Here is a 56,580-nt window from a genome sequence, read left to right on the forward strand (position 1 = left end):
AATCGCCGCGAGATCCGGCTCCAAGAAACTCGCCATCATCGCCGTCGCAAGGAAACTCCTCACCGTCCTCAACGCAATGCAACGCCAACAAAAACAATACGCCTGAAAACACAGTTGCCAGGCCTCGCCCTTTCAACCTTCAATCGCCGGAAAATCTAAGCTGTGGGGCGCATCCACGGCTACAAACTCAGAAACCAACACCAAAGAAAAGCCCCGCCGGATCGCTCCGGCGGGGCTTCGTGTCCTTCCAACGAAGCTTGAAGCTTAGTTGTCGGTGTTCTGCTTCTTCAGCGCGGCACCGAGGATGTCGCCGAGCGAAGCGCCCGAGTCGGTCGAACCGTACTGAGCGACCGCTTCCTTCTCCTCGGCGATTTCCAGCGCCTTGATGGAGACGGTGAGGCGGCGGGTCTTCTTGTCGAACTGCGTGACGCGGGCATCGACCTTCTGGCCGACCGAGAAACGCTCGGGGCGCTGCTCGTCGCGGTCGCGGGAGAGGTCGGCACGCTTGATGAAGCTTTCGATGTCGTGATCGACGAGCTTCACTTCGAGGCCGCCATCCTTGATCGCGGTGACTTCACAGGTAACGATCGCGCCCTTGCGCAGTTCGCCGGAAGCGGCGGCATCGCCGATCGCATCCTTGCCGAGCTGCTTGACGCCAAGCGAGATGCGCTCCTTCTCGATGTCCACGTCGAGAACCTGCGCCTGCACCATGTCGCCGCGATTGTACTCCTCGATGACCTGCTCGCCCGGACGCGTCCAGTCGAGGTCGGAAAGGTGCACCATGCCGTCGACATCGCCTTCGAGACCGATGAACAGGCCGAACTCGGTCTTGTTCTTGACCTCGCCTTCCACGACCGAACCGGCCGGGTAGGTGCGCGCGAAAACTTCCCACGGATTTTCCAGCGTCTGCTTGAGGCCAAGCGAGATGCGGCGCTTCTGCGGGTCCACTTCGAGAACGACCACGTCGACTTCCTGCGTCGTCGACAGGATCTTGCCGGGGTGGACGTTCTTCTTGGTCCAGGACATTTCCGAAACGTGGATGAGGCCCTCGATGCCCGGCTCCAGCTCGACGAACGCGCCGTAGTCGGTGATGTTCGTGACCTTGCCGGTGACGCGCTTGCCGATCGGGTAGCGCGTGCCGATGCCTTCCCACGGATCCGCCTCGAGCTGCTTCATGCCGAGCGATATACGGTGAGTTTCCTGGTTGATGCGGATGATCTGGACCTTGACGGTCTGGCCGATCGACAGGATTTCCGTCGGGTGGTTGACGCGGCGCCAGGCCATGTCGGTGACGTGCAGCAGGCCGTCGATGCCGCCGAGGTCAACGAACGCGCCGTAGTCGGTGATGTTCTTGACCACGCCCTCGACGACCTGACCCTCTTCGAGGTTCTGGACGATTTCGGAACGCTGCTCTGCGCGGCTCTCTTCAAGCACGGTACGGCGCGAAACGACGATGTTGCCGCGGCGCTTGTCCATCTTGAGGATTTCGAAGGGCTGCGGGTTGTGCATCAGCGGGGTGACGTCGCGGATCGGGCGAATGTCCACCTGCGAACGCGGCAGGAACGCCACGGCGCCGTCGAGATCGACCGTGAAGCCGCCCTTGACCTGATTGAAGATGATGCCTTCGACGCGCTCGCCGGCCTCGAACTTGGCTTCGAGCTTGACCCAGCTTTCCTCGCGGCGTGCCTTGTCGCGCGACAGCATGGCTTCGCCCAGCGCGTTCTCGATGCGCTCGACATAGACTTCGACTTCGTCGCCAACATTGAGCTGGCCGTCCTTGGCCTTCGCGCCGAATTCCTTCAGCGGGACACGGCCTTCGACCTTCAGGCCGACGTCGATGATGGCCATGTCTTTTTCGATGGCCGTAACGATACCCTTGACGACGGAGCCTTCGGCGGAATGGTTCTCGGAGAAGGACTCCTCGAGAAGGCTGGCGAAATCGTCACGGGTGGGGTTTGCGTTTGACATTTAAGCTCCTGGAAGCTCGGGCTTTTAGGCCTCGAGCGGCGCCGGGGTTGGTGTTGATCGAGGCCCATGTCGCATCGATCCTTTCGGATCGAAAAGTCGGCGCAGGATGCGACGGGGCCGATTTTAATTCGAAAAGCTGAATGCCCGCGCTCGCAACCGCTCAAGGGCGCGAGGCAGGCCGTCCGCTCTTCAGGACTCAAGTCCGGGCAGCGAGCCGATCGTCGATCACGGATCTCGCCGCCTGGAAGGCCGTCTCTATATCCATTTCCGTCGTATCGAGCAAGTGCGCGTCCTCGGCGGGCTTCAGCGGCGAGTCCGTGCGCCCCATGTCGCGCGCGTCACGGCGGGCGATATCGGCCAGAACGTCGTCATAGGAGACCTCGGGCGCGTCCTGATGACGGCGCAGGGCGCGGGCTTCCGGGCTCGCCGTGACATAGAGCTTCACGTCGGCGTCCGGACAGACGACCGTGCCGATGTCGCGCCCGTCGAGCACCGCGCCGGGCGGCGTCTGCGCAAATTCGCGCTGCTTGGCGACGAGCGCGCGGCGCACGGAAGGCATGACAGCGACACGGGAGGCGGCTTCCCCGACGCCATAGGCGTTAAGGCGATTGCGGTCGAGCGCTTCGAGATCGAGATTGACTGCGACCTGCTCGGCCAGCGCCTCGTCGTCGAGCGACAAATCCTCCATCAGGAGCGCCAGCGCGACGGCGCGATAGGTCAGGCCCGTATCCAGATGCGGCAAGGCATAATAACCGGCGAGAAGCCGTGCCAGCGTGCCCTTGCCGGAGGCGGCGGGGCCGTCGATGGCGATGACGAGCGGGCGGCTTTCGGTGGTGTCTGTCATTCGATCTCCGCGCCGAGAGACGCCATCAGGTCCATGAATTCGGGAAAGCTCGTCGCGATCATCGCGCGGTCGTCGACAGTGACGGGCTTTTCGGCGGCGAATCCCAGAACGAGGAAGGCCATCGCGATGCGGTGGTCGAGATGCGTGGCGACAGTGCCGCCGCCGATGCCCTTGCCGCCGGGCGTGCCGGTCACGCGCAGGAAATCCTCCCCCTCGACGCAAGTCACGCCATTTGACTTGAGGCCGTCCGCCGTCGCGGTGAGCCGGTCGCTTTCCTTCACGCGCAACTCGTCGAGCCCGTTCATCACCGTCTCGCCTTCGGCGAAGGCGGCGGCGACGGCGAGCACCGGATATTCGTCGATCATGAAGGGTGCGCGCTCGGGCGGAACGGAAACGCCCTTGAGGTCGGAATGGCGCACGCGCAGGTCGGCCACGTCCTCGCCGCCGGCGTCGCGCCGGTTGAGAAGCTCGATCGAGCCGCCCATTTCGAGAAGCGTGTCGATCAGCCCCGTGCGGGTCGGATTCATCAGGACATTCTCGATGGTGATATCGGAACCTGGAACGATCAGGGCTGCGACCAGCGGAAAGGCCGCCGAGGAGGGATCGCCCGGCACCTGTATCGCGCGGCCGGTCAGCTTCGGCTCACCGAGAAGGCGAATGTGGCGCACGCCCTCGCCGTCCGTCTCGACCTCGATCTGCGCGCCGAAGCCGGCGAGCATCTTTTCGGTGTGGTCGCGCGTCATGACCGGCTCGATGACCGTGGTGACGCCCGGCACGTTGAGGCCGGCCAGAAGCACCGCCGACTTCACCTGCGCCGACGCCATCGGCACGCGATAGGTGATCGGCGCGGCGCGCTTCGGTCCGCGCAATGTGAGCGGCATGCGCTCACCTTCGGCCATGGAGACGATCTGCGTGCCGAATTCGCGCAGCGGATCGAGAATACGTTTCATGGGACGCTTCGACAGCGACGCGTCGCCGGTGAAGGTCGTTTCCATGTCATAGGTGCCGACGAGGCCCATCGTCAGACGCGAGCCGGTGCCGGCATTGCCGAAATCGAGCGGTTCGGTAGCCTCAAGCAAGGCGCCGTTGCCGGTGCCCTCGACGATCCACTCTTCGTTCGTCCTGGTGATGACCGCGCCCATGGCCTTCATCGCCTCGCCGGTGCGCAGCACGTCCTCGCCTTCCAGAAGCCCGGCAATGCGCGTTTGACCGGCCGCAAGCCCGCCGAACATCAGCGAGCGGTGCGAGATCGACTTGTCGCCGGGCACACGGACCGAACCTGTGAGCGCCTTTGCGGCATGCGCGGTGGCGGGGCTGGGTTCTGCGGCGGCGGACATGGGGATCGCTCTTTGTCTGTGCGGGAGGCGCGAAAGGTCACGGGACGCCGGCTTCCTAACATGCGTTTTCGCGTCGGTCATCCCTGTAGCGCCGCCGACAGCGATCTGTGGTTGACATTGGCTTTGACAGTCGGTCATTCAATGGGTATGGGGACGCGCATTATTTCACCCCCATGCGACCGTTCTTGCCCGCGCCGATAGTCTCGGAGCCTGCGGGAAGAAGACCGAAGACACGATGAGGCTCACCGTGGCGAAACCCGAGCTTGGCACCAAGCGAATCTGCCCTGAAACGGGCCGTAAATTCTACGATCTGAACAAAGACCCGATCGTTTCGCCCTATACGGGCCAGTCCTACCCGCGTTCCTATTTCGACAGCGGCTCCGCGATCGAAGAGGAAGAAGAGGTCGAGGAGCAGGAAGAGGAGGTCATCGAGGGCGATGCCGACACCGTCTCGCTCGAGGATGCCGACGAAGAAGCCAAGGGTGGCGACTCGGCAGACGACGATGACGACGTCGAAATCGACGGTGACGACGACGATACCTTCCTTGCCGATGACGAGGACGAGGACGATGACGGCCTCGACGACATCATCGGCGTCGGCGACGACGACGACGACACCTGACGCTGGGGCGTCGGCCGAAAGCATCCAGGCGGGTGCTTTTGGGCTTGCAATACATCCGGGGCGGCGCTAGAAGCCGCCTCGCACCGGCCTTTTTGCCGGTCCGGGGCCATAGCTCAGCTGGGAGAGCGCCTGCATGGCATGCAGGAGGTCAGCGGTTCGATCCCGCTTGGCTCCACCAATTTTTCTAATAAAAATTAAAGGCTTGCGGCTAGATGTCGTTTGAGGCTGATGCGCTAACCCATTTAGGGAAGCACGCCAGATTTACAGGAGCTATTCGGATGTTGAAAGAAGCTTCCAAGCCGGAAGTGCTTTCCAATTGGCCGGAAACCCCATAGCCACAGGATCGGCGAGCGGGCACGAGCCCACGAGTTCCAAAATCTGCTGACGCCAGTTGGTTCCTGGCGCTACGATGCCCATGAGATAACCGAGTACAGCAAGCGTGTTGTACAGCCTGCCAGGCACGACTTCATTCATGCAAGTTTGAGGCTTGCTGGCGATTTTGGGGACGGTCATCTTCACCGTGATCTGCTTGTTCCAAAGGCGACCGTGGTGCGCACAGATATTGCGGACATACGTCAAATGGTGGGCAAGCGAGATTATTATTGATTCGTCGAGACCGTAGGGCTTGGAAACTGCCCGTCGGTCTGGACGATGCTTCAAATTGCTGTACCACATGGATAGCTGGCCGAACGAACTAACTTCCGCGGTCATCCAGATTGGAGGGTGTTCCGGATCGTCGTACTTTTCCCGGTACTGAACGACGAATGTATCCTTGGAGCGCTCCAGATCCTCAATGAGACGCGAGAAGGCTTGTGCGTAGCGATCCGCTCGCCAGTACAAGAGCGGGTCTAGGTAACCATGCGGGCCGTACTTCATTGCGAGATGATGCGCCCATGTGCCGCGCAGTGAGACCTCAACCCGTTCGATCGCATCCATCACCAGCAAACGTAGCCGGCGGTCGAAGATCTACAGAGCGAGAACATCATCGAAGCAGGTGCCGATCTTGAACTTGTGCTCGCCATCCGCAGGCGCAGCGTCCTCGAATGGAAGCCAATAAGCCCGCAGCCGATAATAGCTGATGTGCTGGAGGCAGTGCGCGGCGTGCGCTCGATCCGGCACCGTCATTCCCCGCTTTTCGATGCGGTCGATCTGGTCAGCTATAGAAAGGGATGGTTTCGCGAACTTCATACCGTCTCATAGACAGATTCTTGATCGCAAAAAAGAAAAACCCGCCGGGGTGCGCAGTGCGCAACCGAAGTCTCGTCCGAGGCGTGGCGGGTGTTGTTGCGGTGAGATATGGCCCATTCATCCTAAGAAAGCAAAAATGGCTAATCCGAAATTCTATCGGAAATAACGGGCTATCACCGCAAACCCTTGATCCAGATTCGAATTTTTTTTCATTACGGAGACGAGTAACCCGTGGAAACGCGTCTGTCGCATCTACGTGGCAAACGCGGATCAATAGTCGGCGTGCCGCCCCTACAACCGGATTAGTTTCAACCTGGCTATTTCAGGCCGATTCGAAACGTGTTCCACTTGGGGTTGCGCGACCCCATCAAGGCCTCATTCGCCCCCTACCCGCCACATTGACTTCAACGGGTATGGATTTCCGGCATGACGGCACGCTTCATCCGCTTTTCCGGCATCGCGCTGGCTGGTGCGGTCGCAATCACCATTTCGGCCGGCCATGCGAACGCGCAATGCGGCAGCGCCTCCTGGTATGCGCTGACCTCCAAGACCGCCTCCGGCGAGCGGATGAACCCCGAAGGCATGACGGCCGCCCATCGAAGCTTGCCGTTCGGATCGAAGATCAAGGTCGTCAACCAGAAAAACGGCCGCGAGGTCATCGTGCGCATCAATGATCGCGGGCCGTTCACCAAGGGCCGTGTCCTCGATCTGTCGCGGGCAGCGGCGCACAAGCTTGGCTTCGTCAGCGCCGGACACACCAAAATTTGCCTCGAAGGCCTTAGCTGAGCGGCTTCGCGACGCGCTCCGTCGCCGCGCGCGCCGAAACAGCGCGGCCGTAGAGATAGCCCTGACCCAGCAGGCAGCCGAATTTGTCGAGGCGCGCGGCCTGCGCCTTTTCCTCGATGCCTTCGGCGACCGCCTCGATTCCCAGACCGGTGCACATGGCAAGGATGGCCCTGACGATATGCTCCGAAGCGCGATCGCTCAGAAGACCTGAAACGAAAGACCGGTCGATCTTGAGTTTGTCGAAGGGGAATTCGCGCAGCCTTCCGAGCGAGGACTGGCCGGTGCCGAAATCGTCGAGCGCGATGCGCACGCCGGCATCCTTGAACTCGGCGATGATCGACGCGGCGGTTTCGGGCATCGTCATCAGTCCGGTCTCGGTGATCTCGATTTCGAGCCGCTTTGGGTCGAAACCGACCCGATCGGCGATCGCGATCACCTCACCCGCCGTTGATGCGTCGATCAGTTGTTCGGACGACAGGTTGAACGACAGGAACAGCGGGTCCGGCCAGTTGCGCGCCGTCTCCGCCGACTTGATGAGAAGCAGCCGCGACAGATCCGGCATGATGCCGCGCTCTTCCGCGATGGGGATGAATACGCCGGGCGATATGACGCCCAGATCGGCATCGCGCCACCGGGCCAGCGCCTCGAAGCCCAGGATGCGGCCCGTGCGCATCTCGACGATCGGCTGGAAATGCGGCTCCACCTCGCCGCTGGAAACCGCGCGGCGCAGCGCCTGCTCGATCCGCGTGACAGATTGCGCCGCCTCGACCAGCTCGCGCGAATAGACCACGACGCGGTTGCGACCCGTCCGCCGTGCCTGGTAGAGCGCCGTTTCGGCCTTGGCGATGAGCTGCGAGGCGGTTTCGCACGCATCGTCGTAGATGGCCGAGCCGACGCTGGCGGTCAGCCGGACCGTGCGCGCGCCGATGTCGTAAGGGGCCGACAGCACGGCGACGAGCGTGTGGGCCAGACGCTCCGCCGCCTTCGCGCTGAAGATGAAGGGAGACAGGATGGTGAACTCGTCCGAGCCCGTGCGCGTGACCGTGGATGTGTCATCGAGCGCCGCGCGAAGGCGCAGCGCTGCCTGCTTCAGGATGCCGTCGCCGGCGCTGCGGCCATAAAGATCGTTGATCGGCTTGAAGCCGTCGAGGTCGACCACGGCGATGGCGAACGGGGCGGGGTCGGACTGGCGCTTGCCGATCAGGCGGGCGATCTTGTCTTCCAGCCGCAGCCTTGTGCCAAGACCCGTCAGCGGGTCTGTCATGACTCCCGCCGCATCGGTCCGGACGCTGTCGATCCCGCTTCCCAAAGCCCCCGCTATGCTCCCCCTTTTTATCGTTGCGCGCGAGGTTCGCAGAAAAAGCTTTCCGAACCGTATCGCCGCGAAGAAGAAAGCGCGATTGGCAAGCGGGCGCGAAATGGCTAGAGCATTCGCAGCCGGAAGAAATCGTCCGGCGTCGCTGGTTCGGAGCCTCCATGACCTTGAAGATCGCTTTCCAGATGGACCATGTCTCGACCGTTTCGATCGCGGGCGATACGACCTTCGCGCTGGCGCTCGAAGCGCAAAAGCGCGGCCACGCGCTCTTCCACTACACGCCCGACCGGCTGTCGATGCGGAACGGGAAGGTGACGGCGCGCGCCGAGGAAATGCGCGTGGCGGACATGAAGGGTGCGCATTTCACCCTTGGCGAGCCTAAGCGTGTCGATCTTGGCGAGATGGACGTGGTGCTTTTGCGCCAGGACCCGCCCTTCGACATGAACTACATCACCACGACGCATCTTCTGGAGCGCATCCATCCGAAGACGCTGGTGGTCAACGACCCCGCATGGGTGCGCAACTCGCCGGAGAAGATTTTCGTCACCGAGTTCCCGGACCTGATGCCGGAGACGCTCATCACCAAGGACAGCCGAGAGGTCGACGCCTTCCGCAAGGAATATGGCGACATCATCGTCAAGCCGCTCTATGGCAATGGCGGAGCGGGCATCTTCATGTTGCAGGAGGGCGACCGTAACCTCGCCTCGCTGCTCGAAATGTTCGAGCAGATGTTCCGCGAGCCCTTCATCGTCCAGCGCTATCTCAAGGAGGTTCGCAAGGGCGACAAGCGCATCATCCTGATCGACGGCGAGCCCGTGGGCGCGATCAACCGCGTACCGGCCGAACACGATTCGCGCTCCAACATGCATGTCGGCGGCCGCGCCGAGGCGACGGACCTGACCGAACGCGAACGCGAGATCTGCGCCCGCATCGGACCGTCGCTGAAGGCGCGCGGCTTCATCCTCGTCGGCATCGACGTCATCGGCGACTACATGACCGAGATCAACGTCACCTCGCCGACCGGCGTACGCGAGGTGAAGAAGTTCGGCGGTGCGGATATCGCGGCGCTTTTCTGGGACGCGGTCGAAGCGAAGCGTGGCTGAACGCGCGTTTGTTCCAAGTTTGCAAACAACTGCAACCAAGGCATAACCGGAGCGTCTTTTTGTTCGCTTATTGTTCTTGATTTGATCTGAAGTTCGTGCTTGTCTTTCCGCAAGGAGAGTGGGGCATGGTTTCAAGGGTTCGCACGATCGCCTTTCAGGGCATCGAGACGGTTCCGGTCGACGTTCAGGTGATGATCGCGCCTGGCAAGGTCGGCATGAATATCGTCGGTCTCGGGGACAAGGCGGTGGCCGAGAGCCGCGAGCGCGTGCAGGCGGCACTGCACGCGTCGGGCCTGTCGATGCCGCCGAAAAAGGTCACCGTGAACCTCGCGCCGGCCGATCTGCCGAAGGAGGGCAGCCACTACGATTTGCCGATCGCGCTCGGGCTGATGGCGGCGCTCGGTGCTATCCCCTCCGATGCGCTCGATGACTATGTCGTGCTCGGCGAACTGGCGCTCGACGGCACCATCGCGCCGGTTTCCGGGGTGCTTCCCGCCGCGATCGGCGCCAACGGGGCGGGCCGCGGGCTGATCTGCCCGGCTGCCTGCGGCTCGGAAGCCGCGTGGGCCGGCGCCGAGATCGACATTCTGGCGCCGCGCAGCCTGATATCCATGGCCAATCATTTTCGCGGCACGCAGGTGCTGGCCCGTCCCGAACCGATGGTCGATCCGCAGCCGGCCGATCTGCTCGATCTCGCCGACATCAAGGGGCAGGAAAGCGCCAAGCGCGCGCTCGAAGTGGCGGCGGCCGGCGGCCACAACCTTTTGATGATCGGACCACCCGGCTCGGGCAAGTCGATGCTGGCGCAGCGCCTGCCCTCCATCCTGCCGCCCTTGGCCGCTAAAGAACTGCTCGAAGTTTCCATGATCGCCTCGATCGCGGGCGAACTTGCCGGCGGCAAATTGTCGGACCGGCGTCCGTTTCGCAACCCCCACCATTCCGCCTCGATGGCCGCCATGGTCGGCGGCGGTTTGCGCGCGCGGCCGGGCGAGGTGTCGCTCGCCCATAACGGCGTTCTCTTTCTGGACGAGCTTCCCGAATTTCAACCGGCCGTGCTCGATTCGCTGCGCCAGCCGGTCGAGAACGGCGAAAGCGTGATCGCGCGGGCCAATCACCGCGTCTCCTATCCCGCGCGCATACAACTCGTCGCGGCGATGAATCCGTGCCGCTGCGGCATGGCAGGTGAGCCCGGCCATCGCTGCGCGCGCGGGCCGCGCTGCCAGGCCGATTATCAGGGCCGCATTTCTGGACCTCTCCTCGACCGCATCGATCTGAGGATCGAGGTGCCTGCCGTCACCGCCGCCGATCTGATCGCGCCCGGACGCGCGGAGGCGAGCGAGACGGTTTGGGCGCGGGTCGCGGCGGCGCGCGGGCTGCAATCCGCGCGCTACGCGGCGCTCGGACTGCCGTCCTTCACGACCAATGCCCATTGCGGGGCGGCGATGATCGAAAGAATCGCCGCGCCGGACGCGGCGGGCGCGGCACTGTTGCGCGACGCCAGCGAAAAGCTGAACCTGTCCGCCCGCGCCTATCACCGCGTCCTCAAGGTCGCGCGCACGCTGGCGGATCTCGATGGCTGCGAGAATGTCGGGCGCATCCATCTCGCCGAGGCGATTTCCTACCGCATCGCCGGCGAACGAATGGCCGCGGCAGCGTGATGCAGAAAGATAAAATTACAGGAGATAGCTTGGAGCGTCATTACTCGTTTGGCCAATTGCCTCACGTTGGCCCATGTCATTGAATGATGTCATGCTTCAACCTCGGTTGAAGGTTCAATGGGCCGAACGGCACCTTAATACGCTACGGCAAGATAGCGAAGTAATGCCGCGCTACCTGTACGATATAGTTCTGTACAGTCATCGGTCTGTAGTGCTTTTGCGTCAGGCTGATACTTTTAATCTCCGTTACGTACCCACCGGTCCCGTCCGAGAGCATTACGCGCTGATAATAGGCGATGTTTTGCATAATCTTCGCTCTGCGCTTGACTACTGGATGAGTGCAGCCGTCCACAATTTTGGTAGCACAAGGAGAACGGGTCGCTTTTCGATGCCATTTGGCTCGGATATCGAAAACCTGAAAAGCCAACCTTCCTATAACCATATCGAAAAGGCATTTCCCGAAGCGGCCGAGTTTGTCGCTCAAACGATCCAGCCGTATCAGAAGGGGGCCGGGCATACTTTGAGCATTATGAGCAGGCTAAATAATTCTGATAAGCATGAATTTATTCTTCCAACGGTCGCCGTTGGCAACGTCAGGAATATTCATGCGACCATTGGCACCACGACGCTATCCGACTGCGCTATTGGAGGAAATGCGGCCAACGAAATAAATATGATAACATCCGGTACGCCGATTAGAATTCAACAGGATTTCAAGACTTCCGTCGAGGTGCGACTTACGAACCAAGTTGAATTTGATAATGACGCCGCCATACTGGTGCTTCAAAATTTCATCGACGAAACGTCTCAAGTGCTTGAGAAGTGCGAAGACTTTTTACACCGATTTGAATGTAATCTGATCTGACGCTTAGCGCAGTGCGCCGACCAGCAGGTTGCGATCCTCGTGCAGTGTCACCCACTGGCCGGTATGATTGCTCGCCTGCCGTTTGAGGAACCGGTAGTTGGTCTGCGTCCAGGGCCGGATGTCGGGCTTCAGATTGTCGAGGATGAAATCACCCCGGTCGGTGCGCAAGGTCAGAACCGCATGGCCCTCGCCGTCGGCCTTGCGCAGCACGGTGATCAGGAGATTGGACAGCGAAATGCCGGCCTCGGCGAGCCGCTTGCGCTTTTCCAGCGCGTAATCCTCGCAATCGCCCACGCCGTTCACCGGATAGGCCCACCATTCCTCGCGGCCATAGACCTCGAAATCGCTCATCGGCCTGACCGCCGCGTTCACTTGGCGGTTGACCTCCTCGACCAGGCGCCAGACTGCGGGCGTCACGACCAATGCGCCCTGCTCGATCGGGCGGATCGAGCATTCCTCCGGTTTGCGGTGGCAGAATTCGTAATGGCCGATCGGCTGCGACGTCAGGCCGCCTGTCTTCATCGCCGGTGCGTGCGTTGGCATCGCCGCCGCCGCTGCTGCATGAAGAAGTGCCCCCGCCAGAATGGCGCCCCAAAGCACTCGCGGGAATCTTGATGGTCCGCCCATTCGTCCAGCCCCGATCGTCGCACGTTTTTCGCGTCGTTAAGGAAATGTTAAGATTGGCTGAGATCGGGTGTCAATTGACGCAGGCGATATGCACATGCCTGCGAGGGGCGCTGTGACAATCAGCACACACAAAACTGCCCGAAATCCGGGCAATCATTGGTTAACCATAAATGCGGATTGATGTTTTGCAGACGGTCCCGCCAGGCGGATGTCCGATTGCGAACGCGCTTCGCGCGGCCTTTGGGATGCGGATCGAGCCACAAAAAACGCCGCGATCCGGCGTTGGATCGCGGCGCTCGTTCGTGAGCCGGTCTTGTCAGAACGACCGGCTCGAGCATATCGGCAACGGACTTATTGCGGCCAGCCGGCCACCGCCTTCACTTCGAGAAAGTCCTCGATGCCGTATTTGCCGCCCTCGCGGCCGAGGCCGGACTGCTTGTAGCCGCCGAAGGGCGAGCCGGGCGCGCGCGACGCGCCGTTGATCTGCACCATGCCCGAGCGCAGCCTTTTGGCGACGCGCCGTGCCTTTTCGGCGTCGCCGGTCTGAACGTAGCTCGAAAGCCCGTAGGGCGTGTCGTTGGCGATCTCGACGGCTTCGTCCTCGCCTTCGAACGGGATCATCGCGAGCACCGGCCCGAAGACTTCCTCGCGGGCGATGGTCATCTCGTTGGTCACGTCGGCAAAGACAGTCGGGCGCACGTAATAGCCGCGGTTGAAGCCTTCGGGCCGGCCGGGACCGCCCGCGACGAGCTTGGCGCCTTCCTTGATCGCTGCGTCGATCAGGCCCTGCACCTTGTCGAACTGGACCTGCGAGACGAGCGGGCCGATATGGTCGCCGTCCTCGGCCGGATTGCCGACCTTCACCTTTGCCGTGTGTCCGGCCGCAAGTTCGACGGCGCGGTCGTAGACGGAGCGCTCCACGAGCATGCGCGTCGGCGCGTTGCAGGACTGGCCGGTATTTTCAAAGCAATGGTCGAGCCCGCGCGCGATGGCCGCTTCGAGGTCGGAATCGGCGAAGACGATGTTGGGCGACTTGCCGCCGAGCTCAAGCGTCACGCGCTTGATCGTGTCGGCGGATGCCTTGGTGACGGCGACGCCGGCGCGGGTCGAGCCGGTGAACGACATCATGTCGATGCCCGCATGGCGCGACATGGCCTCGCCCACGGTCGGGCCATCGCCATTGACCATATTGAAGACGCCGGCCGGCAGATCCGACGCTGCAACGATCTCGGCGAAGACGATGGAGGACAGCGGCGCGACCTCCGAAGGCTTGAGGACCACGGTGCAGCCGGCCGCGATGGCGGGCACGACCTTCAGCGTGACCTGGTTCATCGGCCAGTTCCACGGCGTGATCAGGCCGACGACGCCGATCGGCTCGTGAACGATCCGCTCCTGCGGATTACGCTCGTCCAGCGCATGTTCGAACTCGAAGTTCTTCAGCGCACGGGTAAACGTCTTGATGTGGCTGATGCCGACGGCGGCCTGGCTTTCCATGGCGAGCTTCATCGGCGCGCCCATCTCCTCGGAGATCGCTTTCGCCATGTCGTTCATGCGCGCCTTGTAGGCTTCAAGCAGGCGATCGAGCCAGGCGAGCCGCTCCTCCCTGCTCGTTACGGACCATGCCGGAAACGCGCGCTGCGCGGCGGCGACCGCCGTGTCGACATCGGCCTGCGAGCCAAGCGAGATAATCGCGAAGGGCTGTTCATCAGCGGGATTGATCACCTCGAACTCGTTGGGCTTGGCCGGCGCGGTCCATTTTCCGTCGATGTAAAATTCGGTCTTCCTCAACATGGCCGATGTCCTCTCACATGGTTGTGAATCTTGACGCCACATATGGCGCGTCATTTTCGAAACGACAACAGCACCGCCGTCTTCCAGCTTACGCGGGTCGCCATGGTGCGGCGCACAGAGGCGACCACGCGTCGCATCGGGACAAACCGTCGCGGCCCCCGAAAGGCGCTGTTGCAATTTGGCCTGAATTGGTGAAGCTTGGGTCAAAAGATGAGTGCCCGGTGGACTTATGGCGGGCAACAGGGGAACAGTGCAGTCTATGGTGAGCGTCAGCAGCGCTGCGGACGATCAGTCTTTCGTTCGCTTCCACAACGTCCAGAAAAGCTATGATGGCGAAACTCTGGTCGTGAAGAATCTCAATCTCGATATCGCCAGGGGCGAGTTCCTGACGATGCTCGGCCCGTCCGGTTCGGGCAAGACGACCTGCCTGATGATGCTGGCCGGTTTCGAGAACGCCACGCACGGCGAAATCCGTCTCAAGGGACAGCGCATCGACAATGTGCCGCCGCACAAGCGCGACATCGGCATGGTGTTCCAGAACTACGCGCTCTTTCCGCATATGACGGTCGCCGAAAACCTCGCCTTTCCGTTGAAGGTCCGGTCGATCGCGAAAGCGGAGATCGCCGAGCGCGTGAAGAAAGTGCTCGACATGGTCAAGCTCGGGCATCTGGGCAACCGCATGCCGGCGCAGCTTTCGGGCGGCCAGCAGCAGCGCGTCGCGGTTGCCCGCGCGCTCGTCTTCGAGCCGACGCTGGTTCTGATGGACGAGCCGCTCGGCGCGCTCGACAAGAATCTGCGCGAGCAGATGCAGTACGAGATCAAGCACATCCATGAGGGTCTCGGCGTCACCATCGTCTATGTCACGCACGACCAGTCCGAGGCGCTGACCATGTCGAACCGAATCGCCGTGTTCGAGGACGGCGTGATCCAGCAGCTCGCCTCGCCGGCGGACCTTTACGAGCGCCCGCAAAACGCCTTCGTCGCCTCCTTCATCGGCGAGAACAACCGGCTGCCCGGCAAGGTCGAGAGCCTCAACGGGAAAGATTGCGGCGTGCGGCTGGCGGACGGTTCGCTCATCCGGGCGCTACCGGTCAACGTGTCGGGTCAGGGCGACGCGACCACGCTGTCGCTCAGGCCCGAACGCGTGCGCATCAACCCCGACAGCGGCACCGACAACACCTTCGAGGCGAAGGTCGAGGAACTGATCTATCTGGGCGACCACATCCGCACGCGCGTCAATGTGTGCGGCAACGACGAATTCATCATCAAGGTGCCGAACTCCGAGCAGAACGGGCAGCTCGCCGCGGGCGAGACGGTCCGCGTCGGCTGGTCGGCACAGGATTGCCGGGCGCTCGACGCCTGACAAGACCGCCGGAACAGGCGGCGACGACAAAAGAGCGTGCGCCGATGGTGCCATCGGCGACAACCAGAGGAGAACGTCATGAAGCTTACCAAACTCAAGGTGATCGGCGCGGGAGCCGCCGTCAGCCTGCTGGCGATCGGCGCCTATGCGCAGGATGCGGTCCAACTCACCGTCGTGTCGTGGGGCGGCGCGTATTCGGAAAGCCAGCAGCGCGCCTATCTCGACCCCTACATGGAAGAGCACTCGAACATCCGCTTCGTCAACGACGACGGTTCGGCGAACGCCCTCGCCTCGCTGCGTGCGCAGTCGCAGGCCAACAACGTGACCTGGGACCTCGTCGACATGTTGCCGTCCGACGCACAGCTCGCCTGCGACGAAGGCATCATCATGCCGATCGACGCCGACGAATGGCTGGCCCCGGCCCCGGACGGCACGGCCGCTTCGGAAGACTTCCTGCCCGGCTCGATCGGCGAGTGCTTCATCCCGCAGATCGTCTATTCCACGGTCATCGGCTACAACACCGAGATGTTCGACGAGGGCGCCGAGCCGCAGACCATCGACGATTTCTTCAATGTCGAGGACTTCCCCGGCCAGCGTGCCATTCAGGACCGCCCGGCCGGCAATCTCGAATGGGCGCTTTATGCCGACGGCGTGCCGATCGACGAGATCTACGAGACGCTGGAAACGCCTGAAGGCGTTGAACGCGCTTTCGCCAAGCTCGACACGATCAAGTCCAACCTGATCTTCTGGACGGAAGGCGCACAAGGCCCGCAGCTTCTGGCCGACAAGGAAGTGGCCTTCGCCACCAGCTATAATGGCCGCCTCTTCGCCGCGGCGATCGACGAGGAACAGCCATTCGAGATCATCTGGGACGGCCAGCTCGTCGAATGGGACGGCTGGGTGGTGCCGGAAGGAACGCGCAATCTGGAAGCCGTGAAGGAGTTCATCTTCTGGGCGACCGATACGCAGCGCCTCGCCGACCAGGCGAAATACATCTCCTACGGTCCGGCACGCGCCTCGTCCGCTCCGCTCGTCGGACAGCATGAGGACAAGGGAATCGACATGGCGCCGCACATGCCGACCAACCCGGACAATTACGAGACGCCGATCGTCCTCAACAACGATTTCTGGACCGATTACGGCGACGAACTGCGCGAGCGCTACGCCAACTGGATGCTCCAGTAGGGCTCGAGAACCGGACGGGCGCGCCACGCGCCCGTCCACACTTCCGCATATCTGAAGCCGCAGGGGCGCACCAACTCAATGGCAAACGCAGCTTTGGCTCCATCGGGAAATCTGCCGGGCGGGAAAATGGTCACCGCCGACGGCGTGCCGCTGAAGATAGCGCTTGCCCGCGCGGAGCGCCGCCGCAGGCTGACCGCGTTTCTTCTTGTTGCGCCGCTGCTGGCCTTCATCGTCATCACCTTCATCGTGCCGATCGGCCAGATGATGTGGCGCAGCGTCGACAACCCGATCGTCGTCGCGACCTTGCCGCAGACGATCGAGGCGCTCGGCGAATGGGACGGTCAGGATCTGCCGTCCGAGAACGTCTATGCGGCGCTCGTCTCCGATCTGGTCGCGGCGCAGGCAAACCGCACCGTCGGCCAGCTCGCCATCCGCATGAACTACGAGTTCTCCGGTGCCCGCAGCCTTTTTGCAGGTCTTGCCCGGCGCGGTGACGACATGCAGGCCCCTTTCAGGGAAGCGGTGATCGAAGAGAACGATCGCTGGGGCGATCCGGCCGTCTGGCAAATTCTCCAGCGGGAAGGCCGGCCCTACACCGCCGCCTATTACGTGTCCGCCGTCGATCTGCGCTACAACGACCAGGGCGAGATCGAACGCCAGGCGCCGAACCAGCGCATCTATGTCGCGCTCTTCCTGCGCACGCTCGCGCTGTCGGTCGCGATCACCTGCACGACACTTCTGCTTGGCTATCCGATCGCCTTCCTTCTGGCCTCGCTGCCGATGCGCACGTCCAATCTCCTGATGATCTTCGTGCTCCTGCCGTTCTGGACCTCGCTGCTGGTGCGCACGACGGCGTGGATCGTGCTTTTGCAGCAGCAGGGCGTGATCAACGACATTCTCGTCTGGCTGGGCCTGATCTCGAACAACGGACGCGTTTTGATGATCCACAACGCCTTCGGCACCATCGTGGCGATGACGCATATCCTCCTGCCGTTCATGGTGCTGCCGCTCTACTCCGTCATGAAGGGCATCTCGCCCTCCTATATGCGCGCGGCGCGCTCGCTGGGCGCGAACAACTGGACGGCGTTCTGGAAGGTCTACATGCCGCTGACGGTGCCCGGCATCGGCGCGGGCGCGATCCTCGTCTTCATCATTTCCATCGGCTACTACATCACGCCTGCCCTCGTCGGCGGCCAGAGCGGCCAGATGATCTCGAACCTGATCGCCTTCCACATGCAGAATTCGCTGAACTGGGGTCTTGCAGCGGCGCTCGGCACGATCCTCCTCGTCGGCGTGCTGATCCTCTACTGGACCTACAGCCGCATCGTCGGCATCGACAAGGTCAAGCTGGGCTAGGACAACGAACATGGCGCTTCCCACCTATGCCGGCCCGCTCGAACGGACGTGGTATTACGGTTTCCGCATCTTCTGCGGGCTGATCTTCTTTTTCCTGATGGCTCCGATCCTGGTGATCATCCCGCTGTCGTTCAACGTGCAGCCCTACTTCACCTATACACGCGAGATGCTGACGCTCGATCCGGCCGGCTTTTCGATGCGCTGGTACAATGCGTTCTGGAATTCGACGGCCTGGATGAACGCGATCCGCAATTCGCTGATCGTCGGCGTTTCGGCCACGCTGATCGCCACCGTGCTCGGCACCTTGGCCGCGCTCGGGCTTTCGCGCCGCGAGATGCCGTTTCGCGGACTGATCATGGGATTGCTGATCTCGCCGATGATCGTGCCGCTGATCATCTCGGCGGCCGGCATGTTCTTCTTCTATTCGTCGGTCGGGCTCGCGGGAACGTTTCCGGGAGTCATTCTCGCCCATGCAGCGCTCGGCACGCCCTTCGTCATCATCACGGTGACGGCGACGCTGGTCGGCTTCGACCATTCGCTGACGCGCGCGGCTGCCAGTCTCGGCGCGTCGCCCGCGACGGCGTTTCGCAAGATCACCATGCCGCTGATCCTGCCGGGCGTGATTTCGGGCGCGCTCTTCGCCTTCATCACTTCCTTCGACGAAATCGTCATCGTGCTGTTCCTCGCGGGCGTCGAGCAACGCACCATCCCGCGCGAAATGTGGTCAGGCATCCGCGAATCCATCAGCCCGACGATCCTCGCCGTGGCGACGATCCTGGTGATGTTCTCGATTGCGCTTTTGACGACGATCGAACTTCTGCGCCGCCGCTCGGAGCGCCTGCGCGGCATGGCTCCGCAATAGGCCCCAAAACGAGAGAAGCCGCCGTGGGGAGGGGGATCCACGGCGGCTCTACTCTAAAGGTGCGGCAGCCCGGAGAGGGGGGATGAGGCTGCCGCTTTTAAGTCCGGTCAGGCGGGGGACGGGCCTTTTCCGGACTTCGGCGTTACGTTGCCGATGCCTCATATCTGAGAATTTGAACGTGGCAATTCAAGGGCACGAACATTACAACTGCGTAACGTGACCGTGAGCGTGCCCGCACTGGCAGGAGCGCGCCTTTCCGGTGGTCTTGGCAATGGACAGGGCGACATCGAGGCGCTACCTCAATTGCCATGAAAAAAGGCGATCATCTCTTCCTCGTCGATGGCTCCGGCTACATCTTCCGCGCCTATCACGCTTTGCCGCCCCTGACGCGCAAATCGGACGGGCTGCCGGTCGGCGCGGTTTCGGGCTTTTGCAACATGCTTTGGAAGCTAATGCAGAATGCGCGCGACACCGATGTCGGCGTGACGCCGACCCATTTCGCGGTGATCTTCGACTATTCGTCGAAGACGTTCCGCAACGACCTTTACGATAAATACAAGGCGAACCGGACCGAGCCGCCCGAGGATCTGATCCCGCAATTCGGCCTGATCCGGCAGGCGACGCGCGCCTTCGAACTGCCCTGCATCGAGATGGAAGGGTTCGAGGCCGACGATCTGATCGCGACCTATGCGAAGCTCGCCTGCGAGGCGGGCGGCGACACCACGATCATCTCGTCCGACAAGGATCTGATGCAACTCGTCGGGCCGACCGTCTCCATGTACGACCCGATGAAGGACAAGGAGATCAAAATCCCCGAAGTCATCGAGAAATGGGGCGTGCCGCCGGAAAAGATGATCGATCTTCAGGCACTGACCGGCGATTCGGTCGACAATGTGCCGGGGGTTCCGGGCATCGGTCCGAAGACGGCGGCGCAGCTTCTGGAAGAATTCGGCGATCTCGACACGCTGCTCGCCCGCGCCTCCGAGATCAAGCAGAACAAGCGCCGCGAAAACCTGATCGAGCATGCCGACATGGCGCGCCTGTCGCGCGAGCTCGTGCGATTGAAGGACGATGTGAGCGTCAATGACGGTCTCGACGCGTTCGTTCTCCAGCCGCCGAACGGGCCGAAGCTGATCGGCTTTCTGAAGGCGATGGAGTTTTCCTCGCTGACGCGCCGCGTGGCCGAGGCGACGGGCGCCGAGCCGTCCGAGATCGAGCCGATGCATATCGAGGTGCAGGCCGGCAAGAACGCTCATGGTCCCGATCTCGACGTGCCGTCTTCGGGCATGAGCGAGGCGGGCGAGGAAGGCGAAGTCGCGCCCGAACCGCGCACCGGCCCCGCCACCCCGCAGGACCTTGCCAAGGCACGCGCCGATGCGGCGATCGCGGGCAAGATCGATCGCGCGGCCTATGTCACGATCCGCGATCTCGCCACGCTTGAGGCATGGGTTGCGGAGGCCGTCGAGGCCGGCCGCGTCGCCTTCGATACGCAGACGACCTCGCTCGATCCGATGCAGGCGGATTTGTGCGGCTTTTCCCTCGCGATCGCGCCGGGCAAGGCGGCCTATGTGCCGCTGACCCACAAATCCGGCGCGGGCGACCTTCTGGGCGGCGGCCTCGTGGAAAACCAGATTCCGATCCGCGACGCGCTCGCCGCCGTCAAGCCGCTGATGGAGGACGCGTCCGTCCTCAAGATCGCGCACAATCTCAAATATGACTGGCTGGTGCTGAAGCGCCACGGCATCGAGGCAAGCCCTTGCGACGACACGATGCTCCTGTCCTATGTCGCAGATGCCGGCACGGGCGGACAAAGCATGGACGCGCTATCGGAGCGCTGGCTCGGCCATGTGCCGATCGCCCTGAAGGACGTGTGCGGATCCGGAAAGTCGATGATCACCTTCGACTTCGTCGATCTGGAAAAGGCGACGGCCTATGCGGCCGAGAACGCCGATCTGGCGCTGCGGCTTTGGAACGTGCTCAAGGTCCGCGTCACCTCGAAAGGTCTGAACGCCGTCTATGAGCGGCTGGAGCGCCCTCTTGTGCCGGTGCTCGCCCGCATGGAAGAGCGCGGCATTTCGGTCGACCGGCAGATATTGTCGCGCCTGTCGGGCGAGTTCGCGCAGCGCGCCGGCGCGTTCGAGGAGGAGGTTTACGAGCTTGCCGGCGAGCGCTTCACCATCGGCTCGCCCAAGCAGCTCGGCGACATATTGTTCGGCCGCATGGGACTGCCGGGCGGCTCGAAGACCAAATCCGGCCAGTGGTCGACGACGGCTTCGGTACTGGAAGACCTTGCCGCCGAGGGCCACGAACTGCCGCGAAAGATCGTCGACTGGCGTCAGCTATCCAAGCTGCGCTCCACCTACACGGACGCGCTGCCGGGCTACATCCATCCGCAGACGAAGCGGGTTCATACGTCCTACGCGCTGGCCGCGACGACGACCGGCCGCCTGTCCTCATCCGAGCCGAACCTTCAGAACATCCCGATCCGCACCGCCGAGGGCCGCAAGATCCGGACGGCGTTCATCGCCGAGCCGGGCCACAGGCTGATTTCGGCAGATTACAGCCAGATCGAACTGCGCGTTCTCGCCCATGTGGCGGAAATCCCGCAATTGCAGCAGGCGTTTTCGGACGGCGTCGACATTCACGCGATGACGGCGTCCGAAATGTTCAACGTGCCGGTGGCGGGCATGTCGTCCGAAGTGCGCCGCCGCGCCAAGGCAATCAATTTCGGCATCATCTACGGCATTTCGGCCTTCGGCCTTGCCAACCAGCTCTCCATCGCGCGGGAGGAAGCGGGCAGCTACATCAGGAAGTATTTCGAGCGCTTCCCCGGCATCAAGGACTACATGGACGCGACGAAGGCGTTCGCGCGCGACAACGGCTATGTCGAGACGATCTTCGGCCGCCGCATCCATTATCCCGAAATCCGCTCGTCCAACCCGTCAGTGCGGGCATTCAACGAGCGCGCGGCCATCAATGCGCCGATCCAGGGATCGGCCGCGGACATCATCCGCCGCGCGATGGTGAAGATGGAGCCGGCGCTGGAAGGCGCGGGTCTCGACCGCACTCAGATGCTTTTGCAGGTCCATGACGAACTGATCTTTGAAGCGCCCGAGGATCAGGTCGAAGCCGCGATCCCGGTCATTCAGGGAACGATGGAGCATGCGGCTATGCCCGCGCTGGCAATGAAGGTTCCGCTCCAGGTCGACGCGCGGTCGGCGAACAATTGGGACGAGGCGCATTGATACGATTGGCGCATGCGGCACTCATACATTGAGGCATGGACCCCTGTGACGAGCACAGGGGTGACGGCAGAAAAAGCATCTGCAAACTAACGCCGTCGGCGACTGGCATAGCTTTTAATGACTTCGTCATTCCTGTGCTTGTCACAGGAATCCATGCCTCGCCCTTTGCGCTATTCCTCTTCGATCACACCGCACGCATGGCGGTCGCCCGCGTCGCCGGTCGGCTGTGTCATGTAATCGTCCGCGCCGCCGTGGATCATCAATGCGCGGCCCGCGATGTCGGCCTCGCCGCCGTCGCCCAGCGTCACCATCGAATTGAAGACCTGCGCGCGCAAAACGCCGTCTTCGCCGACATACTGGTTCGGCATGTCGCCCGCATGAGGCCCGCCTTCGGCCATGTAGCCATGCGGGACGTCGCCGGGATTGAAGTGTCCGCCGGCCGAATCATGATGCGTTGCCGCGTCGCATTCACCCGTCTCATGGACGTGGAAGGCCAGCCACTCGCCTGCCGGCAAGCCGGACACCTCGATCTGGATGAGAACGCCGTTCGGCGTGCCTGTCAGCGAAGCCGTGCCGTTCTCCGCGCCCTCCATGTCGACGAAGGTCGCGACCGCCTCGGTGATCTCGACGGGCGTCGCCTCTTCGTCCTGCGCAAACGCAGCGCCCGTCATCAGGGCGATCGCCGCAGTGGCGGTCAAAATCCGTTGCATGATCCATCTCCCGGTTTTGTGGTTCATGAGCGCAATGGCGGTGCGCGTCGATGGTTCCCGAAACAACGCATCGATGGAAGAACCGCTGCGAATTCTCTCGAAACCGGCGAAAATCGGGCTGGCGGACATTATTTTTCTGTAATTTGAAAGCTGCCCGCAGTGGGCGCATCTTTTCCTCGAAGTCGGGAAACGCCGGTAGCCGGATGCGGCTGCGACGCGACGTTTCCGGACGACTTCGTCGCGCGTCCCCAACCGCTGAAGGCGGCTTCCGGGGACAGCGGTTTCAAGGACAAACGAACATGCGTGCTCTCTTTATCCCCGTGGCCGTGGCCGCCGGGCTTGCACTGGCTCCCGCCGCCTTTGCCGCCGAAACGACGACCGGCATGATCAAGTCGATCGACGCCAAGGCGCATATCCTGACCCTCGACAACGGAACGGTCTACACCCTTCCCTCCACGGTGAAGGATGGCAGCATGAAGGTCGGCGACAAGGTCAGCGTGATGTGGGACATGAAGGCCGGCAAGCATCAGGCCGAATCGGTGACTATGGCGAAATAGAACGATTGTCGTTCAGCAATGAAAGGCCCGTCGCCGGCAGTGGCGGCGGGCCTTCTGCATGACTGGACGATGCGGCAAGTCACGCGATGGAAAGAAGGCTCGCCGTCTGCCGCAGGTTCGGTTCGGCCGATGCGACCCGGTTGCGCCCGCCCCGCTTTGCCGCATAAAGCGCGATGTCGGCCTGCCGCATGGCCTCGGAAAGATCGTCGCCGGCGCTGAACTCGGCAACTCCGAAGCTGGCCGTGACCTTGATGCCGCCCGGCAGGCTTTCATGGCAATGATCGGCGATGCCGATCCTGATGCCTTCGGCAAAAAGCGTCGCCGCCTTTATCGGCGTCATCGGCAGGAGGATCACGAATTCCTCGCCTCCGATGCGTCCGATTATCGGTTTGAACGGCAGCCATGTCAGAATGTTCGCAACACCGGCGATCACGTCGTCGCCGATCGCGTGGCCGAAACGGTCATTGATCGATTTGAAATGGTCGATGTCGACAATCACGATCGAGCATGTGACCCGTGGGTCGCGCTGCGCGAGATCGAGCGCCGCCTGCTCGAAGAAACCGCGTCGATTGAGAACCCCGGTCATCGGATCGCGGCGCGCCTGATCTTCGAGTTCGCTTGTCATATCCGAAACCGTGCGCATGAGGAACAGAATAGCAAAACCGATCCAGCCGACCAGCGATTGAAGTTTCAGGGCGACCACGAACAGCGAGTCAGGCTCGACGGCACCTATCTCGGCAGGCATGTCCACGATAAACGCCGTCACGGGGCGCACGAGAACCACGATTGCGATCACCACCATAAAGCCGGCAAGCAGGCGATCGATCACATCCTTTTTTTGCGTGGCAAGGATGCACCACGCGGCCAAGGCAAGCATCAGGCTGATGGCGATGCTCATCGAAGCGCTGCGCGCGATCACGTTGGGCCAGCCGTAGGAGAAGAACACGACGCCCGCCATCCCGGCGCCGTAGAGCAGCCACAGCGCGCTGTCGTGCCGGCGGGCACCGTAGCGCGTGAAGACGCCCCGCGCCGTGAAGACCACTCCCAGGCCATGAAAGACATTGGACAGGAGGGACACGGTGTCTCCGAAGCCGTAAACACGCATGAATTCGATTGAAAAGCCGACCACACCGAGCGCATAGACCAGCCCCCAGTCCTTGAGATGCGCATATTGAGGCTGCTGGCGCCAAATGAAGTAAAAGGTTGCGGCAAGAAAGGTCGAGACGAGCGGAACGCCGAGCGAAAGCAGGTAATTTCCTGACATATGTTCCCCATCCCCGGTTCCGGCCGGAGCTAGACATGTAAAAGGTAAGCTTGGCGTAAACCTGAGGTTGCGGATTGATTCTTTCGGGAGGACGCGCCGGTTGCGCGATCACAGCCTTAACGCTCCCTTAAAGCGCCGCAATTAATCTTCACCGACAGCGACCATCACGCAAACAAGAAGACGGGCATCAGGGGCCATGGGCGACAGACGGATCGAGCCGACCTTTGGCGGGTCTGCATCGGATGAAGGCTCCAGCCTTTTCGTGAGCGAGGCGGACAGGGTCGTGGGACAGCGAGGAAAGCGCGGCTCCGCGAAGACCTCCTCATCCCGCAAGGCAGCGCCGAAAACACGCGGTCAGGGAACCGGCAAAAAGCGCGGGCGGCAACGCCGCTCGGGTGGCGGTGGGCTGTTCGGCTTCCTGCGCAAGACGACCTACTGGTCCTTCGTTCTCGCCATCTGGGGCGGTGTCGCGGCTGCCGGCGTGCTGGTCTTTTACGCGGCGCAGATGCCGAGCGCCTCGACATGGGCCATTCCCGATCGTCCGCCGAACGTCAAGATCATGGATATCGAGGGCCGTCAGGTCGCCAATCGCGGCATGATGGGCGGCGAATCCATCGGTCTGCACGAGATGTCGCCCTATATCCCGCAGGCCGTCGTCGCGATCGAGGACCGGCGCTTCTATTCGCATTTCGGCGTCGATCCGCAGGGTCTGGCGCGTGCCATGTACGAGAATATCGTCAACCGCCGCGTGGTGCAGGGCGGCTCGACGCTGACGCAGCAACTCGCCAAGAACCTGTTCCTGACGAATGAGCGCTCCTACGACCGCAAGATCCGCGAAGTGCTGATGGCCTTCTGGCTCGAGCACGAGCATTCGAAGGACCAGATCCTCGAAATGTATCTGAACCGGGTCTATTTCGGGTCCGGCGCCTACGGCGTCGAGGCGGCGTCCAGGCGGTATTTCGGAAAATCAGCGCGCGACGTGACCTTGTCGGAAGCCTCGATGCTGGCGGGGCTTCTCGTCGCGCCGTCGCGCCTGTCGCCCGCACGCGACCCGCAGGCGGCCGAAAACCGCGCCCAGCTCGTGCTTTCGGCCATGCGCGACCAGGGCATGATCGGCGACAGCGAACTCGCCTCGGCGATCTCCGCCCCGCCCGTGCGCGCGGCAGCCTACTGGACCGGCTCCGAGAACTACGTCGCGGACCGCATCATGGGCGAACTGCCGGGCCTGATCGGCGGCGACGTGCGCAAGGATCTGATCGTCGAGGCAACGATCGACCTCGATCTGCAGGAACTGGGCGAACAGGCGATCCGCCAGATGGTCGACGAGAACAAGTCGAGCCACGACGTCAGCCAGGGCGCGCTCGTCTCGATCGACGGCAACGGCGCTGTGCGCGCCATGGTCGGCGGCTACGACTACGCCAACTCGCAGTTCGACCGCGCATCAGAAGCGCGCCGCCAGCCGGGTTCGGCCTTCAAGTCGTTCGTGTGGATGGCGGCAATGGAACAGGGCCTCTTCCCCGACACGATCCGCAACGACGCGCCGGTCAAGATCGGCAACTGGTCGCCGCAGAACTTCAACAACACCTATAGCGGCCCGATGACGCTGTCGCAGGCGCTGGCGCGCTCGTCCAACACGATCGCTGCCGTGCTCGCGCACGAGGTCGGCCCGTCGGCCATCGTCGAGGGCGCATGGCGCATGGGCATCGAATCCGATCTCCAGCCGAACCTGTCGATCTCGCTGGGCACATCGGAAGTCACGCCACTCGAACTGACCGCCGCCTATGTGCCGTTTTCGACTGGAGGCATAAGACCCGACATCCATTTCGTCGAGCGCGTCTCGACCATCGACGGCGAGGTGCTGTACCAGCGGCCCGCTTCGGCAGGCATTCAGGTCGCAACGCCCGAAATCGTCGGAATGATGAACTACATGATGGCCGAAACGGTGGGAACGGGCACCGGGCGCAACGCCGATTTCGGCTGGCCCGCCGCCGGCAAGACCGGCACCAGCCAGAACTCGCGCGACGCCTGGTTCGTCGGCTACACGGCAGCACTCACGACGGGCGTCTGGTTCGGCAATGACGACGGCAAGCCGATGAAGAACATCACCGGCGGCCAGCTTCCGGCGAAGGCATGGAAAATCTTCATGGAGGGCGCGCACGAGGGCCTGGCGGTGGCGAACCTGCCCGGCCGCTGGACGCCCGACACCTTCCAACGCATCGAGGATCTTCTGGCGAGCGATCGCGGGATCCCGCAACAGGATGCCTATCCGCAGCAGGACAGCGGCACGACCGGCTCGATCCAGCCGCCAGGCGATGTCGGCGGCGAGCAGCAGGCCCGGCAGCAAAGGCAAGGTCCGATCGGTTCGATCATGGACATCATCATGGGGAATTGAGCTGGCGCTTCCGAGGCATTCCCTCGCGATGGCCGGCCCTTCTGGACATCGCCTTTGCGAGCGGCTAGGCGAAGCGCAACGAAATCCATGCGCCCGGAGCCGCCCGTGACCAGCCCAACCCTTATCGCCCCATCCGTCCTTTCGGCCGATTTCGCGCGGCTCGGCGAAGAGGTCGACGCCGTCGTGGCGGCAGGCGCCGACTGGATCCATCTGGACGTCATGGACGGGCATTTCGTGCCGAACATCACGTTCGGTCCGCAGATCATCAAGTCGATCCGCGGCCGCACCGACAAGGTGTTCGACTGCCATCTGATGATCGAGCCGGCCGATCCCTATCTCGCCGCCTTCGCCGATGCGGGCTGCGACATCATCACCGTCCATGCCGAGGCTGGACCACATCTCGACCGCTCGCTGCAGGCGATCCGCAACCTCGGCAAGAAAGCCGGCGTTTCGCTCAATCCCTCGACGCCCGAAAGCGTCATCGAATATGTGCTCGACCGGCTCGATCTCGTCCTCCTGATGACCGTCAATCCCGGTTTCGGCGGACAGGCCTTCATCCCGTCTGTCGTGGAAAAGGTCCGCCGCGTGAAGGCGCTGATTGGCGACCGCCCGATCGACATCGAGATCGACGGCGGCGTGACGCCCGAGACCGCGCCGCTGGTCGCCAAAGCCGGCGCGAATGTCCTCGTCGCGGGCTCGGCGGTCTTCAGGGGCGGTTCGGCGGAGGCTTACGCGAAGAATATCGACGCGATCCGCAAAGCTGCCGACAATGCCCGTGGACTGATCGTCTGACTTATCCGCACCCGCGCGAAACAGACTGAATCCGGCGCGTTTCGACGCCGGATTTATTCAATTTCAAGCCGGATTTAAGCATTTCCATCAAGAAACCGTTAAGGTTTACGACTGGTTTTAACCGCCCGTTAACACATCGATCAACTTATCCGCGTATTTTTCGGCTCGGGGTTTTCGTTTCGAGGGTGGGTGCCATGCAGTCTGTGGATCAGGCAATCGATGCCGGCCGGGTCGGCTGGGTGGATGCCGCAAAGGGCATCTGCATCATCTTCGTCGTCATGATGCATGCGACGCTCGGCGTCGGCATCGCGATGGGCGGCCAGGGCTGGCTTCACACGGTCGTTGAGTTCGCCCGCCCCTTCCGCATGCCGGATTTCTTCCTGATTTCCGGGCTCTTCCTCGGCCTCGTCATCGATCGGCCGTGGATGCGCTATCTCGACCGCAAGGTCGTGCATTTCGCCTATTTCTACGTGCTGTGGCTGACGATCCAGTTCGCCTTCAAGGCGCCGGGAATGGCGATGGAAGACGGCGTCGCCGGCACGATCCAGCACTATCTGATCTCCTTCGTCGAACCCTTCGGCACGCTTTGGTTCATCTACATCCTGCCGATCTTCTTCCTCGCCACGCGGCTCGTGAAATCGCTGCCGGTCGTGCTGGTCTTCGCCGCCGCCGCCGCGCTCGAAATCCTGCCGATCGAGACCGGCTGGATGCTGGCCGACGAATTCGCCTCGCGCTATGTCTATTTCTTCGCCGGCTATGCGTTTGCCGCGAACATCTTCCGCATCGCCGCCTGGTTGAAGGCGCGGCCGCTCGCCGCGCTCGCGATCTTCGCAATCTGGGCACCCATCAATGGCTGGCTCGTCTTCACCCATACGCCGCCGCATCTGATGCATCTCGTCACCGCCGAACTCGGCGAGACCGGCGCGACCAACGGCCTGTCGGAACTGCCCTTCATCTCGCTGGTGCTCGGCCTTGCGGGCGCGCTCGCGGTCGTCGCGGTCGCCGCGCTCATCGCCGAGCGTCCATGGAGCCGCTTGCTTTCCTGGCTCGGCGCGCATTCGATCGTGATCTATCTCGCCTTCTTTCTGCCGATGGCGATCAGCCGCGCGGTTCTGATGCGGACCGGGCTCGACATCGGAACGGTGTCGGCACTGGTGACGGTCGCGGGCATCGCCGGGCCGGTCGTGCTTTATGGCCTTATCCAGTGGACGGGCTATGGACGGTTTCTGTTCGAGCGGCCCGACTGGGCGATCATCGATCGACCGCAGCGGGCGAAAGAAACTGTCATCGCGGCGGAGTAGATAAGGAAAAGGCGGCCCGGAAGCCGCCTTTTTTAATCGAGCCATGCGCTCTCAGCTATGGGCGAAAATGTCCTGTTCGTCCCAGCCCATCAAATCGAGCTTGGCGCGGGTCGGCAGAAAGCCGAAACACGCTTCCGCCTCGCCGAGCCGGTTTTCCCGGACCAGCCGCTCGGTGAGCTTATCGCGCAGGCGGTGGAGATAGAAAACGTCCGACGCGGCGTAGTCGAGCTGTTCCTGCGTCAGGGTCTCCGCGCCCCAGTCGGACGATTGCTGCTGCTTCGACAGCGAGACGCCGAGAAGCTCGGAGCAGACGTCCTTGAGGCCATGCCGGTCGGTATAGGTGCGCGTCAGGCGCGAGGCGATCTTGGTGCAGAAGACCGGCCCCGCCATCACCCCGAAGGCGTTGTAAAGCACCGCAATGTCGAAGCGGCCGAAATGGAACAGCTTGGCCTTGGTTCGGTCGGCCAGAAGCGCCTTGATATTCGGCGCGTCGTTCTGGCCGGGCGCGATCTGGACAACGTCCGCCGTGCCGTCGCCGGGCGAAAGCTGAACCACGCATAAGCGGTCGCGGTGCGGGTTCAGGCCCAGCGTCTCGGTATCGATCGCCACGGCATCGCCGGTATAGGCGTCGAGGTTCGGCAGGTCGCCCTTGTGAAAACGAACGGTCATCTGCTTCAACCTTTCGCCAAAGCATCGAGAATGCGCGCCCAGCTCCGCTGACCCTTGGCGAAGGAGGTCAAATTGTATTTCTCGTTGGGCGAGTGGATGCGGTCGTCGTCGAGTCCGAAGCCGACGAGCAGCGATTCCATGCCGAGCATCGACTGGAAATCCCCGACGATCGGGATCGAGCCGCCCATGGCGATCATGACGGCGGGCTTTTCCCACTCATCGGTCAGCGCCGTCTGCGCCTTCACGAGGAAGGGCGCGTCGTAGGAGAGTTGGATCGCGCCCGAGCCGCCATGCGGATGGAACTCGACCGAACAGTCCGACGGAAGGCGTTCCTCCACGAACTTGCGGAAATTCTCGCGGATGGCAAACGGGTCCTGCTTGCCGACGAGGCGGAAGGAAACCTTGGCGGAGGCTTGTGCCGCGATCACCGTTTTGAAGCCCTTGCCCGTGTAGCCGCCCTGAATGCCGTTGAATTCGGCAGTCGGTCGCGACCAGATGAGTTCGAGAACGTCCCGGCCCTGCTCGCCCGAGGGTTCAGACAGGCCGATCGGGCCGAGGAAGCTTTCAGCCGTCAAGCCGAGGCCCTTCCAGGATTCCAGGATCTGCGTCGGAACTTCCTCGACGCCGTCGTAGAAGGCGGGAATGGTGACGCGGCCCGTCTCGTCGTGAATGTCGGCCAAAATCTTTGCCAGGACACGGATCGGGTTCGCCGCCGCGCCGCCGTAGTGACCCGAATGAAGGTCGAAATCGGCAGCCTTGACGGTGATTTCTTCGCCGACGAGGCCGCGCAGCGCAACCGAGATGGCCGGTGTCTCGGCGTCCCACATCCCGGTGTCGCAGACCAGCGCGAAATCGGCCTTCAACTCGTCCGCATTGGCGTCGAGGAACGGCTTCAGCGACGGCGAGCCGGATTCTTCCTCGCCCTCGAACAGGATCGAAACCTTGCAAGGCAGAGCGCCATGGACGGCTTTATAGGCGCGGCAGGCTTCGACGAAGGTCATCAACTGCCCCTTGTCATCGGCGGAGCCGCGACCAGTGATGACTTTCACGCCGTCGCGCTCGATCACCTTGGCCTCGAACGGGTCGGCATCCCACAGATCGAGCGGATCGACCGGCTGCACGTCGTAGTGACCGTAGAAAAGGACGTGCGGCACGTTTTCGCCTGCGGGGCCTTCATGGTGGGCGACCACCATCGGGTGGCCTTCCGTATCGCGCACCGAGGCGTCGAAACCGATCGTCTTCAGGTCCGCGACCAGCCATTCGGCCGCGCGGCGGCAATCGGCGTCATAGTCGGAATCGGTCGAGATGGACGGGATCTTCACGAGATCGGCGAGACGCGCGACCGAGGCATCGAGGTCGGCGTCGAGACGGGCAAGAACGGGTGAGATATCGGTCATGAATGCGCCTTTCGAATTCTGTCGCGACGTGTCTAAAGGCTTTCGCCTTGAGACGGAAGCGATGTGTTCGGGCGGTGCGTGTGATGGCGAGGCCGTGCCGGTTTTAATCATGAGGCATGGATTTCTGTGACGAGCACAGGAATGACGGCATTGAGGGTAATGCCAATCGCCAACGCTGGAGATTTGCATTGAACAAAACTGCCATGGTCATTCCTGTGATTGCCACAGAAATCCATGCCTCAACTGCCGATAATGACGGCATTGAGGGCGATGCCAATCGCCAACGCTGGAGACTTGCATTGAACAAAACTGCCATCGTCATTCCTGTGCTCGTCACAGGAATCCATGCCTCAACTGCCAATACAGGCGGAAGGGTGGTCATATGAATGCCGGACATTGCGCATATTCACGATCCGTTCAGCCGGCGCGCCCTATCCATCTGTCCAGACACGCACTTCAAGGGACACTTCGATGCGCCGTTTCCGCTCTTCTTTCCTTGCTCTCGCTTTGTCGGCAGCCATGCTCGCGCCGACTTTTACGGTCGAACCAGCCTTTGCGCAGGGCCGCATGGTCGAACGCGAGGTCACGCGCTATCAGGTGCGCAGCGGCGACACGCTGTCCTCCATCGCCCGCTCCGCCGGCATCTCGCTGCGCGATTTGCAGGCGCTGAACCCGGATATCGATGCGCGCTTCCTGCGCGTCGGACAGACCATCTACCTGCCCGCAGGGGCCGGTCAGGTTTCACGCGTTTCCGCAGAACTTGAGACCTATCGCGGTCGCATCGACGATCAGGTCGTGATCTACGGCTCGGGCTTTCGTGCCGGTGAGCGCGTGCGCGTTCTCATCGGCGACGGACCTTACCGGCTCAACCCCGACGTGACGGTGCGCGCCGACCGCCGCGGGGACGTCGAGGCGAGCGTCGACCTGCCGCGCTGGGTGCGGCCCGGATCGGCCGTTCATTTCGGCCTCGAATCGCGTGACAGCAATGCGAGGGCCGTCGTTTCCCGCCCCTATGAGGTTGCAGGCCGCCGCCCGCAACAGCCCGACCGCAACCGTATCGAGATGACCGGAACGCTGACCCGCCAAGGTGTCGAATGCCCCGTCATGCGCGGCGACGACGGGCGCACCTATTCGCTTGCCGGCGAGTTGCGCGGGTTCCGCCCCGGCGACCGGATCGCGGTCGAGGGCCGGGTGGCCGAAATGTCGGCCTGCCAGCAGGGCACGACGATCGAATTGCGTCGCATCAGTCCAGCCGATTGATCGACGCCATCTTGCTGCCGGTCGAAGAACGCTGCATCTATGCGGCGCGGCCGGCAGGAGATCGAGTGCGTGACGCGGGACATTTTCGGAACGGCACCGGACGGACGCGCGGTCGAGCGCGTGCGGATTTCGAACGGCGTTCTGACGGCGTCCATCATGACATGGGGCGCTTCCGTGCAGGATCTGCGCCTTTCCGGCCACGCGCATCCGCTTGTGCTCGGCTTCGACGACTTTGCCGACTATCCGCTCCATTCGCCCTATTTCGGCATCATCGCTGGCCGCTGCGCCAATCGCATCCGCGACGGCCGGTTCATGCTCGACGGGATCGCATATGAACTAGACCGGAACGATAAGGGCCATCATCTGCACGGCGGCGCGCCCGGCATCGGCGAACGGAACTGGCGGGTCGAACAGCACGACGACCGGCGCGTCACGCTGGCATTGACGGACCATGCCGGGAACAGGGGATATCCGGGTACGTGCAATCTGCGCGCGACCTACGAGATTCGCGAGCCGGCGACCCTCTCGCTGGTGCTGGAAGCCGGGACCGACGCGCCGACCCTCGTCAATCTCGCGTCGCATAGCTACTTCAATCTGGATGGAAGCGGGACGATCGGCGCGCATGAATTGCGGATCAATGCTGCGCATTATCTGCCGGTGGATTCGGATTGCCTGCCGACCGGCGAGGTGAAGCCGGTCGCGGGAACACCGTTCGATTTCAGGAGCATGCGGCCGATCGGCGATGCGACCTACGACCACAATTTCTGCCTGTCGGATGCGCGGGTGGAAAAGCGCGACGTGGCGGCGCTTTCAAGCCGGCTGTCGGGCATCGCCATGACAGTGGCGACGACCGAGCCGGGGCTTCAGTTCTACGATGGCTCCAAGCTGGACTTGGCCGTTGCCGGTCTCGGCGGGCGTCGTTACGGGCGCTCCGCCGGACTTTGCCTCGAGCCGCAGATCTGGCCCGATGCGATCAATCATGCGCAGTTTCCCAGCCCGGTGCTGCGGCCCGGCAACCGCTATCTGCACGAAACCGATTACCGGTTTTCAGTGTCCGGGCTTTAAAGCGGCGACAGACTTCGGAGCTGGCGGCTGCAACGCCATTTCGCAGACTTCGACATGCCGTGCGAGCGCTTCGCGGGACAGCATCGCCGAGACGGTGGTGATGTCGCGCGCCTCGTATTTCGGCATCTGCTGGAGTTCCTTCAGCCGTTGCAGAAGTTCGAGTCGGGTCATGGCGTCAGCCTCCTTGGGTTAGCCGGAAACGGCCTGAACGGGTCAGGCCGCCTTTTTCTTGGTCTTCGCCGCGTCGAAAGGGATCTCGACATCGACGGCAAGCGTGGAGACCTTGTCGCCGCGCTCGAGCTTGACGCTCACCTTCTCGCTGTCGATCTGCATGTGCTTGGCGATGACGGCCATGATCTCGTCGCGCAGGACGTTGACGAGGTCGGACTTGCCGGTCGAGGCGCGTTCATGGGCGAGCAGGACCTGAAGGCGTTCGCGCGCGGCGGGCGCGGAGCTGGCCGGGGAATTGCCCACGGCACGGGTGAAGAAACGGAACAGGCTCATGCCGCTTTCCTCCCGAATATCTTGGAGAAGAAGCCGCGCTTTTCGCCCGGAACGGTGACCGGAATATCCTCGCCGTTCAAACGCCGCACGGCATCGAAATAGGCGCGGGACGGCGCGCTGTCGCCATCGGCGAGCGTGACCGGCGAGCCGACATTCGAGGCGCGCAGAACGTCCATGCTCTCGGGAATGATGCCGAGCAGCGGGATCGACAGGATTTCCAGAACGTCGTCGACCTTGAGCATGTCGCCGCGCTCGGCGCGCAGCGGATCATAGCGCGTCAAAAGCAGATGCTTTTCGATCCGCTCGCCTTTTTCTGCCTTGAGTGTCTTGGAATCGAGCAGGCCGATGATTCGGTCCGAATCGCGCACCGACGAGACTTCCGGGTTTGTCACGATAATGGCGATGTCGGCGTGGCGCATGGCCAAAGTCGCGCCACGCTCGATGCCGGCGGGGCTGTCGCAAATCACCCAGTCGAAGTTCTTTTTCAGCGCGGTGATGACCTTCTCGACGCCTTCTGCCGTCAGATTGTCCTTGTCGCGGGTCTGCGAGGCCGGCAGCAGATAGAGCGATTCCACGCGCTTGTCGCGGATCAGCGCCTGCGTCAGCTTGGCATCGCCCTGGATGACGTTGACGAGGTCGTAAACGACCCGGCGCTCGGCGCCCATGACGAGGTCGAGATTGCGCAGGCCGACGTCGAAATCGACGACGACGACCTTGGCGCCGTTCTTGGCGAGCGCCGCGCCGAGTGCAGCACTGGAGGTCGTCTTGCCGACGCCGCCCTTGCCAGATGTGACAACGATTACCTTGCCCATTTCCCTCTCCTGTTCGCCCGCGCCCGTCATTTCCATGTCATTCCAATTCCCGATTCGCCGTGCTTGCGCACTTTCGAATCCTGATAGATTCGGCGCCTTGCGCCAGTGTGGATCAAGCCAGCGGCTCGATCTCGATCGTCTCGCCGCTGAGCCAGATCTGCACGGCCTTGCCGCGCAGCTTCGGCTCCATGTCTTCGGCGGTCTTGTAAAAGCCGTCGATGGCGATCAGTTCGGCTTCCAGCTTGCGGCAGAAGATGCGCGCCTGCGCATTGCCCATCGTGCCGGCGAGCGCGCGACCGCGTAGCGTGCCGTAGACGTGGATCGAACCACCCGCGACGACTTCGGCGCCTGAGGCGACCGAGCCGACGATGGTAACGTCGCCTTCGGGGAAGAACAGTGACTGGCCCGACCGCACCGGCTCGGTGACGACGATCGACGGGACCGTCTTGATCGCCTGGCCTTCGTGCCGAACGAGTTCCGGTTCGGCGGCCGACTCATCGTGATCAGAGCCGGCATCCGGCTCGGCGGCCGGCGCCTCGAAATCGGCTGCCGGTCGTCCGTCCGTCATGGCCGGCGGCAGGGCCGAATCAAGAAGCGAGGCGCGAGCGCCTTCGATGCCCATGATTCGCACGTTGCGCGTGCCGAGTTCGTCGACCAGACGACGCAGCTCGGCCTTGTCGATATCGAGCGTCGCCACATCGAGAACGACCGGCCGACGCAGGAAAAACCCCGCCGAACGGGCGGCCAGATCATCGAGACGCACAAGCCAATCCTCGAAGGGCAACTCCGGGGTCAGGACAAGCGCGAGGAAGGAGCGACCCTTGAGGCGGATCGGCCGTGACTGTGTTAACACTTTGGTCATCATCATTAATTTTCGGTTGCACCCAGCTAGACGCGAAATGGTTAACAAGTCGTTAACCATTTGCATCGAAGGCCCTTCGTCCACCGCTGTTGCGTGACGACAACGGCAGCAAGATGGCTTGGAAAACGAAGAGCGAAGGAAGGGTCTGTTAACCACGGTTTTCTATCTGTTGGGTCGCAACAGAGCCAAGAGTTTTCAGCATGTCATCGCCGCGACCCACCCGCGCCAATATCATTCCGATTTCCCGTTACGCCCCCGTTTCCACAGCAAAGCCGGAAACCGAACTGTCCCATGGCAACGCTGCGACGGACGCGCCTTTGCCCGCGCCGGCAGAACAGCAAGAGGGCGAATCGACGCCGAACTGGGAGAAGCACTTCTTCATGGCCCCGAATGTGCGCTTCACCCGCACGCCGGACCGCCCTGCCGGCAAGGCAGGCGAGACTCAGACGGAGATTTCCGTCGCTCCCGCACCCGTCGAATCGCTGCCACCAGCCAGCGAAAGCAACGCACCGGTCAAGAGCGGCAACTGGGACGTGATCGCGCTGTCGTCGTTGCTGTCAACCGCGCTGGACGAACCCCTCCCGGCTCCTACAGCAAGTCCGGAAGCGCCACCCATCGCGAGCGCCGACATCCCGGTTGGGCCGATGGCTTATCTGTCGGATCACGCCTTCTTCGATCTCGGCCTGGTGCCGGCAAAGGACGAGCGCGTTCGCCATGTCGTGACGCGGACGGCACCCGTCGTTGCAGCGCCAGCGCCTGCGCCGGCTAAGAGCGACGTTTCCGATCTCTACCGGGTCATCGACTGCTCGGGCGGCGCATCCCAAATCTCCGGCAAAAACGCCGTCTCGGCACCCGCACAGCCGGAGCCGGCACCGCGCGCGGTGGCCGCCCCGCTCCGCCGGTCCCTGCCGTCGCTGCCGATGGCCGGTCCGCTCGCGCCGGCCAGCGCCAATGTCGGCTACGAACTGCCCTCGCCCGAACTCCTGCAACTGCCGCCTACGGGTCAGGGCTTCTACATGACGCAGGAGCGGCTCGAACAGAATGCCGATCTTCTCGAAAGCGTTCTGGAGGATTTCGGCGTCAAGGGCGAGATCATCCATGTTCGCCCCGGCCCGGTCGTCACACTCTACGAGTTCGAACCCGCGCCGGGCGTGAAGTCCAGCCGCGTGATCAACCTCGCCGACGACATCGCACGCTCGATGTCCTCCGTGTCGGCGCGCGTGGCGGTGGTGCCCGGCCGCAACGTGATCGGCATCGAACTGCCGAACGAGGAACGCGAAACCGTCTATTTCCGCGACATGATCGAATCGGGCGATTTCGGCCGCTCGACGGCGAAGCTGGCCCTTTGCCTCGGCAAGGACATCGGCGGCGAACCGGTCATCGCCGATCTGGCGCGCATGCCCCATCTGCTCGTCGCCGGCACGACCGGGTCGGGCAAATCCGTCGCCATCAACACGATGATCCTGTCGCTGCTCTACCGGCTGAAGCCGGAGGAATGCCGGCTCATCATGGTCGATCCGAAGATGCTCGAACTGTCCGTCTATGACGGCATCCCGCATCTTTTGACCCCCGTCGTCACCGATCCGCACAAGGCCGTGACGGCGCTGAAATGGGCCGTGCGCGAAATGGAAGACCGCTATCGCAAGATGGCGCGGCTCGGCGTGCGCAACATCGACGGCTACAATACCCGCGCGGCAAGCGCCCGCGAGGCTGGCGAAACGGTCGTCATGCAGGTGCAGACGGGCTTCGAGAAGGGAACGGGCGAGCCGGTCTTCGAGGAACAGGAGATCGACCTGTCGCACATGCCTTTCATCGTCGTCATCGTCGACGAGATGGCCGATCTGATGATGGTCGCGGGCAAGGAGATCGAAGGCGCGATCCAGCGTCTGGCGCAAATGGCGCGAGCGGCGGGCATCCATTTGATCATGGCGACGCAGCGCCCGTCCGTGGACGTCATCACCGGAACGATCAAGGCGAATTTCCCGACCCGGATTTCCTTCCAGGTCACCTCCAAGATCGACAGCCGCACGATCCTCGGCGAACAGGGAGCCGAACAGCTTCTCGGCCAGGGCGACATGCTGCACATGGCCGGCGGCGGACGGCTTGCGCGCGTTCACGGACCTTTCGTGTCGGACGCCGAGGTCGAAAAGGTGGTCGCCTATCTCAAGGCGCAGGCCGCGCCGGAATATCTGGAGACGGTGACGGAGGACGAGGACGAGGTTTCGGCCGACGAGACCGACGCACCCGACATGACCGCACCCGATACGGACGACGGCGACGCGCTCTTCGCCGAGGCCGTGAAAGTGGTCACGCGCGACAAGAAGTGCTCGACGTCCTACATCCAGCGCCGTCTCGGCGTCGGCTACAACCGCGCCGCATCGCTCGTCGAACGGATGGAGCAGGAGGGATTGGTCGGCGCGCCCAACCATGTCGGCAAGCGCGAAATCCTCGTCGGCAAATAGTCCTTGCCTGAATTGCTCAGCGCGCCGCGCGGCCCACACCGCCGCGCGGCTTGATCGCAGCGATGAGATCGCCGGTTTCGAGCCGTTCGAGGATCGGACATTCGGGCCGGTCGTCGCCGTGACAGGAATCGGCGAGCGTCGTCAGCGTGTTCGCCATCTCCTGCAAATCCCGGATCCTGCGGTGCAGATCATCGATATGGCCGCGCGCGATGCGCTTGACCTCGGCGCTGTGGCGCGACTGGTCCTGCCACAGGCCCAGCAATTCGGAAATCTCGGCGACTGAAAACCCCAGGTCGCGGGCGCGGCGAACGAAGCGCAGCATGTGAATGTCGGGTTCCGAGTATTCGCGATACCCCGATGCGGTGCGTTCGGCGCGCGGGATCAGCCCCGACTGCTCGTAATAGCGGATCATCTTGGCCGAAACGCCCGACGCCTCCGCAGCCTGACCGATATTCATCGCCTTCTCCATCCGCATCGTCACTCTATTCCCAGACCGCATGTGGGCTTTCGACTTGCCCGGATTCAAGACGCGAATTTTGTTGCCGCACAGACGTTGACCTTCCAACGATGGGAAGGCCTACATGAAGCGCACCGAACACATCGAAACCGGAGCGCCCAATGAACAAGCTTGTCCCCATCGCCCTTGCCGCATTCGTCGCCAGCGTCGGATTTGCCGTCGCGCAAAATGCGACGACCGGACACGAAGGGCACGGCGGCCATTCGATGACGAACACGGACGCAGCGGCGGAAACACCGGCGACGGCCGCCTATCGCGCGGCCAACGATCGCATGCACGAAGCGATGACGGAGGACTTCACCGGCGATGCCGACGTCGATTTCATGCGTGGCATGATCCCGCATCATCAGGGCGCGATCGACATGGCGCGAATCGTCCTCGAACACGGGTCGGACCCGCAGGTTCGCGCGCTCGCCGAAGAGGTGATCGCGACGCAAGAGGCCGAGATCGACATGATGGAAAAATGGCTGGCCGAGCACGGCCGCTAAGCCGAACCTCTTCTCCTTTCCTCGTATTTCAGGAATGATGAGCGCCATGACGACGACTGTTTCGAAGCGTGCCGAACTCCACCGGATGGTGATGTCCGAACACACCTGCCCCTTCGGATTGAAGGCGCTCGACCTCCTGAAGCGCGAAGGCTACGCGGTCGATGACCACAAGCTGACCTCGCGGCCGCAGATCGATGCCTTCAAGGAACAGCACGGGGTCAGGACGACGCCGCAAGTTTTCATCGAGGGCACGCGGATCGGGGGCTATGACGAACTTCTCAAGTTCCTGGGCAAAAGCGTGAAGGACAAGAACGCCGTCACCTACGCACCGGTGATCGCGCTGTTCTCGATGGGCGCGTCGATGGCGGTCGCGGCGAGCTGGGCTGCATATGGAACGATCTTCACCGTCCAGGCGGCGGAATGGTTCATCGCGATCTCGATGTGTCTTCTGGCGCTGCAAAAGCTGAAGGACATCGAAGGCTTCGCGACCATGTTCCTCAACTACGACCTGCTCGCGCAGCGCTGGGTGCGCTATTCCTACATCTATCCGTTCGCCGAGGGGCTTGCTGGCCTTCTGATGATGGCCGGCGCGCTGATGTGGCTGTCAATCCCGCTGGCGCTCTTCATCGGCACGATCGGCGCGATCTCGGTCTTCAAGGCGGTCTATATCGACAGGCGCGAACTGAAATGCGCCTGCGTGGGCGGCGACAGCAACGTCCCGCTGGGTTTCGTGTCGCTGACGGAAAACCTGATGATGGTGGGTATGGCCGTGTGGATGCTGGTCAAGCCGATGGGGGTCGGGCTTTGATGCGCGAGCGCGTTCCGCGCGGCTGTCCGCCATGATGCGGCAGGCGTGATCACGTCGTCTGATAGAGCCGCTTGATCCGTAACGGATCGTCGGTTGCGCTGGCAAATGCTTGCCCTTCTTGAACTGTGCCCGAGTCCGTGCTCGCTGCCTCCTCATTGACAAATGCCGGTCATTGAGAGACGCTGGATATGAAACATGAATCATGTGTCATACCTGGGAGGAGAGCATAAAGAAGGTAATCAAGGCGGTCATGGCGTCAATCGCCTTCACCGCTGCGGTGGGCGCGTTCGGAACGGCGCGGGCGGAGGACATCACCATCGCCCATGTCTATGGCAAGACGGGCGCACTCGAAGCCTATGCGAAACAGTCTCATGACGGTCTGCTGCTCGGGCTGGAATACGCCACGGACGGCACGATGGAGATCGACGGGCGACGCCTCGTCGTCATCGAGAAGGACACGCAGCTTCGTCCCGAACTCGGCCGCGCGCTGCTGGCCGAAGCCTATGGCGACGACAACGCCACGATCGCCGTGGGAGACGTCTCGTCGGGCGTCGCACTCGCCATGCTTCCGGTCGCCGAGGAATTCGAGCGCCTGCTGATCGTCGAGCCGGCGGTGGCCGATTCCATCACCGGGCCGGACTGGAACCGGTACATCTTCCGCACGAGCGCCCCCGGTCATGGCCGCAAGCCCTTTTCAAGCATGTCGAAAACTTCGGCGACGACCGCGTCCGGGTCGAGATCGTCCTGTTGCTGCCATACGCAGAAGCGCTCGCCCAGGGTCTTGGCCATTCCCATCAGCGCCCAAGCCCTGATTTCGGCATTGCCGGGGCGGATCGTGCCGTCCTGCGCCGCCTCGGCGAGGTTTTGCGCGTAGGCCTTGGCGAAATTGCTGAAATAATCCCGATAGGCATCGGGCGCGACGAAGCGGGCTTCCTCGACGATGTTGTAAAGGCTCGGACGCTCGGCCACGAACCGAAGAAATGCCCCGAGGCCGACCCGCTCGGCCTCGACCCGGTCCGCGATGCCCGCGACCGCCTCGGACAGGCGCGCGCGCGTCAGCCTGCCCATCAGCGCGACGAGTTCGCGAAACACCATGTCCTTGGTGGAAAAGTAGATGTAGAACGTGCCCTGCGCGATGCCTGCCGCACGCGTGATGTCGGTGATGGACGACGAGGCGAAGCCGCGCTTGCCGATCTCCGCCTCGGCTGCCGCCAGGATCGCGTTTCTCGTATCCTCGCCCCGTGCGGTTCGCGTCTTCTTCATCGCGCCAAAAGCTCTCAAATATGAAACATGATTCACTCGTCATAATGGATCGCGTTGCCGACAAGTCAAGGTGCAAGGCACGGGCGGCGCTTCTATCGAAATCCGAAATGCTTCAAGTCAAGTCTGCATTCAAGAATTCTCCGCCGAGCAAATATCTCGAAAGCGAGACCTCTGCGCCTGGCCCGGCATCGGCAAGCCTTCCCCGTCAATCGCCCAGGACCGTGCCTTCGCGACGCTTGTCGGCGGCACCGACGAGGCCGTCGTCGGTGATCGCGATGACGTGAATGCCGGAGTTGAGATCGGTCACATTGACGTCGTGACCGAGCGCCCTCAACCCTTCGGCGAAGGCTGTCGCCCCTTCGCCTTCCTCGACATTGGTGCGGCCGTTGAGATTGGTCACATGCGGCAGGTCGATCGCGTCTTGCGGGTCCATGCCCCAGTCGAGGATCGAGATGAGCGACAGCGCCGTATAGTCGATGATGGCCGCGCCGCCGGGGCTGCCGGTCAGGAGGACAGGCCGGCCGTCTTCGAACACGACGGTCGGCGCCATCGACGAACGCGGGCGCTTGCCCGGTTCCACCCGGTTGGCGACCGGCGCGCCATCGGCCTCGGGTGCGAAGGAGAAGTCCGTCAGTTCGTTGTTGAGCAGGAAGCCGCGCGTCATGACGCGGTTGCCGAAGCCGCTCTCGATGGTCGTCGTGGCTGAAATCGCGTTGCCCTCGCCGTCCACGATGACGAAATGCGACGTTCCGGCACGCGGCCGCTCGATATCGGGGGTGAGCGAAGCCTTGTCCCAGCCGGGCGGAACACCCGGCGACGCGACGCCCATGCTCGCGTCAGGGTCGATCAGTGCACTGCGCTCCTCCAGATAAATCTCGTCCAGATAAGCGTCCGGGATATCGACGAAATCGCTGTCGCCCAGATAGAGCCCGCGATCGGCGAAGGCAAGGCGCGAGGCCTCCGCGAACAGATGCCGGAACGCGACGCCGTCCTCCATCGACGCCAGGTCGAAGGGTTCAAGGATGCCCAGCATCTGGCCGACGGTGAAGGCACCGGACGAGGGCGGCCCCATGCCGCAGACTTCGTAGCTGCGATACTCCATGCACACGGGATCGCGCATGACCACCTCATAGGCCGCGAAATCCTCCATCGTCAAAATGCCGGGATTGATGTTGGTCCTGAGCGCGGCAACGATGTCTTCGGCAATCTCGCCGGTATAGAAGGGCGCGGCGCCCTCCTCGGCGAGAAGCCTCAAACTGTTCGCATAGGGCTGATTGGCGAGTGTCGATCCTTCGGCGATCGGCCGGCCTTCGGGAAGGAAATAGTCGCCGGTCGCCACGAAGGTGTCGAGCCCCTCCGTCCCGGCAATTGCGGCGGCGAGGCGCTGTGTGACGGTGAAGCCCTTTTCGGCGGTCTCGATGGCCGGCTGGATCAAGTCTGCCCATTCCATCGTGCCGTGGTCGCGATGGATTCGTTCGAGCAGCATCGGCGTTCCCGGCACGCCGGCCGAGCGCCCGCCGATCACCGCATCGGTAAATGCCAGCGGCTCGCCGTTCTGATCGAGCCAGTAATCGTCTTCGGCCGCCAATGGTGCCTTTTCGCGCGCGTCATAGGTCGAAAGGCTGGCCGAATCCGCGTCCCAGTAAAGCAGGAACGCTCCGCCGCCGAGCCCCGAACTTTGAGGCTCGACCAGCCCGAGCATCGTCTGCACGGCAACAGCAGCATCGGCCGCCGATCCTCCCGCGGCCAGAATGTCATAGCCGGCCTGCGTGGCGAGCGGATGTGCGGAGGCGACCATGAAATCATCCGCCAGAACCGACTGCCTTTGAGCGATGGCCGTTGTTTCCTCAGGCTGGGGGCGGGCTTCCTGAGCGAAGAGCTGGGTGGATGCGAAGCCACTTGCCGCGACAACGCCAACGAACGAGCGAACCAAGATCGTCATATGAATTCCTCCACGCATCATGAGCCGGTGTGCCGAGCCCTTGTGGAACCGGCCTTGAACCGACCATACCCCGTCATGTGGAAAGTGGCCAATTTCGAGCCGGGTCGCTAACGGCTGCTTCCGAGGATCGTCGTCGGCTTGCGCTGCGGCGTTTCGACCCTATGGGCCGATCGAAGCGTCAGCAGGCTTGTCGATATCCCCCGCGCTTTGTAAATGCTGCGCCGTGGGGATGGGCATGGCTGCGCGCAAGAGATTCATCAAGGATGTGGGGCTCGCGCTTGCGGCGCTGTCGGTCTACTTTCTTGCGCTCCTCACGCCACTTCACCACGTCTCGGCGACACAAAACAGCCTTGCCGAACTCGGATTCGAGACGGCCGGTACCTGGACCATCTGTTCCGTCGACGGCGCGCAGGATCGGGAGAAACCCTTTGCAGTTCAATGCCCGGTCTGCTGTCTCGTCAAGGCTCAAGGTTTCATTCCTCCGACCATCGATTACGTGGCCGCGAACCCGTCGGTCCGGCCCGAGCCGCCGATCGTTTCCGAACGGCTCGCGCCGCACCCGTTCGACGTCAACTTTCGAGCAGCCCCTCGAGCGCCGCCGCTCGCAGCCTCGGTCTGACGGCGCCTAGCGCCCTGTTTCATCCCAAGACTGGACTCGCGGTGCCGATCGGCCCGTGCTGCCGAAAGTTAATGCCATGCCACTTTTGTCCGTATCCGGTTCGACCCTTATCGAAGGGGCGAGCCATGAGTGATGCTGCCACCGGCCTCAAGCCGTTCGTCACGCGGCTGCACTTCTACATCGGCCTGTTCGTCGGGCCGTTCATCCTGATAGCGGCCGTCACCGGGCTGCTCTATGTGCTCACGCCCCAGCTTGAGGACTGGATTTATCGGGACCAACTGCGCACCGCATCGGAAGGGCCGGCCGTCTCGTTGAGCGCGCAAGCTGCCGCCGCGCGCGCGTTCATCGGCGACGCGCCGACGCTTTTCGCCGTTCGTCCCGCAATCGGACCGGGCTACACGACCCGCATCATGTTCAGCGAACCGGGGCATGGCGGCTCCGAGAGCCGGGCGATATTCGTCGACCCCGCCACGCTGGAGATCAGGGGAGACCTGATCGTTTACGGCACGAGCGGGACATTGCCGTTCCGCACGGCCATCGATTACCTGCATCGCAATCTCATGCTGGGCGAGCCGGGGCGCATCTACAGCGAACTGGCAGCCTCGTGGCTGTGGATCGTCGCCCTCGGCGGCGCGGCGATGTGGTGGTGGCGGCGCAGCCCAAGGCGCTCGTCGGCCGATCTGAACGCCAATCTGCGCGCACGGCGGTTCCATGGACAGGTGGGCATATGGATCGTCGTCGGCCTGGTCTTCGTTTCGGCAACAGGTCTAACATGGTCCGAACGGGCCGGTGGCCGCATTTCTGAACTCAGAAACGCAGTCGGGTGGGTTACGCCTTCCGTTTCGACCTTGCTGGCCGATGAAAACCCGGCGGCCGACGGCCATCACGCCCATCATGCTCCCGTTCTTTTCGACGGGCCGCAGAACACGGATCATGCCCTTCAGCTCGACCGGATCGAGGCAGCAAGTCGGCGGGCCGGCCTTGCGTCGCCAATGATCGAAATCCAAGTGCCACGGGCCGAAGATCGCGGCTGGATGGTGCGCGAATACGACCGGTCGTGGCCATCCGACGTCGATGCCGTGGCTATCGATCCGCGTACGATGGAGGTGATCGACAGCGCCTTCTTCGAAACCTTCCCCGTGGTCGCCAAACTCATCCGCTGGGGGATCGATCTGCACATGGGCATCCTGTTCGGAATCGCGAACCAGATCCTGATGGCGGCGATCGCCATCGGATTGATCGTCAGCATAATCTATGGATACCGAATCTGGTGGCTGCGTCGCCCTTCCCCCGGATCGGCCCCAAGGACGCTCGTCCAGAGCTGGTCGCATTTGTCATCGTCGCTCAAAATGGCAACGATTGCGATCGCGGCATTTTTCGGTTGGGCGCTTCCACTTGTCGGGGCGAGCCTGACGGCTTTTCTGTTGGTGGATATCGCCCGCTGGCGTTTCGCCGCCACGCGCCCAAAGACAGCATAGAACCTGATCGGCTTGCGGGCGGCGATCGGCGCCGCCCGCAGTTGGTAACTCCGTCCCGTGAATGCTTCACGCCGTTACTGGTTGATCTCGGGTTCGACGAGTTTCGCGAGCTTGCGCAGGGATTCCTGCCAGCCGAGATAGCAGGCCTCGGCCGGGATCACATCCGGCACGCCTTGCTGCTCGATATTGACTTCCGTGCCCACGGACACCGCCTTCAGTTCGACCGTGACCTTCATTTCGCCCGGCAAATTGGCGTCGTCGAATGTGTCGGTGTAGACGAGGCGCTCGCCTGGTATGAGTTCCAGATAGGTGCCGCCGAAGGAATGGCTGTGCCCCGTGGTGAAATTCCGGAACGACATCCGATGCTTCCCGCCAACCTTCGCTTCGAGCTCATGGACGGTACAGGTGAACCCGAAAGGCGGAAGCCAGCTCGCCGTCGCATCGGGTTCGAGGAAGGCGCGATAAAGCTTGTCGGGCTTGGCGGCGAAGACGCGGTGAAGACGGATCGTGCTGGGCATGGTTCTCTCCCTTGGTTCGGTTTCAGTTGGATAATCGGTCCGGCGGGCGGCCACTCGCCGCCTGTCATGGCAACGACGAACGGCACTGCGGGAATCCGACTTTGCGTCGAAAAAAATGCGAGGTGCCGGGCAACCCCGTCATTTGTCGGTTCCCGGCCTTGTATATTCGAGCTGCATGGCGACGACATCCGTGGTTCGCGCTCCGTAGCGCGCCGTGATCGCATCGAGCGCGAGATCGAGCGCATCGGCGGGTTTGCGCTCAGCAAAGGTCGAGACGCGAAAATCCTCGGGCATGGTCGCATCGGACCGGCCGGGAATGATGCGCACACCGTTCCTGCTGTCTATCGCGCCGGCCGCAGCGAAGGTCGTCACATTCGAGCGATATGTCCGCGACCAGGCATCGGCGATCAAGGCAAGCGATACTTCGTCCATGCCCGGTTCGAGGCGAATGCCGAGCTCTTCCCGGTTCCAGAAGGCCATCCTGTTGGCGAGCACCGTCGTCGCGAAGGAACGCGTGAGCCTGAACGCACCGCTTGCGTGCCGCGCATCCCACCGTTCGAGGCCCAGATCATGCGCCGCCGCCTCGGCCCTGCTGCGTCCGGCGATCGCCTCGATCAATGTGAGCATCATTGGCATGGAGGCGGATATGCCGGTCGTCGTCGCCACGCGCCCGTCCAGGACCATGCGCCGGTCCGCGACATATCGAATCGTGGGGCTGCGCTCCAGCATCTCATCCAGATAGTACCAGTGCGTCGTCGCTCGCTTGCCATCGAGCAGGTCGGCCGCAGCGACGACCTTGGCACCGGCGCAGATGCCGATGATCCGTGCCCCCTTCTGCGCCTGGTTCCGCAGCCAGGCGATCACTGCCGGATCATCGTCACGGCTCATGGCAGGCACGATCACATAGTCCGCGCCCTCGGGGTGGGCGGCGTCGAACGCCGCGATGGTCGCATCGGGCTCGACCACAAGCGCGGGATAGAGGCGCACCGGTCCCGGATCGGTCGCCAGCATCATCACATCGGCCACATCGGCGCGGCGCAGGATGCCGGTCGGCGTCAGATAGTCGGTCGTCTCCGTCGCGTCGTTGATACCGATCACGGCCACCAGCGGACGCCCGCGCCTGTCCGGCTTGAGCGATGCCAGCATCGCATCCGCCTCCTGTTGCGGGACCGGCGGCGCCTCGGCGGACGCGTTCGACCTTGGCAAGCTGAGCACCCAGCCACCGAAGCCAGCCAGACAAAGGGCGACGAAAGCACCCGCACCCCAAAGGACGTATGATCTCGACATGACCGGTCTCCCTTTATGAACGGCGTAGGTTTGGATTAGCCGGCTTTCGTTTCCGGCGTTTTTCCTCATCCGGCCTGAAGGTATCAGGGCGAGCATCTGGCAGGTATGACAAAGAAGTGGTAATTTCTGCCAATGCATCATGTTGCGTTTATCGTCTATCCGGGCTTCGAACTGCTCGACATGTCGGGACCGGCCTCGGTCTTCGGCGGCGCCAATCGCGCGCTGAGCCAGCGTGGAGAGCCCGCATTCTACACGGTCGTGCTCGCATCGGCCCAAGGCGGCGCCATCGAAAGCAGCAGTGGGGTCGCGCTTGAGACCCGGCCCGTCGCCGATATGCGACCCGAAGACGTGCAAACGGTGCTGGTCGCGGGAGCGGAACGCGAACCCGTTCTGCACGCGGCGGCTGATCGTGTTCTGCTTGAAACCCTCCCGCAGCTTGCAAGGAAGGCGCAGCGCTTCGGCTCGGTCTGCACCGGCGGCTTCGTCCTGGCTGCCCTCGGGCTGCTGGACGGCAAGCGTGTCGCGACGCATTGGGACTCCTGCACGCCCCTTGCAAAGGCATTTCCAAGAATCGCGGTCGATCCCGATGCCCTTTATGTCATCGACGGCCGCCTGTGGACATCGGCAGGAGTGACCACCGGCATCGACATGGCGCTGGCGATGGTCGCGCAAGACCTCGACGCGTCGATCGCCGGCGAAGTCGCCAAAAGGCTGGTGCTCTATGCCCGGCGCCCGGGCTACCAGTCCCAGTTCAGCCCGGTTCTCAAGGCGCAAGCGAAGGGCGACAGCTCGTTCGCCGATCTGATCGGATGGATGCAGGCGAATCTCGACGCCCCGTTGAACGTGCCGTCGCTTGCCGCGCGTGCCGGCCTGTCGGAACGCACCTTCCATCGCAGATTCGTGGCCGCGACCGGCGAGACACCGGCGCGCTTCGTCGAGATCACCCGGCTCGACGCGGCGCGCATGCTTCTTTCGCGCGGTCTATCGCTGAAATTGGTCGCGGCACAAGTGGGACTGTTCCCGCCAACGCGCCTGGCGGAGGCCTTCGAGCGCCGGTTCGGCATCGCGCCGCGCCTGTTCCGAGACATGCACGCCGAACTGTGAGCGCCGATCAGCCAGCAACCTGCCGAGCGCTTTGGTGGTTGAGGCACATTTGCAGGCCAGGGCGGAATCGACAAAATGACGGGGCCGCGCAGCTCCATGTCGAAAGGGGCTTCACCTGTGGTTATGGAAATCGAACGCAGCGGGCTCGACCGATTGACGACGCGGCTTCTCTGGTTGTCGATCCTTCTTGCTTTTCTGCATCATGCCGATCACGCCTTGCGCGTCGATCACAGCGGGTGGCCGTTTCGCGAGATGGTCACGCCCTTCACCTACAGTCTTGCCGCTTATCCGGTGATCTTGTTCGCGCTCTTCGGACCGCTGCGCCTGTTCTGGATGCGGTGGGTGCTGCTGGCCGCTGCTACGGCCTTTACGATCTTCGCTCATACCGCGATCGAGAACCCGATGACGCAATTTCATATGCGGGCACATAATGCCAGCGCTCACGACGAAGGATTGCGCAACGCCCTCGATGTCAGATCACCCTTGTTGGGCGTCCTGTCGATGACGATCGGCATGGCGCTCAACATCACGGCGATCGTCGCGACACTCGCGACGGCGCGATGCGGGCTGCAAAAGCCAGGCCGTTCCCGCTAAGCTTCGTGACGAGAATATCTGGCCAGGGGGTTGGCGTGCGGCACCGACGTGAATTCCTGAATCTCATGGCGCTGGCAGCAACGCTGCCGCTCATCGGTTGCAGCAAGGAGGACGCAATGCCGGTCGAGGCTTGGGATGTCTGGCAGGCGGACTGGCGGTGGATGGAAGACGTCGCCCGGCGGCGCGGATGGGATTTCGTGCCGCTTTCAGTTTCCGCGCCGGCAAGCGAGGCGGCAATGCGACGCCTCGAAGTGGCTGCGGGCATGCCGGTGCCGGCACAGCTTCGCGCGGTGCTGACGCGATGCGCCGCGAGCGTGCGCTTCGAATGGCATGTCCCGGCACATCTTGCGGCGATGGAGCAGCGTGCCTTTCCCACGTCGAGCTTCAATCGCGGCTTCGCCTGGGATCTCGACCAGATCGAAAACCATGCGATCCCGAACTTCCTGGCCTGGAAGGAACAGTTGGAGACGATCGATCGATCCGAGGCACCCGATACGCCAGCGATGTGGGAGCGGCAGTTTCCGGTTTTCTGGCTCGTCAACGGAGACATCCTGACGATCGACATGCGCGAGCCCGACGGCCCGCATCCGGTTCGATATTTCAGCCACGACCTCGAAATGCTGCACGGGCAGGCGCTTGCACCTGACTTCCTGACCTTCGTCGGCGAGATGGCGCGGCTCGGCCAGGCCGGCACCGAATGGGCATCGTGGATGCGCTTCGGCGAATGGAACGAGGATCGCTACTATCTGCGCTCGGACGGTCCCGGCGCGATCGAGTGGCGGCGATGGCTTGAGAGCGACCCGGCCCTGACGAAACCAGATGAGCCGCCACCGGTGATCCTGGCCGAGACGGAGGTCGAGCGCGCGCTTCTCGAGGCGGCGCGAAACGGCGACACGGCCGCGGCGCTCGCAGCGCTTGGCGCGAGCGCGCGGCCCGACGTCGTCTGGAACCCGGAATGGTCGCAGAAGGATCCTTCATCCGACGACGAATTCGCGACGGCGATCACCTATGCCGTCAGGCGTGGCGACACGGCCTTCGCCGAGCAACTCACCCTGCGTGGCGCATCGCTGGACACGCGCCACCTCGCCGTCGCCGAAGCGGTTTCGCGCGGGTCGGTCCAGACCCTTCGATGGCTCGTCGGCAAGGGCGCGCGGGTGAACGGCTGGAAGGCCGAACGCTACTGGCCGCTGCACCTCTTGATGACCCGCCGCCACCGCTTCGTCGCCACGTCACCGGCGGAACTCGAAGCGCGGCTTCGCAAGGAGGGCGAAGGCGTCTGGGTCGTTGAGGGAATGGATGCCGAGACCACGGCCATCATGAAAAGCGCGATGGAGACGTCGCTTGCACGCGACCTGGCTGCCTTCATTACCCCGGAGGATTTTCTGGCGATGCTGGAAACGCTTCTGGAAGCCGGGGCCGAACCGGATGCACCGTGGGACAACGGCATCACCATGCTGATGTGGGGCGGCCTCGAAAGTGCGCGCATCCTTTTGCGCCACGGCGCCGACCCGAATGCGAGCACGCCGGGCGGCATGATGCCGCTGCATTTCACCAGTTCGCCGCAGGTCGCGCGCATTCTGGTGGCGGCGGGCGCCGACGTGAATGCGCTGGCGTCCCCGGACGGGCGAAGAAGCGAAAGCGATCCGGTCTACACACCCTTGCAATCCTCGTTGATGCTGGGAGATTTGCGCGGCACGGAACTTGCCGAAACGCTGCTCGAACTTGGGGCCGATCCCTTCAGACGCGACGGCGAAGGCTTTCCCACACTTGGCTACGCCAGCAGCGTCCCCGCCTTCGAGCTGATGAAGCCCTACGGCCTCGATCCGCTCGAACGAATGCCTGACGGCGGAACGCTTCTGCATCGGCTCTACCGGCAACGCGGCGCGATCCGCGCGAATTTTCCGCAGGAGGTCGCGATCCTCGACCTCCTGTTGTCGCAGGGCATCGATATCAACGCACAGGATCGGACGGGACAGACAGTTCTCCACATCGCCGCGCCCGATGCAATCGATGCCGCCTCGATCGAACTTCTCCTGAAAAGGGGGGCCGATCGAAGCCTGAAGAATTCGGACGGAAAGCGCGCCGTCGACCTGATCCCACGATCCAGGAAAGACTTGCGTGCCCCGCTCAATCCAGCCGGGTAAAATCCGGTCTTAACCGCCTGCTTGCGATCAACGAGGTGCCCGTCGCATCAACCGCTGGAAGTTTGCTCGTTCATTTCAAGCGTTCGACAAAGGCGGCAAGCTGGTCGATCGTGGTGCCCCAGCCTTCGTAGAATCCCATTTCCTCGTGCTTGCGGCTGTCGCCGGTGTTCTTGTGCATGACACGCGCGGAATATCGGGTGCCCCGCCCCTCCGTCTCGAATGTCATGATCGCGGTCAAGGCCAGCCATGGCTCGATCGGTCGCCAACCTTCCGCGAGCGCCGTGGTGAATACCAGGCGCTGTTCGGGAGCCATATCCAGAAAGCAGCCTTCGACATGCGGGCTGAACTCTCCGCCGCCTTCGCGCATCTGCGTCTCGAAAGCACCTTCCGGCCGCAGGTCCAGCTTGCATTCGATAGGCGCGGGTATCCACCATTTCGCAAAATGTTCGGCGTCGCTCCACGCCGTCCAGACCTTGGCTGGCGACGCATCGATGAAGCGCGAAATCGTAAGCTCGGAATTCTCAATCGCCATTTTCGCTGTCCCATGACATTTGGGTTTCGACATAGTCGGCAAGCCGGTCCGTCCTGCCCTGCCAAAGCGTGCGTTGCCGGGAAAGCCACGTTTCGAAAGCTCACCATATGGCAAACTAAAAACGATTCTTCGTGTCGAGGCGGCTGGGACCGCGATCATCATGTGGGGCGAGCAGGTTCTGCCTTCACGTCCAGAACCGACGCGATTCGATGTGGATTTCAGTCAGCCACTTGGTCGAAAAACCACGATCCGGGGCATGCTTTGTCCCTTCTCCCTGAGAGTGGATGAGCACTCATCCCAGTTGCAAAACTGATGATCCGTCGTTCGTTCGCGCACAGTGCAGCGCCACATATTCTGGCTGTTGGCAACTCGACGGACGCATGCCACAACAATTCAATGGTTGTTGAAGTGTTGAAATATTAGCTGGAAGAAAAACAGGCACTGAGCGCGTTCGGCGCGCGCTCCCAGGAAACGTGCCTGCGCATAGTTAAATGCCTCGTCACCGTTGGGCCGAAAGGAATGTCCGCAGGTAAGTTGGGTGAGGGAATGAAGCGTCATCCTCACGAATGTCGTTCCATCTCAGTCATCTGGAAGGCGCGGGACTGATTGAATCGCGGCGAAGGCCGTTCGATCATTTACAGCGCGAAGTTCGCGGCCCTGTCTTCATTGATCTAATTTCTGATGACGGACTGCTGCCAAGGGCATCCCGAAGTTTGCAATCCGGCAGTGGCCGCATTGGCTGCATGCTGCGAAAGGGACCATTCATGGCTGAGCAAGCGAAAGCCCAGTACGATGTCCTTTTCCTGTGCACCGACAACGTCACAGCCATGCGCTATCGCCGCAACCGTATCGCGGCCTTTGCCTCGCTTCCGGCGACGACACTGGACAGGTCTTCCCTGAGCGTTCGGATGAACGAAATCGGCCACGGCGAAGGGGCGATCACTCCCCGCAACAGTGCGGCGTGATGGTGATGGACGTCGTTATCTATCACAATCCCGAATGCGGCCCGTCACGTAACACGCTCGGAATGATCCGCAACGCGGGTATCGAACCGCATGTGGTTGAATATCTCAAAACGCCGCCGTCGAGAGCGATGCTCGTCGGTCTGCTTGATCGCATGGATATCATGCTTCGCGAGTTGCTCCGCCAGAAGGGCACTCCCTACTGCGAACTTGGTCTCGACGACCTGTCATTGAGCGATCAAACCTCATCGAAGCGATGTTGGACCACCCGATCCTGATCAACCGTCCGATAGTGGTTTGCCCGAAGGGAGTACGCCTGTGTCGCCCCTCCGAAACTGCAATAGATCTCCTGCCGGCCCAGTGCACCGACTTCATCAAGGAGGATGGCGAGCGGGTACCTGCCGAACAGGCGACGGCACCGATGAAGCATCCCTGATAATCTTCCGCTTGGAGAACTCACATGACAGGGTTGATCCTGATCGGCCTGGCGCGCTGCATCGCCATGGTGCTGGTCTGGAACCAGTTGGCGAAAGGCGACAGTCAGGATGTCGCGGGTTTGTTCGCGTTCAATTCGATTTTCCAGATCCTGTTCTTCTCGACCTATGCCTGGTTCTTCCTCACTATTCTGCCGCCGCTGTTCGGGCTGGAGGGCAGCATCGTCGATGTGGGCTTTCGGACGATCACGGAGCGGTTCTGATCTACCTGGGCATTCCTTTTCTGGCTGGTTACCTGACCCGCCGAATTCTTGTCGGTCGCAAAGGCGAGGACTGGTACGAACGCAAATTCCTGCCTCGGATCAGTCCCATCACCCTTACCGCCTTGCTGTTCACGATCGTCGCGATGTTTAGCCTCAAAGGCGGTGATCTCGTCCGGTTGCCGTTCGACGCCATCATGATCGCCACTCCCTTGGCCATCTATTTCGTGGTCCAGTTCGTCGTTAGTTTCGCAATGGGCAAGCTCATCGAAGCCGACTACCCACGTACGACCGCGATCGCTTTCACCGCCGCAGGCAACAATGTCGAACTCGCCATCGCAGTCGCGATCGCCGCCTTCGGGCTCGCCTCACCCGTCGCATTCGCGGCTGTCATCGGTCCGCTGGTGGAGGTTCCCGTGCTCATCTTGCTCGTACATGTCTCGCTGCGGTTGGGCAGGAGGTGGTTCGCGACCACGGCACCAGCGCAAGCCAGCTAGAAATTCACCCTGGCAGCAGTCTCGCCCCTGCCAGCGACCACCACGCCTCCTGTTGTTGTCCGGGTCACTGAGGCCGCGCTCCTTCGATGGAAACGATCGAAACAGACCATTTTACAATACGGCCTCGATCAGGAACGGCCCCGGCTGCGCGGCAGCCGAGACGATCATGCGATACAGTTCCTGCGCGTCGTCCACCCGCACACCAGGAACGCCCATGCCATGGGCCAGTGAAACAAAGTCGAGGTTCGGTCGGGTGAGGTCGAGCATGTTCAGGGCGTCGGGGCCGGGGTTCGTGCCGACCTTGTAGAGTTCCTGCTTCAGGATCTCGTAGCTTCTGTTGGCGAAGATGACAGTGGTTATGTTCAGGCTCTCGCGTGCCTGCGTCCACAACCCCTGTATCGTGTACATCGCCGAGCCATCGGCCTGCAGAGCAATGACAGACCGGTCGGGACTTGCGATGGCCGCGCCGATCGCGAGCGGCACACCTATTCCGATTGCCCCGCCGGTCAGCGACAACCAGCTCATCGGTGCCGAACCTGTCGTTGCCGGGTAGATATCGCGTCCGCATGTGATGCCTTCATCGACGACGATCGCGTTTTCCGGCATCGCCGCGGCGATTGCGGCAGCAAGGGAGGCGTAAGTAAGCTGCCCGATTGCCGGTGCAATGGGTGGCGGCGCATCGATCACTTGCGCGCGGCGTGCGCCGAGTGCATCGGCCATGGCTTCGATGGCAAGGACGCCGTTCTGGTCGAAATCCGCCAATTGCACGATTTCGCAATCGGGCGGGAGAATAAGGCTCGGCCGTCCCGGATAGGCAAAGAAAGCGACCGGTGGACGCGTCTCGATGAGGACGGCCTTGCGAAAGGGCTTCAGGCTCTCGAGTGCCATGTCGATCGGGTAGGGAATGCGCGGAATATGGACCTGCCCCGCGCCTCGCTCTGTTCTGCGGCTCGACGTGGGAGCCATCAGCGCCGCGCCGGTCTGGTCGGCGACGCCTTTCAAAAGCGCCATGCTGTTGCAATCTTCCAGGACAGACCCGCCGCAGATCACGACGCAATCCTTGTCCAGCATCCCGATAGCGCAGGCAAGGGCTTCGTCATCGACGTTTCGTGCGGGCTGCGCCGGTATCGGATCGGCTATGACGCCTCCTTCATCCCAGCCTATATCGGCAGGAGCGATGAGCGTTGCGATGCGCCCGGGCTTGCCCGATGCGGCAGCCAGCCCTTCCGCCGCGTCGTGTGCAATCGTCTCGGCACTTGTCGCGGTTCGAACCCAATCTGAAAAGGGGGCGGCCGTCGTCGCCACATCGGCGGACAGCGGAGCATCGTATTGAAGATGACGCACGGAGTGATCGCCGACGAGATTGAGCATCGGCGAGCGCGCCTTCTTGGCGTTGTGCATATTGGCCCCGGCATTCGCGAGTCCCGGAGCCAGGTGCAGCAAGGTGATGGCCGGCTTGCCGGCCATGCGGGAATAGCCATCGGCCGCGCCGGTCACGACGCCTTCGAAAAGGCCCAAAACGCATCGCATCAGCCGGGTGCGGTCGAGCGCGTCGACGAACTGCATTTCCGACGTGCCGGGATTGGCAAAGCACACGTCGACGCCAGCGCCGTGCAACGTCCGAAGAAGACTCTCAGCCCCATTCATTCTGGTGTTCATTAGGCTGTATCTCTCGACTTCTGCCGGGCGGCTTGCAACATTTCGAGGCGCCTGATGAGTGTCTGGTTCAAATGGTGCTTGTCGACCGCGCCAGTCATGTGGGCGTCCTGAGATTCGGCAAGGTGGCAGGCGACCGTCGACGTTCCCGCCTGTCTCAGGACAGGTCGTTCCACCTTGCATCGCTCGACCGCGATCGGGCAGCGCGGATGGAAGGAACAGCCGGATGGCGGAGCCATCGCGCTTGGCGCATCACCTTCGACGGCTATTCGCTCTCGCTTCACATTCGGATCGGGCCGTGGAGCCGCCGCGATCAAGGAGCGCGTGTAGGGGTGCCTTGGTGACGCGAAGAGGTCCTTGGCGGCGGCTTCCTCGACAATTCTGCCCAGATACATGACGGCGACACGGTTTGCGATGTGCCGGACCACGGCCAAGTCGTGGCTGATGAAGACATAGGCAATGCCCAGTTCGCGCTGAATATCCTGAAGCAGATTCACGATCTGCGCCTGCACGGACACATCGAGCGCCGAAACCGGTTCATCGCAGACAATCAGACGCGGGCGCGTGGCGAGCGCGCGCGCGATGCCGACGCGCTGGCGCTGGCCGCCCGAAAATTCATGCGGGTAGCGTTCGGCATGGAATTTCGAAAGACCACACAGCCTGAGCACTTCCGCCACCTTTGCATCGAGATTGGCAGGCGTCGCCACTCCATGCAAAAGCAGCGGCTCGCTCAAAGCCTCACGGACGGTCATACGCGGATTGAGCGAGCCGTACGGGTCCTGGAAAATGATCTGCATGCGCCTGCGGGCCTGCCGCAACGCGTTTCGCGAGAGGTTCGTGACATCCGCTCCGTCGAGCATCACCTGACCTGACGTGGGCTCGATCAGGCGCAGCAGCGCACGGCCGGTCGTCGATTTCCCGCAACCGGATTCACCCACGACGGCAAGCGTTTCTCCGGGAGCTACCTTGAACGAGACATCCGTGACGGCTTCGACATTGCCGACGACACGCCGCAAGACACCACGCCGAATCGGAAAATGCTTGGTCAGGTTCCGCACATCGAGGACGGGAGTAGCAAGATCTGTCATTTCAGAACTTTCTCGATGGGCGCTTTCCAGCAGGCGACCGCATGGGCTTTGGAAATCTCGTGCAATGGCGGCGGCTCGCTGCGGCATTTCTCGTCGGCAAGCGGACAGCGGGACGCAAAACGGCAACCTGGAAGCTGTGTCCACGGGGCCGGGACCGAGCCCTCGATCGTCGCGAGCCGATCGGCTTCGACATCGATGCGCGGCACGGCCGCCATCAGCCCGATCGT

The 56,580-nt window shown here is 62.6% G+C and carries 49 protein-coding genes, 1 tRNA gene and 5 pseudogenes (1 of these 55 only partly in view); 31 read left to right on the forward strand and 24 right to left on the reverse strand.

Annotated features, from left to right (window positions below):
* Window positions 1-264: 264 nt before the first annotated feature.
* From rpsA to aroA, 3 genes are all read right to left on the reverse strand, one after another.
* Window positions 265-1,968, reverse strand: a complete 1,704-nt coding sequence (rpsA, locus tag GTW25_RS18055; RefSeq protein ID WP_252913667.1) for a 30S ribosomal protein S1 — start codon at window positions 1,966-1,968, stop codon at window positions 265-267.
* 196 nt (window positions 1,969-2,164) lie between these two features.
* Window positions 2,165-2,812, reverse strand: coding sequence for a (d)CMP kinase (gene cmk, locus GTW25_RS18060; RefSeq protein ID WP_252913668.1), 648 nt, complete (start codon window positions 2,810-2,812; stop codon window positions 2,165-2,167).
* Window positions 2,809-4,149 (reverse strand): 3-phosphoshikimate 1-carboxyvinyltransferase, encoded by a 1,341-nt coding sequence (aroA, locus tag GTW25_RS18065; RefSeq protein ID WP_252913670.1) that lies wholly within the window; start codon window positions 4,147-4,149, stop codon window positions 2,809-2,811. Before aroA ends, cmk begins: the two co-directional genes overlap by 4 nt.
* A 247-nt stretch (window positions 4,150-4,396) precedes the next feature.
* Here aroA and GTW25_RS18070 point away from each other — a divergent pair, with 247 nt between their 5' ends.
* Both GTW25_RS18070 and GTW25_RS18075 read left to right on the forward strand, forming a co-directional pair.
* On the forward strand, window positions 4,397-4,771 hold the full coding sequence (locus GTW25_RS18070; protein ID WP_252913777.1) for a TIGR02300 family protein: 375 nt from the start codon (window positions 4,397-4,399) through the stop codon (window positions 4,769-4,771).
* Window positions 4,772-4,873: 102 nt separating this feature from the next.
* Window positions 4,874-4,949 (forward strand) — tRNA-Ala (locus GTW25_RS18075).
* Window positions 4,950-5,041: 92 nt separating this feature from the next.
* Here the strand turns inward: GTW25_RS18075 and GTW25_RS18080 are convergent.
* Window positions 5,042-5,959, reverse strand: a pseudogene (locus tag GTW25_RS18080) (Abi family protein).
* 426 nt (window positions 5,960-6,385) lie between these two features.
* Here GTW25_RS18080 and GTW25_RS18085 point away from each other — a divergent pair.
* Window positions 6,386-6,745: a septal ring lytic transglycosylase RlpA family protein gene (locus tag GTW25_RS18085; protein ID WP_252913671.1), complete on the forward strand. Its 360-nt coding sequence runs from the start codon at window positions 6,386-6,388 to the stop codon at window positions 6,743-6,745.
* On the opposite strand, the gene GTW25_RS18090 is transcribed toward GTW25_RS18085, so the two are convergent.
* Window positions 6,738-8,009 (reverse strand): putative bifunctional diguanylate cyclase/phosphodiesterase, encoded by a 1,272-nt coding sequence (locus GTW25_RS18090; protein ID WP_252913673.1) that lies wholly within the window; start codon window positions 8,007-8,009, stop codon window positions 6,738-6,740. The genes GTW25_RS18085 and GTW25_RS18090 overlap by 8 nt on opposite strands.
* A 212-nt stretch (window positions 8,010-8,221) precedes the next feature.
* Between GTW25_RS18090 and gshB the strand changes: the two genes are divergently transcribed.
* From gshB to GTW25_RS18105, 3 genes are all read left to right on the forward strand, one after another.
* Entirely contained in the window at window positions 8,222-9,163 is a 942-nt protein-coding gene (gshB, locus tag GTW25_RS18095; protein ID WP_252913674.1) for a glutathione synthase, read from the forward strand.
* A gap of 125 nt (window positions 9,164-9,288) precedes the next feature.
* Window positions 9,289-10,821, forward strand: coding sequence for a YifB family Mg chelatase-like AAA ATPase (locus tag GTW25_RS18100; protein WP_252913676.1), 1,533 nt, complete (start codon window positions 9,289-9,291; stop codon window positions 10,819-10,821).
* A gap of 163 nt (window positions 10,822-10,984) precedes the next feature.
* A complete protein-coding gene (locus tag GTW25_RS18105; RefSeq protein ID WP_252913678.1) occupies window positions 10,985-11,686 on the forward strand; it encodes a hypothetical protein in 702 nt (233 codons plus the stop codon).
* Window positions 11,687-11,689: 3 nt separating this feature from the next.
* On the opposite strand, the gene GTW25_RS18110 is transcribed toward GTW25_RS18105, so the two are convergent.
* Window positions 11,690-12,229: a transglutaminase-like cysteine peptidase gene (locus GTW25_RS18110; protein WP_252913679.1), complete on the reverse strand. Its 540-nt coding sequence runs from the start codon at window positions 12,227-12,229 to the stop codon at window positions 11,690-11,692.
* Between the two features lie 435 nt (window positions 12,230-12,664).
* The gene (locus tag GTW25_RS18115) at window positions 12,665-14,104 is read right to left on the reverse strand and encodes an aldehyde dehydrogenase family protein (RefSeq protein WP_252913681.1); all 1,440 of its coding nucleotides are present in this window, start codon (window positions 14,102-14,104) and stop codon (window positions 12,665-12,667) included.
* Window positions 14,105-14,363: 259 nt separating this feature from the next.
* Between GTW25_RS18115 and GTW25_RS18120 the strand changes: the two genes are divergently transcribed.
* The 5 genes from GTW25_RS18120 (at window position 14,364) to polA (ending at window position 22,115) form a co-directional block, all read left to right on the forward strand.
* Window positions 14,364-15,467, forward strand: coding sequence for an ABC transporter ATP-binding protein (locus GTW25_RS18120; RefSeq protein ID WP_252913682.1), 1,104 nt, complete (start codon window positions 14,364-14,366; stop codon window positions 15,465-15,467).
* Window positions 15,468-15,545: 78 nt separating this feature from the next.
* A complete protein-coding gene (locus GTW25_RS18125) occupies window positions 15,546-16,652 on the forward strand; it encodes an ABC transporter substrate-binding protein (protein ID WP_252913684.1) in 1,107 nt (368 codons plus the stop codon).
* 78 nt (window positions 16,653-16,730) lie between these two features.
* Window positions 16,731-18,008 (forward strand): ABC transporter permease, encoded by a 1,278-nt coding sequence (locus GTW25_RS18130; RefSeq protein ID WP_252913685.1) that lies wholly within the window; start codon window positions 16,731-16,733, stop codon window positions 18,006-18,008.
* A 10-nt stretch (window positions 18,009-18,018) separates the two neighbouring features.
* Window positions 18,019-18,870 carry an ABC transporter permease gene (locus tag GTW25_RS18135; protein WP_252913687.1) on the forward strand — a complete coding sequence of 284 codons (852 nt, stop codon included), beginning with the start codon at window positions 18,019-18,021 and terminating at the stop codon, window positions 18,868-18,870.
* 308 nt (window positions 18,871-19,178) lie between these two features.
* Complete coding sequence (gene polA / locus GTW25_RS18140) at window positions 19,179-22,115, forward strand: DNA polymerase I (RefSeq protein WP_252913689.1); 2,937 nt, start codon at window positions 19,179-19,181, stop codon at window positions 22,113-22,115.
* 170 nt (window positions 22,116-22,285) lie between these two features.
* On the opposite strand, the gene GTW25_RS18145 is transcribed toward polA, so the two are convergent.
* A complete protein-coding gene (locus GTW25_RS18145; RefSeq protein WP_252913691.1) occupies window positions 22,286-22,825 on the reverse strand; it encodes a superoxide dismutase family protein in 540 nt (179 codons plus the stop codon).
* A 299-nt stretch (window positions 22,826-23,124) separates the two neighbouring features.
* Between GTW25_RS18145 and GTW25_RS18150 the strand changes: the two genes are divergently transcribed.
* Window positions 23,125-23,382, forward strand: coding sequence for a DUF1344 domain-containing protein (locus GTW25_RS18150; RefSeq protein WP_252913692.1), 258 nt, complete (start codon window positions 23,125-23,127; stop codon window positions 23,380-23,382).
* A gap of 79 nt (window positions 23,383-23,461) precedes the next feature.
* On the opposite strand, the gene GTW25_RS18155 is transcribed toward GTW25_RS18150, so the two are convergent.
* Entirely contained in the window at window positions 23,462-24,646 is a 1,185-nt protein-coding gene (locus GTW25_RS18155) for a GGDEF domain-containing protein (RefSeq protein WP_252913694.1), read from the reverse strand.
* 196 nt (window positions 24,647-24,842) lie between these two features.
* On the opposite strand from GTW25_RS18155, the gene GTW25_RS18160 reads away from it, so the two are divergent.
* From GTW25_RS18160 to GTW25_RS18170, 3 genes are all read left to right on the forward strand, one after another.
* Window positions 24,843-27,038, forward strand: a complete 2,196-nt coding sequence (locus GTW25_RS18160) for a transglycosylase domain-containing protein (RefSeq protein WP_252913695.1) — start codon at window positions 24,843-24,845, stop codon at window positions 27,036-27,038.
* 105 nt (window positions 27,039-27,143) lie between these two features.
* The gene (gene rpe, locus GTW25_RS18165) at window positions 27,144-27,830 is read left to right on the forward strand and encodes a ribulose-phosphate 3-epimerase (RefSeq protein ID WP_252913696.1); all 687 of its coding nucleotides are present in this window, start codon (window positions 27,144-27,146) and stop codon (window positions 27,828-27,830) included.
* Window positions 27,831-28,024: 194 nt separating this feature from the next.
* Window positions 28,025-29,131, forward strand: a complete 1,107-nt coding sequence (locus tag GTW25_RS18170) for an acyltransferase family protein (RefSeq protein ID WP_252913698.1) — start codon at window positions 28,025-28,027, stop codon at window positions 29,129-29,131.
* Between the two features lie 51 nt (window positions 29,132-29,182).
* Here the strand turns inward: GTW25_RS18170 and GTW25_RS18175 are convergent, their stop codons facing one another.
* A complete protein-coding gene (locus GTW25_RS18175; protein WP_252913699.1) occupies window positions 29,183-29,800 on the reverse strand; it encodes a ribonuclease D in 618 nt (205 codons plus the stop codon).
* A gap of 5 nt (window positions 29,801-29,805) precedes the next feature.
* A complete protein-coding gene (locus GTW25_RS18180; protein WP_252913701.1) occupies window positions 29,806-31,197 on the reverse strand; it encodes a M20/M25/M40 family metallo-hydrolase in 1,392 nt (463 codons plus the stop codon).
* 188 nt (window positions 31,198-31,385) lie between these two features.
* On the opposite strand from GTW25_RS18180, the gene GTW25_RS18185 reads away from it, so the two are divergent.
* From GTW25_RS18185 to GTW25_RS18195, 3 genes are all read left to right on the forward strand, one after another.
* Window positions 31,386-31,583, forward strand: coding sequence for a hypothetical protein (locus GTW25_RS18185; RefSeq protein WP_252913703.1), 198 nt, complete (start codon window positions 31,386-31,388; stop codon window positions 31,581-31,583).
* Window positions 31,584-31,668: 85 nt separating this feature from the next.
* Complete coding sequence (locus GTW25_RS18190; protein ID WP_252913705.1) at window positions 31,669-32,457, forward strand: LysM peptidoglycan-binding domain-containing protein; 789 nt, start codon at window positions 31,669-31,671, stop codon at window positions 32,455-32,457.
* A 39-nt stretch (window positions 32,458-32,496) separates the two neighbouring features.
* Window positions 32,497-33,522: an aldose epimerase family protein gene (locus GTW25_RS18195; RefSeq protein WP_252913706.1), complete on the forward strand. Its 1,026-nt coding sequence runs from the start codon at window positions 32,497-32,499 to the stop codon at window positions 33,520-33,522.
* Here GTW25_RS18195 and GTW25_RS18200 read toward each other — a convergent pair.
* From GTW25_RS18200 to minC, 4 genes are all read right to left on the reverse strand, one after another.
* Window positions 33,505-33,693, reverse strand: coding sequence for a hypothetical protein (locus GTW25_RS18200; protein WP_252913707.1), 189 nt, complete (start codon window positions 33,691-33,693; stop codon window positions 33,505-33,507). The two genes, GTW25_RS18195 and GTW25_RS18200, sit on opposite strands and share 18 nt — an antisense overlap.
* A gap of 42 nt (window positions 33,694-33,735) precedes the next feature.
* Window positions 33,736-34,026 carry a cell division topological specificity factor MinE gene (gene minE, locus GTW25_RS18205; protein ID WP_252913709.1) on the reverse strand — a complete coding sequence of 97 codons (291 nt, stop codon included), beginning with the start codon at window positions 34,024-34,026 and terminating at the stop codon, window positions 33,736-33,738.
* On the reverse strand, window positions 34,023-34,838 hold the full coding sequence (minD, locus tag GTW25_RS18210; RefSeq protein ID WP_252913711.1) for a septum site-determining protein MinD: 816 nt from the start codon (window positions 34,836-34,838) through the stop codon (window positions 34,023-34,025). The genes minE and minD overlap by 4 nt, the downstream gene beginning before the upstream one ends.
* A 112-nt stretch (window positions 34,839-34,950) precedes the next feature.
* Window positions 34,951-35,700, reverse strand: a complete 750-nt coding sequence (gene minC, locus GTW25_RS18215) for a septum site-determining protein MinC (protein WP_252913712.1) — start codon at window positions 35,698-35,700, stop codon at window positions 34,951-34,953.
* Between the two features lie 200 nt (window positions 35,701-35,900).
* On the opposite strand from minC, the gene GTW25_RS18220 reads away from it, so the two are divergent.
* Window positions 35,901-38,162, forward strand: a complete 2,262-nt coding sequence (locus tag GTW25_RS18220; RefSeq protein ID WP_252913713.1) for a DNA translocase FtsK — start codon at window positions 35,901-35,903, stop codon at window positions 38,160-38,162.
* Window positions 38,163-38,178: 16 nt separating this feature from the next.
* Here the strand turns inward: GTW25_RS18220 and cueR are convergent, their stop codons facing one another.
* A complete protein-coding gene (cueR, locus tag GTW25_RS18225; RefSeq protein ID WP_252913714.1) occupies window positions 38,179-38,619 on the reverse strand; it encodes a Cu(I)-responsive transcriptional regulator in 441 nt (146 codons plus the stop codon).
* A gap of 161 nt (window positions 38,620-38,780) precedes the next feature.
* Between cueR and copM the strand changes: the two genes are divergently transcribed.
* From copM to GTW25_RS18240, 3 genes and pseudogenes are all read left to right on the forward strand, one after another.
* Window positions 38,781-39,167: a CopM family metallochaperone gene (gene copM, locus GTW25_RS18230; RefSeq protein ID WP_252913715.1), complete on the forward strand. Its 387-nt coding sequence runs from the start codon at window positions 38,781-38,783 to the stop codon at window positions 39,165-39,167.
* 46 nt (window positions 39,168-39,213) lie between these two features.
* A complete protein-coding gene (locus tag GTW25_RS18235) occupies window positions 39,214-39,975 on the forward strand; it encodes a glutaredoxin (RefSeq protein WP_252913716.1) in 762 nt (253 codons plus the stop codon).
* Between the two features lie 250 nt (window positions 39,976-40,225).
* Window positions 40,226-40,639 (forward strand): annotated as a pseudogene (locus GTW25_RS18240) (ABC transporter substrate-binding protein); the annotation flags it as partial.
* 11 nt (window positions 40,640-40,650) lie between these two features.
* Here the strand turns inward: GTW25_RS18240 and GTW25_RS18245 are convergent.
* Both GTW25_RS18245 and ggt read right to left on the reverse strand, forming a co-directional pair.
* Window positions 40,651-41,238, reverse strand: coding sequence for a TetR/AcrR family transcriptional regulator (locus tag GTW25_RS18245; protein WP_252913717.1), 588 nt, complete (start codon window positions 41,236-41,238; stop codon window positions 40,651-40,653).
* A 205-nt stretch (window positions 41,239-41,443) separates the two neighbouring features.
* On the reverse strand, window positions 41,444-43,180 hold the full coding sequence (ggt, locus tag GTW25_RS18250) for a gamma-glutamyltransferase (protein ID WP_252913719.1): 1,737 nt from the start codon (window positions 43,178-43,180) through the stop codon (window positions 41,444-41,446).
* A 235-nt stretch (window positions 43,181-43,415) separates the two neighbouring features.
* Here ggt and GTW25_RS18255 point away from each other — a divergent pair, with 235 nt between their 5' ends.
* Both GTW25_RS18255 and GTW25_RS18260 read left to right on the forward strand, forming a co-directional pair.
* Complete coding sequence (locus GTW25_RS18255) at window positions 43,416-43,799, forward strand: hypothetical protein (RefSeq protein ID WP_252913720.1); 384 nt, start codon at window positions 43,416-43,418, stop codon at window positions 43,797-43,799.
* 125 nt (window positions 43,800-43,924) lie between these two features.
* Complete coding sequence (locus tag GTW25_RS18260; RefSeq protein WP_252913721.1) at window positions 43,925-45,277, forward strand: PepSY-associated TM helix domain-containing protein; 1,353 nt, start codon at window positions 43,925-43,927, stop codon at window positions 45,275-45,277.
* Between the two features lie 74 nt (window positions 45,278-45,351).
* On the opposite strand, the gene GTW25_RS18265 is transcribed toward GTW25_RS18260, so the two are convergent.
* The gene (locus GTW25_RS18265; RefSeq protein ID WP_252913723.1) at window positions 45,352-45,795 is read right to left on the reverse strand and encodes an SRPBCC family protein; all 444 of its coding nucleotides are present in this window, start codon (window positions 45,793-45,795) and stop codon (window positions 45,352-45,354) included.
* Between the two features lie 138 nt (window positions 45,796-45,933).
* Complete coding sequence (locus GTW25_RS18270; RefSeq protein ID WP_252913725.1) at window positions 45,934-47,082, reverse strand: DJ-1/PfpI family protein; 1,149 nt, start codon at window positions 47,080-47,082, stop codon at window positions 45,934-45,936.
* Between the two features lie 132 nt (window positions 47,083-47,214).
* Here GTW25_RS18270 and GTW25_RS18275 point away from each other — a divergent pair, with 132 nt between their 5' ends.
* From GTW25_RS18275 to GTW25_RS20605, 3 genes are all read left to right on the forward strand, one after another.
* Entirely contained in the window at window positions 47,215-48,186 is a 972-nt protein-coding gene (locus tag GTW25_RS18275; protein WP_252913727.1) for a GlxA family transcriptional regulator, read from the forward strand.
* Between the two features lie 75 nt (window positions 48,187-48,261).
* Window positions 48,262-48,780, forward strand: coding sequence for a hypothetical protein (locus GTW25_RS18280; protein ID WP_252913729.1), 519 nt, complete (start codon window positions 48,262-48,264; stop codon window positions 48,778-48,780).
* A 35-nt stretch (window positions 48,781-48,815) separates the two neighbouring features.
* Window positions 48,816-50,924: an ankyrin repeat domain-containing protein gene (locus GTW25_RS20605; RefSeq protein ID WP_252913730.1), complete on the forward strand. Its 2,109-nt coding sequence runs from the start codon at window positions 48,816-48,818 to the stop codon at window positions 50,922-50,924.
* 70 nt (window positions 50,925-50,994) lie between these two features.
* Here the strand turns inward: GTW25_RS20605 and GTW25_RS18290 are convergent, their stop codons facing one another.
* On the reverse strand, window positions 50,995-51,456 hold the full coding sequence (locus GTW25_RS18290) for an SRPBCC family protein (RefSeq protein ID WP_252913732.1): 462 nt from the start codon (window positions 51,454-51,456) through the stop codon (window positions 50,995-50,997).
* Between the two features lie 423 nt (window positions 51,457-51,879).
* Here GTW25_RS18290 and GTW25_RS18295 point away from each other — a divergent pair.
* The 4 genes and pseudogenes from GTW25_RS18295 to GTW25_RS18310 all read left to right on the forward strand — a co-directional run.
* Window positions 51,880-52,209 (forward strand): annotated as a pseudogene (locus GTW25_RS18295) (ArsR/SmtB family transcription factor); the annotation flags it as partial.
* A gap of 11 nt (window positions 52,210-52,220) precedes the next feature.
* A complete protein-coding gene (locus GTW25_RS18300; RefSeq protein ID WP_252913733.1) occupies window positions 52,221-52,421 on the forward strand; it encodes a ThiF family adenylyltransferase in 201 nt (66 codons plus the stop codon).
* A 5-nt stretch (window positions 52,422-52,426) separates the two neighbouring features.
* Window positions 52,427-52,854, forward strand: a pseudogene (gene arsC, locus GTW25_RS18305) (arsenate reductase (glutaredoxin)).
* Between the two features lie 21 nt (window positions 52,855-52,875).
* Window positions 52,876-53,609: pseudogene (locus GTW25_RS18310) on the forward strand (arsenic resistance protein); the annotation flags it as partial.
* Between the two features lie 111 nt (window positions 53,610-53,720).
* Here GTW25_RS18310 and GTW25_RS18315 read toward each other — a convergent pair.
* The 3 genes in view from GTW25_RS18315 to GTW25_RS18325 are tightly spaced (at most 11 nt apart) and all read right to left on the reverse strand, a layout consistent with a single transcriptional unit that may run on beyond the window.
* The gene (locus tag GTW25_RS18315; protein WP_252913734.1) at window positions 53,721-55,256 is read right to left on the reverse strand and encodes an acetolactate synthase large subunit; all 1,536 of its coding nucleotides are present in this window, start codon (window positions 55,254-55,256) and stop codon (window positions 53,721-53,723) included.
* A gap of 11 nt (window positions 55,257-55,267) precedes the next feature.
* Window positions 55,268-56,353 (reverse strand): ABC transporter ATP-binding protein, encoded by a 1,086-nt coding sequence (locus GTW25_RS18320; protein WP_252913736.1) that lies wholly within the window; start codon window positions 56,351-56,353, stop codon window positions 55,268-55,270.
* Window positions 56,350-56,580: the final stretch of an ABC transporter ATP-binding protein gene (locus GTW25_RS18325; RefSeq protein WP_252913737.1), read on the reverse strand. The gene runs 756 nt beyond the window's last position; the window shows 231 of its 987 coding nt (coding positions 757-987); the start codon falls outside the window, past its right edge; its stop codon occupies window positions 56,350-56,352. The genes GTW25_RS18320 and GTW25_RS18325 overlap by 4 nt, the downstream gene beginning before the upstream one ends.

This window comes from Aliihoeflea aestuarii (assembly GCF_024105665.1).
GTDB lineage: Bacteria > Pseudomonadota > Alphaproteobacteria > Rhizobiales > Rhizobiaceae > Aliihoeflea > Aliihoeflea aestuarii.

Excerpts from the sequence above, each read along its gene's own strand:
- rpsA (WP_252913667.1), bottom strand. The coding sequence starts at position 1,968 with ATGTCAAACGCAAACCCCACCCGTGACGATTTCGCCAGCCTTCTCGAG.
- cmk (WP_252913668.1), bottom strand. The coding sequence starts at position 2,812 with ATGACAGACACCACCGAAAGCCGCCCGCTCGTCATCGCCATCGACGGC.
- aroA (WP_252913670.1), bottom strand. The coding sequence starts at position 4,149 with ATGTCCGCCGCCGCAGAACCCAGCCCCGCCACCGCGCATGCCGCAAAG.
- GTW25_RS18085 (WP_252913671.1), top strand. The coding sequence starts at position 6,386 with ATGACGGCACGCTTCATCCGCTTTTCCGGCATCGCGCTGGCTGGTGCG.
- GTW25_RS18090 (WP_252913673.1), bottom strand. The coding sequence starts at position 8,009 with ATGACAGACCCGCTGACGGGTCTTGGCACAAGGCTGCGGCTGGAAGAC.
- gshB (WP_252913674.1), top strand. The coding sequence starts at position 8,222 with ATGACCTTGAAGATCGCTTTCCAGATGGACCATGTCTCGACCGTTTCG.
- GTW25_RS18100 (WP_252913676.1), top strand. The coding sequence starts at position 9,289 with ATGGTTTCAAGGGTTCGCACGATCGCCTTTCAGGGCATCGAGACGGTT.
- GTW25_RS18105 (WP_252913678.1), top strand. The coding sequence starts at position 10,985 with ATGCCGCGCTACCTGTACGATATAGTTCTGTACAGTCATCGGTCTGTA.
- GTW25_RS18110 (WP_252913679.1), bottom strand. The coding sequence starts at position 12,229 with ATGCCAACGCACGCACCGGCGATGAAGACAGGCGGCCTGACGTCGCAG.
- GTW25_RS18115 (WP_252913681.1), bottom strand. The coding sequence starts at position 14,104 with ATGTTGAGGAAGACCGAATTTTACATCGACGGAAAATGGACCGCGCCG.
- GTW25_RS18120 (WP_252913682.1), top strand. The coding sequence starts at position 14,364 with ATGGTGAGCGTCAGCAGCGCTGCGGACGATCAGTCTTTCGTTCGCTTC.
- GTW25_RS18125 (WP_252913684.1), top strand. The coding sequence starts at position 15,546 with ATGAAGCTTACCAAACTCAAGGTGATCGGCGCGGGAGCCGCCGTCAGC.
- GTW25_RS18130 (WP_252913685.1), top strand. The coding sequence starts at position 16,731 with ATGGCAAACGCAGCTTTGGCTCCATCGGGAAATCTGCCGGGCGGGAAA.
- GTW25_RS18135 (WP_252913687.1), top strand. The coding sequence starts at position 18,019 with ATGGCGCTTCCCACCTATGCCGGCCCGCTCGAACGGACGTGGTATTAC.
- polA (WP_252913689.1), top strand. The coding sequence starts at position 19,179 with ATGAAAAAAGGCGATCATCTCTTCCTCGTCGATGGCTCCGGCTACATC.
- GTW25_RS18145 (WP_252913691.1), bottom strand. The coding sequence starts at position 22,825 with ATGCAACGGATTTTGACCGCCACTGCGGCGATCGCCCTGATGACGGGC.
- GTW25_RS18150 (WP_252913692.1), top strand. The coding sequence starts at position 23,125 with ATGCGTGCTCTCTTTATCCCCGTGGCCGTGGCCGCCGGGCTTGCACTG.
- GTW25_RS18155 (WP_252913694.1), bottom strand. The coding sequence starts at position 24,646 with ATGTCAGGAAATTACCTGCTTTCGCTCGGCGTTCCGCTCGTCTCGACC.
- GTW25_RS18160 (WP_252913695.1), top strand. The coding sequence starts at position 24,843 with ATGGGCGACAGACGGATCGAGCCGACCTTTGGCGGGTCTGCATCGGAT.
- GTW25_RS18170 (WP_252913698.1), top strand. The coding sequence starts at position 28,025 with ATGCAGTCTGTGGATCAGGCAATCGATGCCGGCCGGGTCGGCTGGGTG.
- GTW25_RS18175 (WP_252913699.1), bottom strand. The coding sequence starts at position 29,800 with ATGACCGTTCGTTTTCACAAGGGCGACCTGCCGAACCTCGACGCCTAT.
- GTW25_RS18180 (WP_252913701.1), bottom strand. The coding sequence starts at position 31,197 with ATGACCGATATCTCACCCGTTCTTGCCCGTCTCGACGCCGACCTCGAT.
- GTW25_RS18190 (WP_252913705.1), top strand. The coding sequence starts at position 31,669 with ATGCGCCGTTTCCGCTCTTCTTTCCTTGCTCTCGCTTTGTCGGCAGCC.
- GTW25_RS18195 (WP_252913706.1), top strand. The coding sequence starts at position 32,497 with ATGCGGCGCGGCCGGCAGGAGATCGAGTGCGTGACGCGGGACATTTTC.
- GTW25_RS18200 (WP_252913707.1), bottom strand. The coding sequence starts at position 33,693 with ATGACCCGACTCGAACTTCTGCAACGGCTGAAGGAACTCCAGCAGATG.
- minE (WP_252913709.1), bottom strand. The coding sequence starts at position 34,026 with ATGAGCCTGTTCCGTTTCTTCACCCGTGCCGTGGGCAATTCCCCGGCC.
- minD (WP_252913711.1), bottom strand. The coding sequence starts at position 34,838 with ATGGGCAAGGTAATCGTTGTCACATCTGGCAAGGGCGGCGTCGGCAAG.
- minC (WP_252913712.1), bottom strand. The coding sequence starts at position 35,700 with ATGACCAAAGTGTTAACACAGTCACGGCCGATCCGCCTCAAGGGTCGC.
- GTW25_RS18220 (WP_252913713.1), top strand. The coding sequence starts at position 35,901 with ATGTCATCGCCGCGACCCACCCGCGCCAATATCATTCCGATTTCCCGT.
- cueR (WP_252913714.1), bottom strand. The coding sequence starts at position 38,619 with ATGAATATCGGTCAGGCTGCGGAGGCGTCGGGCGTTTCGGCCAAGATG.
- copM (WP_252913715.1), top strand. The coding sequence starts at position 38,781 with ATGAACAAGCTTGTCCCCATCGCCCTTGCCGCATTCGTCGCCAGCGTC.
- GTW25_RS18235 (WP_252913716.1), top strand. The coding sequence starts at position 39,214 with ATGACGACGACTGTTTCGAAGCGTGCCGAACTCCACCGGATGGTGATG.
- GTW25_RS18245 (WP_252913717.1), bottom strand. The coding sequence starts at position 41,238 with ATGAAGAAGACGCGAACCGCACGGGGCGAGGATACGAGAAACGCGATC.
- ggt (WP_252913719.1), bottom strand. The coding sequence starts at position 43,180 with ATGACGATCTTGGTTCGCTCGTTCGTTGGCGTTGTCGCGGCAAGTGGC.
- GTW25_RS18255 (WP_252913720.1), top strand. The coding sequence starts at position 43,416 with ATGGCTGCGCGCAAGAGATTCATCAAGGATGTGGGGCTCGCGCTTGCG.
- GTW25_RS18260 (WP_252913721.1), top strand. The coding sequence starts at position 43,925 with ATGAGTGATGCTGCCACCGGCCTCAAGCCGTTCGTCACGCGGCTGCAC.
- GTW25_RS18265 (WP_252913723.1), bottom strand. The coding sequence starts at position 45,795 with ATGCCCAGCACGATCCGTCTTCACCGCGTCTTCGCCGCCAAGCCCGAC.
- GTW25_RS18270 (WP_252913725.1), bottom strand. The coding sequence starts at position 47,082 with ATGTCGAGATCATACGTCCTTTGGGGTGCGGGTGCTTTCGTCGCCCTT.
- GTW25_RS18275 (WP_252913727.1), top strand. The coding sequence starts at position 47,215 with ATGCATCATGTTGCGTTTATCGTCTATCCGGGCTTCGAACTGCTCGAC.
- GTW25_RS18280 (WP_252913729.1), top strand. The coding sequence starts at position 48,262 with ATGACGGGGCCGCGCAGCTCCATGTCGAAAGGGGCTTCACCTGTGGTT.
- GTW25_RS18290 (WP_252913732.1), bottom strand. The coding sequence starts at position 51,456 with ATGGCGATTGAGAATTCCGAGCTTACGATTTCGCGCTTCATCGATGCG.
- GTW25_RS18300 (WP_252913733.1), top strand. The coding sequence starts at position 52,221 with ATGGCTGAGCAAGCGAAAGCCCAGTACGATGTCCTTTTCCTGTGCACC.
- GTW25_RS18315 (WP_252913734.1), bottom strand. The coding sequence starts at position 55,256 with ATGAATGGGGCTGAGAGTCTTCTTCGGACGTTGCACGGCGCTGGCGTC.
- GTW25_RS18320 (WP_252913736.1), bottom strand. The coding sequence starts at position 56,353 with ATGACAGATCTTGCTACTCCCGTCCTCGATGTGCGGAACCTGACCAAG.